Source organism: Rhodanobacter sp. UC4437_H4 (genome assembly GCF_052978425.1).
The window spans coordinates 3225837-3280009 of the sequence record NZ_CM129673.1 but is presented as its reverse complement, the minus strand read 5'-3'; the positions used below and the strand labels follow the sequence as shown (position 1 = coordinate 3280009).

Annotated in this window: 59 protein-coding genes (2 of these 59 cut by a window edge); 31 read left to right on the top strand and 28 right to left on the bottom strand. The window is 67.8% G+C overall.

From position 1 onward, the window contains the following. Positions 1–528, bottom strand: partial view of a hypothetical protein gene (locus ACVCL3_RS14775; RefSeq protein ID WP_447098232.1) — the 5' portion only. Its footprint begins 297 nt before the window's first position; the window shows 528 of its 825 coding nt (coding positions 1–528); the start codon lies at positions 526–528; its stop codon lies beyond the left edge, outside the window. 56 nt (positions 529–584) lie between these two features. Then, positions 585–1526 carry a hypothetical protein gene (locus tag ACVCL3_RS14770; RefSeq protein WP_447099796.1) on the bottom strand — a complete coding sequence of 314 codons (942 nt, stop codon included), beginning with the start codon at positions 1524–1526 and terminating at the stop codon, positions 585–587. Between the two features lie 490 nt (positions 1527–2016). On the opposite strand from ACVCL3_RS14770, the gene ACVCL3_RS14765 reads away from it, so the two are divergent. Continuing rightward, positions 2017–2574 carry a dihydrofolate reductase family protein gene (locus ACVCL3_RS14765; protein ID WP_447099795.1) on the top strand — a complete coding sequence of 186 codons (558 nt, stop codon included), beginning with the start codon at positions 2017–2019 and terminating at the stop codon, positions 2572–2574. A 131-nt stretch (positions 2575–2705) separates the two neighbouring features. Beyond that, positions 2706–3092: a VOC family protein gene (locus tag ACVCL3_RS14760; protein WP_447101538.1), complete on the top strand. Its 387-nt coding sequence runs from the start codon at positions 2706–2708 to the stop codon at positions 3090–3092. 24 nt (positions 3093–3116) lie between these two features. Here the strand turns inward: ACVCL3_RS14760 and ACVCL3_RS14755 are convergent, their stop codons facing one another. The 3 genes from ACVCL3_RS14755 to xerD all read right to left on the bottom strand — a co-directional run bounded on the left by ACVCL3_RS14755 (position 3117) and on the right by xerD (position 5238). Then, a complete protein-coding gene (locus ACVCL3_RS14755) occupies positions 3117–3533 on the bottom strand; it encodes a VOC family protein (RefSeq protein ID WP_447099794.1) in 417 nt (138 codons plus the stop codon). Between the two features lie 70 nt (positions 3534–3603). Then, a complete protein-coding gene (locus ACVCL3_RS14750; protein WP_447099793.1) occupies positions 3604–4227 on the bottom strand; it encodes a glutathione S-transferase family protein in 624 nt (207 codons plus the stop codon). Positions 4228–4302: 75 nt separating this feature from the next. Then, a complete protein-coding gene (gene xerD, locus ACVCL3_RS14745; protein ID WP_447098227.1) occupies positions 4303–5238 on the bottom strand; it encodes a site-specific tyrosine recombinase XerD in 936 nt (311 codons plus the stop codon). Positions 5239–5270: 32 nt separating this feature from the next. Between xerD and ACVCL3_RS14740 the strand changes: the two genes are divergently transcribed. The 3 genes from ACVCL3_RS14740 to ACVCL3_RS14730 all read left to right on the top strand — a co-directional run bounded on the left by ACVCL3_RS14740 (position 5271) and on the right by ACVCL3_RS14730 (position 7936). Further along, entirely contained in the window at positions 5271–5777 is a 507-nt protein-coding gene (locus tag ACVCL3_RS14740) for an RDD family protein (protein ID WP_447098226.1), read from the top strand. A gap of 41 nt (positions 5778–5818) precedes the next feature. Continuing rightward, positions 5819–6568: a class I SAM-dependent methyltransferase gene (locus ACVCL3_RS14735; protein WP_447099792.1), complete on the top strand. Its 750-nt coding sequence runs from the start codon at positions 5819–5821 to the stop codon at positions 6566–6568. Between the two features lie 84 nt (positions 6569–6652). Next, positions 6653–7936 (top strand): polyhydroxyalkanoate depolymerase, encoded by a 1284-nt coding sequence (locus ACVCL3_RS14730; protein WP_395120007.1) that lies wholly within the window; start codon positions 6653–6655, stop codon positions 7934–7936. Positions 7937–7945: 9 nt separating this feature from the next. Here ACVCL3_RS14730 and ACVCL3_RS14725 read toward each other — a convergent pair whose 3' ends face one another. Next, positions 7946–8287, bottom strand: a complete 342-nt coding sequence (locus ACVCL3_RS14725) for an MGMT family protein (protein WP_395120008.1) — start codon at positions 8285–8287, stop codon at positions 7946–7948. Between the two features lie 81 nt (positions 8288–8368). Here ACVCL3_RS14725 and ACVCL3_RS14720 point away from each other — a divergent pair, with 81 nt between their 5' ends. Continuing rightward, positions 8369–8773, top strand: coding sequence for a hypothetical protein (locus ACVCL3_RS14720; protein ID WP_395120009.1), 405 nt, complete (start codon positions 8369–8371; stop codon positions 8771–8773). Positions 8774–8780: 7 nt separating this feature from the next. Here the strand turns inward: ACVCL3_RS14720 and ACVCL3_RS14715 are convergent, their stop codons facing one another. Then, a complete protein-coding gene (locus ACVCL3_RS14715; RefSeq protein ID WP_447099791.1) occupies positions 8781–9893 on the bottom strand; it encodes an anion permease in 1113 nt (370 codons plus the stop codon). A gap of 72 nt (positions 9894–9965) precedes the next feature. Then, on the bottom strand, positions 9966–10595 hold the full coding sequence (locus tag ACVCL3_RS14710; protein WP_136259163.1) for a DUF47 domain-containing protein: 630 nt from the start codon (positions 10593–10595) through the stop codon (positions 9966–9968). 134 nt (positions 10596–10729) lie between these two features. Between ACVCL3_RS14710 and ACVCL3_RS14705 the strand changes: the two genes are divergently transcribed. Beyond that, positions 10730–12049 carry a hemolysin family protein gene (locus tag ACVCL3_RS14705; RefSeq protein ID WP_447099790.1) on the top strand — a complete coding sequence of 440 codons (1320 nt, stop codon included), beginning with the start codon at positions 10730–10732 and terminating at the stop codon, positions 12047–12049. Between the two features lie 96 nt (positions 12050–12145). On the opposite strand, the gene ACVCL3_RS14700 is transcribed toward ACVCL3_RS14705, so the two are convergent. Then, positions 12146–12910, bottom strand: a complete 765-nt coding sequence (locus ACVCL3_RS14700; RefSeq protein WP_447099789.1) for an RNA methyltransferase — start codon at positions 12908–12910, stop codon at positions 12146–12148. A 136-nt stretch (positions 12911–13046) separates the two neighbouring features. On the opposite strand from ACVCL3_RS14700, the gene ACVCL3_RS14695 reads away from it, so the two are divergent. Next, entirely contained in the window at positions 13047–13850 is an 804-nt protein-coding gene (locus tag ACVCL3_RS14695; protein WP_447099788.1) for an inositol monophosphatase family protein, read from the top strand. 30 nt (positions 13851–13880) lie between these two features. On the opposite strand, the gene ACVCL3_RS14690 is transcribed toward ACVCL3_RS14695, so the two are convergent. The 3 genes from ACVCL3_RS14690 to ACVCL3_RS14680 form a co-directional block, all read right to left on the bottom strand. After that, positions 13881–14429: a hypothetical protein gene (locus ACVCL3_RS14690; protein ID WP_447099787.1), complete on the bottom strand. Its 549-nt coding sequence runs from the start codon at positions 14427–14429 to the stop codon at positions 13881–13883. A 148-nt stretch (positions 14430–14577) separates the two neighbouring features. Next, on the bottom strand, positions 14578–14910 hold the full coding sequence (locus tag ACVCL3_RS14685) for a cupredoxin domain-containing protein (RefSeq protein WP_447099786.1): 333 nt from the start codon (positions 14908–14910) through the stop codon (positions 14578–14580). A 10-nt stretch (positions 14911–14920) separates the two neighbouring features. Next, positions 14921–15451, bottom strand: coding sequence for a DUF4142 domain-containing protein (locus ACVCL3_RS14680; protein WP_447098216.1), 531 nt, complete (start codon positions 15449–15451; stop codon positions 14921–14923). Positions 15452–15605: 154 nt separating this feature from the next. On the opposite strand from ACVCL3_RS14680, the gene ACVCL3_RS14675 reads away from it, so the two are divergent. Next, positions 15606–16313, top strand: a complete 708-nt coding sequence (locus ACVCL3_RS14675; RefSeq protein WP_395120017.1) for an RNA polymerase sigma factor — start codon at positions 15606–15608, stop codon at positions 16311–16313. Positions 16314–16319: 6 nt separating this feature from the next. On the opposite strand, the gene hda is transcribed toward ACVCL3_RS14675, so the two are convergent. From hda to ACVCL3_RS14660, 3 genes are read right to left on the bottom strand one after another with little or no spacing between them, the layout of a single operon-like run. Next, positions 16320–17027 (bottom strand): DnaA regulatory inactivator Hda, encoded by a 708-nt coding sequence (gene hda, locus ACVCL3_RS14670; RefSeq protein WP_395120018.1) that lies wholly within the window; start codon positions 17025–17027, stop codon positions 16320–16322. After that, positions 17024–18199: an AI-2E family transporter gene (locus tag ACVCL3_RS14665; RefSeq protein ID WP_447099785.1), complete on the bottom strand. Its 1176-nt coding sequence runs from the start codon at positions 18197–18199 to the stop codon at positions 17024–17026. Before ACVCL3_RS14665 ends, hda begins: the two co-directional genes overlap by 4 nt. Positions 18200–18213: 14 nt before the next feature. Next, positions 18214–19197 carry a DUF2066 domain-containing protein gene (locus tag ACVCL3_RS14660; RefSeq protein WP_447101537.1) on the bottom strand — a complete coding sequence of 328 codons (984 nt, stop codon included), beginning with the start codon at positions 19195–19197 and terminating at the stop codon, positions 18214–18216. 152 nt (positions 19198–19349) lie between these two features. Between ACVCL3_RS14660 and purM the strand changes: the two genes are divergently transcribed. The 3 genes from purM to ACVCL3_RS14645 all read left to right on the top strand — a co-directional run bounded on the left by purM (position 19350) and on the right by ACVCL3_RS14645 (position 21938). Continuing rightward, positions 19350–20378, top strand: coding sequence for a phosphoribosylformylglycinamidine cyclo-ligase (gene purM, locus ACVCL3_RS14655; protein WP_447099784.1), 1029 nt, complete (start codon positions 19350–19352; stop codon positions 20376–20378). Between the two features lie 160 nt (positions 20379–20538). Then, positions 20539–21198, top strand: coding sequence for a phosphoribosylglycinamide formyltransferase (gene purN, locus ACVCL3_RS14650; RefSeq protein ID WP_395120021.1), 660 nt, complete (start codon positions 20539–20541; stop codon positions 21196–21198). Positions 21199–21233: 35 nt separating this feature from the next. Further along, the gene (locus ACVCL3_RS14645; RefSeq protein WP_447099783.1) at positions 21234–21938 is read left to right on the top strand and encodes a DUF3108 domain-containing protein; all 705 of its coding nucleotides are present in this window, start codon (positions 21234–21236) and stop codon (positions 21936–21938) included. Between the two features lie 119 nt (positions 21939–22057). Here the strand turns inward: ACVCL3_RS14645 and murA are convergent, their stop codons facing one another. Both murA and ACVCL3_RS14635 read right to left on the bottom strand, forming a co-directional pair. Further along, the gene (gene murA / locus ACVCL3_RS14640) at positions 22058–23317 is read right to left on the bottom strand and encodes a UDP-N-acetylglucosamine 1-carboxyvinyltransferase (protein ID WP_447098210.1); all 1260 of its coding nucleotides are present in this window, start codon (positions 23315–23317) and stop codon (positions 22058–22060) included. A gap of 92 nt (positions 23318–23409) precedes the next feature. Further along, positions 23410–23649 carry a BolA family protein gene (locus tag ACVCL3_RS14635; RefSeq protein WP_395120024.1) on the bottom strand — a complete coding sequence of 80 codons (240 nt, stop codon included), beginning with the start codon at positions 23647–23649 and terminating at the stop codon, positions 23410–23412. Positions 23650–23804: 155 nt separating this feature from the next. Between ACVCL3_RS14635 and ACVCL3_RS14630 the strand changes: the two genes are divergently transcribed. The 13 genes from ACVCL3_RS14630 (at position 23805) to ACVCL3_RS14570 (ending at position 35229) form a co-directional block, all read left to right on the top strand. Then, positions 23805–24815, top strand: a complete 1011-nt coding sequence (locus ACVCL3_RS14630) for a KpsF/GutQ family sugar-phosphate isomerase (RefSeq protein WP_395120025.1) — start codon at positions 23805–23807, stop codon at positions 24813–24815. Between the two features lie 66 nt (positions 24816–24881). Next, the gene (locus tag ACVCL3_RS14625; RefSeq protein ID WP_395120026.1) at positions 24882–25433 is read left to right on the top strand and encodes a KdsC family phosphatase; all 552 of its coding nucleotides are present in this window, start codon (positions 24882–24884) and stop codon (positions 25431–25433) included. Further along, a complete protein-coding gene (gene lptC / locus ACVCL3_RS14620) occupies positions 25430–26107 on the top strand; it encodes an LPS export ABC transporter periplasmic protein LptC (RefSeq protein ID WP_447099782.1) in 678 nt (225 codons plus the stop codon). The genes ACVCL3_RS14625 and lptC overlap by 4 nt, the downstream gene beginning before the upstream one ends. Next, on the top strand, positions 26040–26627 hold the full coding sequence (gene lptA, locus ACVCL3_RS14615; protein WP_447099781.1) for a lipopolysaccharide transport periplasmic protein LptA: 588 nt from the start codon (positions 26040–26042) through the stop codon (positions 26625–26627). Before lptC ends, lptA begins: the two co-directional genes overlap by 68 nt. Positions 26628–26631: 4 nt before the next feature. Then, positions 26632–27351, top strand: a complete 720-nt coding sequence (gene lptB, locus ACVCL3_RS14610) for an LPS export ABC transporter ATP-binding protein (RefSeq protein ID WP_395120029.1) — start codon at positions 26632–26634, stop codon at positions 27349–27351. Between the two features lie 79 nt (positions 27352–27430). Beyond that, positions 27431–28888 (top strand): RNA polymerase factor sigma-54, encoded by a 1458-nt coding sequence (locus ACVCL3_RS14605; RefSeq protein WP_447099780.1) that lies wholly within the window; start codon positions 27431–27433, stop codon positions 28886–28888. A 167-nt stretch (positions 28889–29055) separates the two neighbouring features. Further along, positions 29056–29379, top strand: a complete 324-nt coding sequence (gene hpf, locus ACVCL3_RS14600; RefSeq protein ID WP_395120030.1) for a ribosome hibernation-promoting factor, HPF/YfiA family — start codon at positions 29056–29058, stop codon at positions 29377–29379. 205 nt (positions 29380–29584) lie between these two features. Beyond that, on the top strand, positions 29585–30487 hold the full coding sequence (gene hprK / locus ACVCL3_RS14595) for an HPr(Ser) kinase/phosphatase (RefSeq protein ID WP_447099588.1): 903 nt from the start codon (positions 29585–29587) through the stop codon (positions 30485–30487). A gap of 4 nt (positions 30488–30491) precedes the next feature. Beyond that, positions 30492–31394 (top strand): RNase adapter RapZ, encoded by a 903-nt coding sequence (gene rapZ / locus ACVCL3_RS14590; protein ID WP_447098207.1) that lies wholly within the window; start codon positions 30492–30494, stop codon positions 31392–31394. A gap of 34 nt (positions 31395–31428) precedes the next feature. Further along, the gene (locus tag ACVCL3_RS14585; protein WP_395120033.1) at positions 31429–31821 is read left to right on the top strand and encodes a PTS sugar transporter subunit IIA; all 393 of its coding nucleotides are present in this window, start codon (positions 31429–31431) and stop codon (positions 31819–31821) included. A gap of 8 nt (positions 31822–31829) precedes the next feature. Further along, on the top strand, positions 31830–32099 hold the full coding sequence (locus ACVCL3_RS14580; RefSeq protein ID WP_447098206.1) for an HPr family phosphocarrier protein: 270 nt from the start codon (positions 31830–31832) through the stop codon (positions 32097–32099). A 150-nt stretch (positions 32100–32249) separates the two neighbouring features. Then, entirely contained in the window at positions 32250–33992 is a 1743-nt protein-coding gene (ptsP, locus tag ACVCL3_RS14575) for a phosphoenolpyruvate--protein phosphotransferase (RefSeq protein WP_447099779.1), read from the top strand. A gap of 85 nt (positions 33993–34077) precedes the next feature. Beyond that, the gene (locus ACVCL3_RS14570) at positions 34078–35229 is read left to right on the top strand and encodes a hypothetical protein (RefSeq protein ID WP_447099778.1); all 1152 of its coding nucleotides are present in this window, start codon (positions 34078–34080) and stop codon (positions 35227–35229) included. 73 nt (positions 35230–35302) lie between these two features. Here the strand turns inward: ACVCL3_RS14570 and ACVCL3_RS14565 are convergent, their stop codons facing one another. Further along, positions 35303–36178 (bottom strand): LysR substrate-binding domain-containing protein, encoded by an 876-nt coding sequence (locus ACVCL3_RS14565; protein ID WP_447099777.1) that lies wholly within the window; start codon positions 36176–36178, stop codon positions 35303–35305. Positions 36179–36264: 86 nt separating this feature from the next. Here ACVCL3_RS14565 and ACVCL3_RS14560 point away from each other — a divergent pair, with 86 nt between their 5' ends. Then, positions 36265–37305 carry a YeiH family protein gene (locus tag ACVCL3_RS14560; protein ID WP_447099776.1) on the top strand — a complete coding sequence of 347 codons (1041 nt, stop codon included), beginning with the start codon at positions 36265–36267 and terminating at the stop codon, positions 37303–37305. 145 nt (positions 37306–37450) lie between these two features. On the opposite strand, the gene ACVCL3_RS14555 is transcribed toward ACVCL3_RS14560, so the two are convergent. From ACVCL3_RS14555 to ACVCL3_RS14525, 7 genes are all read right to left on the bottom strand, one after another. Continuing rightward, positions 37451–37864 carry a DoxX family protein gene (locus tag ACVCL3_RS14555; RefSeq protein WP_447099775.1) on the bottom strand — a complete coding sequence of 138 codons (414 nt, stop codon included), beginning with the start codon at positions 37862–37864 and terminating at the stop codon, positions 37451–37453. A 252-nt stretch (positions 37865–38116) separates the two neighbouring features. Beyond that, positions 38117–38884, bottom strand: coding sequence for a hypothetical protein (locus tag ACVCL3_RS14550; protein WP_447099774.1), 768 nt, complete (start codon positions 38882–38884; stop codon positions 38117–38119). Between the two features lie 225 nt (positions 38885–39109). Next, a complete protein-coding gene (tsaB, locus tag ACVCL3_RS14545; protein ID WP_395120046.1) occupies positions 39110–39802 on the bottom strand; it encodes a tRNA (adenosine(37)-N6)-threonylcarbamoyltransferase complex dimerization subunit type 1 TsaB in 693 nt (230 codons plus the stop codon). Then, positions 39799–41145 carry a cell envelope integrity protein CreD gene (gene creD, locus ACVCL3_RS14540; RefSeq protein WP_395120047.1) on the bottom strand — a complete coding sequence of 449 codons (1347 nt, stop codon included), beginning with the start codon at positions 41143–41145 and terminating at the stop codon, positions 39799–39801. Before creD ends, tsaB begins: the two co-directional genes overlap by 4 nt. Positions 41146–41231: 86 nt before the next feature. Beyond that, positions 41232–42011, bottom strand: coding sequence for an ABC transporter substrate-binding protein (locus tag ACVCL3_RS14535; protein ID WP_447099773.1), 780 nt, complete (start codon positions 42009–42011; stop codon positions 41232–41234). Between the two features lie 77 nt (positions 42012–42088). Then, positions 42089–42883, bottom strand: coding sequence for a dioxygenase family protein (locus ACVCL3_RS14530; protein ID WP_447101536.1), 795 nt, complete (start codon positions 42881–42883; stop codon positions 42089–42091). 151 nt (positions 42884–43034) lie between these two features. After that, entirely contained in the window at positions 43035–43424 is a 390-nt protein-coding gene (locus tag ACVCL3_RS14525) for a DoxX family protein (RefSeq protein WP_447099772.1), read from the bottom strand. 125 nt (positions 43425–43549) lie between these two features. Here ACVCL3_RS14525 and ACVCL3_RS14520 point away from each other — a divergent pair, with 125 nt between their 5' ends. Next, on the top strand, positions 43550–44458 hold the full coding sequence (locus ACVCL3_RS14520) for a LysR family transcriptional regulator (RefSeq protein ID WP_447099771.1): 909 nt from the start codon (positions 43550–43552) through the stop codon (positions 44456–44458). A gap of 389 nt (positions 44459–44847) precedes the next feature. Here ACVCL3_RS14520 and ACVCL3_RS14515 read toward each other — a convergent pair whose 3' ends face one another. Further along, the gene (locus ACVCL3_RS14515) at positions 44848–45684 is read right to left on the bottom strand and encodes a class I SAM-dependent methyltransferase (RefSeq protein WP_447099770.1); all 837 of its coding nucleotides are present in this window, start codon (positions 45682–45684) and stop codon (positions 44848–44850) included. A gap of 305 nt (positions 45685–45989) precedes the next feature. On the opposite strand from ACVCL3_RS14515, the gene ACVCL3_RS14510 reads away from it, so the two are divergent. The 3 genes from ACVCL3_RS14510 to ACVCL3_RS14500 all read left to right on the top strand — a co-directional run bounded on the left by ACVCL3_RS14510 (position 45990) and on the right by ACVCL3_RS14500 (position 51164). Then, a complete protein-coding gene (locus ACVCL3_RS14510) occupies positions 45990–48203 on the top strand; it encodes a hypothetical protein (protein ID WP_447099769.1) in 2214 nt (737 codons plus the stop codon). Between the two features lie 342 nt (positions 48204–48545). After that, positions 48546–49790 carry an MFS transporter gene (locus ACVCL3_RS14505; protein ID WP_447099768.1) on the top strand — a complete coding sequence of 415 codons (1245 nt, stop codon included), beginning with the start codon at positions 48546–48548 and terminating at the stop codon, positions 49788–49790. Between the two features lie 207 nt (positions 49791–49997). Next, entirely contained in the window at positions 49998–51164 is a 1167-nt protein-coding gene (locus ACVCL3_RS14500; protein ID WP_395120055.1) for a hypothetical protein, read from the top strand. 105 nt (positions 51165–51269) lie between these two features. Here ACVCL3_RS14500 and ACVCL3_RS14495 read toward each other — a convergent pair whose 3' ends face one another. Then, positions 51270–52895 carry a S53 family peptidase gene (locus ACVCL3_RS14495; protein WP_447099767.1) on the bottom strand — a complete coding sequence of 542 codons (1626 nt, stop codon included), beginning with the start codon at positions 52893–52895 and terminating at the stop codon, positions 51270–51272. Between the two features lie 323 nt (positions 52896–53218). Continuing rightward, positions 53219–53488 carry a metal/formaldehyde-sensitive transcriptional repressor gene (locus tag ACVCL3_RS14490; protein WP_395120057.1) on the bottom strand — a complete coding sequence of 90 codons (270 nt, stop codon included), beginning with the start codon at positions 53486–53488 and terminating at the stop codon, positions 53219–53221. Positions 53489–53542: 54 nt separating this feature from the next. Here ACVCL3_RS14490 and dmeF point away from each other — a divergent pair, with 54 nt between their 5' ends. After that, on the top strand, positions 53543–54173 hold the 5' portion of the coding sequence (gene dmeF, locus ACVCL3_RS14485) for a CDF family Co(II)/Ni(II) efflux transporter DmeF (protein WP_447099529.1). 308 nt of this gene lie beyond the right edge of the window; only the first 631 of its 939 coding nucleotides appear in the window; the start codon lies at positions 53543–53545; the stop codon falls past the right edge of the window.

The window sequence follows — 54173 nt, the reverse complement described above, 5'->3', positions numbered from 1 at the left end:
ATCGCCTCGTTCGATAGCTTCCTTTAAATATCTATGTGCGTTAACCCTATACTCGTCGATATCAACATCTTTCGGTGTAAAAAAAGCGCCATCGACATAGCAAATGCGCGCATCTTCGTCCCCGTCCTTTGCAGCAATTATAACAGCTTTGCGAAACTCTCTTTCAAGAACACTGGGGTCCCCGCTGCACCCCCTCGATGAAGCGTTGGCTTTCGAAGATTCTTCCAGAGCCTTGCTCCATCTCGCGCACTGTTCGGAATTAACACCTTTATGCCGAGAGCAGCTATTCATCCCACTGGACAAGACCGATGCATCTAGGTAATGCGTAAAGCATTCCCTCGCGTCAAGGAATTCCCGACGATGCCCTTCTGCGATGACACTGATTCTTCCGCTAGCAATCTTGCCACTGGACGTCGGATCCACGCTCGCGGGGGGAGTGCCTTGCGCGGCCACCAAGGCTGCCCCCGATGTGATGAAACAGAGGCAGGTGGCGAGCAAGGTCATGCGTTTGGGGGCGAGTATTGTCATGATCTCTCCAATATACCTTGAAAGTTGTACGTAACTACCTGAGTGCCACAGCCCGCCTAGTTACACTTAGCCCCACCGTCTGCGACATAACCATTCTCGGCGTCTTGGCCAGCTTGGTCCGCAGCATCTTCCTCGGCTTTTTGTTGCGCCGGAGTTGCGTTTGGATTGTAATGATTTTGATGATACCATTCGTGTGCTATAATCTTTACCAGATGCGCGTCAGATTGATATGCATGTTTATATATCTCCGTTCGCGCAATATGATTCTGTTGATTCTGGTCCGCAGTTAGAAATGTGGTCGCGTCATCCATTTGCCAATATTTAGCTCCGAGAGGAAGTGGCGGATCTTCGATGGTTGACGTCGTCGTATGACTCACCCAAACTCCGTCAGCGTCCTTAGCGGTCCATCCATACACGTCTGTGAATTTGGTTGGCAAGGACGGGCTAAGCGCCCCATAGGCCAATGCGCATTGCTCCAAATGTTGCTGACTTACTGTATTGGGGACATTGTAATCATAACCGCCACCCCCACCCCCTCCCATATCGGGAGGGGGCGGCGCACTCGTTATAGGCAGACCAGAAACATAGGTCGGCGGCGGCACGGTTGCTGTGACGTTGCAGCCGTTGGCGGTGCAGGACCCATGGGTTTGTGTCTGCTCCATCGAGTCGTCGGACCCGATAATGATCTGAATTTCCTCCGGGGACAAACTCCGCATGGGTTTGTTCGGGGCGCATGTGTTCATCTCACCAATACTGCACTCATAGATGCGCTCGGAATCGCTTTGCCATTTCACCAGATTCCACGAATTTGACGCGTTGCCGCCTAATGAAGAGCTGCCGCGTGCTTCGGGATTTGGCGTTGCGCCAGATGCCCCAATTTGAGGGCTAATTAAATATGCCGCTAATCCCAACGCTGGGTACACCAGTCCAAGCATTGAATAGGTCAGTCTCACCTTGCGCAATGCTGTGATATCGATTAATTCTTCCTGCGTATACATCACGGCCCTCCCAGCACAGTGGTGTAGCCTACTTAGGCATGGATTACTGTTGATTCCGAGCGAACTCACAGCGAACAATTATCGCGCGCGCACAGTTATTACAATTTCCGATGATATTGCCGTTCTTTCTATGACGTGACGTGCCGCTCAAATCATCCTCAGCCGCGCGTTAAGCAAATGTGACGTCGCTTTACGGAATCAGAGGTAGGGGTTAAAGGTCTCCGCGTATCGCAAAAATATACGAATTTCGCAATATATTTCTTGTCCGAAGGGGTCAGAAGAACGGGGGTCAGTGTCTGAGGTTTCCCCACAAATCTCCTCGTTCAATCAACATGTTGCATGCCGATTGAAGGAACAGTGCGCGCATGATGACTTGCGAGTGGCAACTCCTGGACCAAGATAAAGGGGACGAAGATAAAGGGGACGTGGCCAATTAAATCCGGCAAACCGCAGAACCTGACCCGTTCCGGCATCCCAAACGGAGCATCCCATGGGCCTCTTGACCTTCAGCATCAACGTCACCCTGGACGGCTGCGTCGACCATCAGGAAGGCATCGCCGACGACGAGACGCACGCGTTCTTCACCCGCCTCATGGACGAGAGCGGGGCGATGCTGTGGGGCCGCGTCACCTACGAGATGATGGAGAGGTACTGGCCGGCGGTCGCCCGCGGCGAGGTGGAAGCGCCGCCGGCGATGCGCGAATGGGCGGTCAAGCTGGAGGCCAAGCCGAAGTACGTGGTGTCTTCGACGCGACAGGATTTCCCTTGGGCCAACAGCCACCATGTCGCCGGCGACTTGCGCACGGGCGTGCAGGAGCTCAAGGACGCGACTCCGGCCGGCGTGCTGCTCGGCAGCGGCAAGCGTGCGGCGGAACTGGACCGGCTGGAGCTGATCGACGAGTACAGGTTCCTCATCCATCCCCGGATCGCCGGTCATGGACCGACTTTGTACCAGGACGGGCTGCCCGGCACGCGCCGACTGGAGCTGGTCTCGGCCACGCCGCTGCGCAACGGCGCAGTTGCCATGCATTACCGGCGCGCACGCTGACCGGTAGTGCTCCGATGGCGAACTGATAGAGTCCTTGCGGTTGGAGTGAAGTCCGAAGCAGTGCGCGAACGGTTCGTCGCACGACTGCCACGGTCCTGCAGCCCGAGCGCGAAGCCTCTCCCATGAACCCCATCCACATCGAACGCCTCGACCATCTCGTCCTCACCGTCAAGGACATTCCCACGACCTGCGATTTCTACTCGCGCGTGCTCGGCATGGAGGTCGTGACGTTCGGCGCGGGCCGCAAGGCCCTGGCGTTCGGGCAAAGCAAGATCAACCTGCATCAGCAGGGTCGCGAGTTCGAGCCCAAGGCCGCCGCGCCGACGCCCGGCTCGGCGGACCTTTGCCTGGTCACCCTGGCCCGACCGCAGGCCGTGCTGGCCCACCTGGAGGCGTGCGGCGTAGCCGTACTGGAGGGGCCGGTGCAGCGCACGGGGGCCACCGGGCCCATCACCTCTGTCTACTTCAGGGACCCCGATGCCAACCTCATCGAGGTCTCGAGCTACGGCGAAGCCTGAAGGGCGCCCGACCCTGCCCCGCGCTTACCCGGGCCGGTTGCAGTTGACCATCCACATCGCGCCGTAACGATCGGTGAGCATGCCGAAGCGCAGCGCCCAGTCGGTCTCGGCCATCGGCATGGTCACCTGCGCACCTTCGGACAGGGCGGCGAACAGGCGCTCGGCTTCCTGCGGCTGGTCGACGCTGAGCGACACGGCGTTGCCGTGGATGCCCGGATACGGGCCGCTCTCGGGATTGCACCAGTCCGAGCCCATCAGCACGGCGTCGCCCACCTGCAGGCGCACGTGGGCAATGAGGTGGCGGGTGGCGGGCGGCGCCGCATCGCCGGACATGTCGCCCATGGTCACCTTCATCGCGATCTGGCCGCCCAGGCAGCGGGCGTAGAAGTCGAAGGCTTCGGCGGCGTTGTCCTTGAAAAACAGGTAGCTCACGAGTTGCATCGGTGGTCTCCGGCGGGGTGCTCTGCAGGGATGACGAACGGCGCGGGCGCAAATCGACAGTCAGCGCGAATCAGGCGGCCACGGCGATTTCGGGGAAGGGTTCGCGCCAGGTTTCGAGCTCGTTCATGCGCTCGTGCCAGCGCTGGACGGCAGGGAACTCGGCCAGCGGGATGTGCGCGCGGGTCGCGTGCGGAAGCGCCACGGCGAGCGCGAAATCGGCCAGCGTGAGCGAGTCGCCGACGACGTAGTTGCGATGTTGCAGATGGCCGTCCAGCACCGCCGCAGCGCGGCGCCATTCGTGAGAAGCCCGCTCCACTTCGGCGGCGTCTGCCTCGCCCAGGTTGAAACGCGGCCTGATGATGTGCTCGAAGTAAAGCGCGCCGCCGGGCCGGGTGAAGTGCTGATGGTTCCAGCTGAACCAGCGGACCACCTCGATCTGGCGTGCGTCCTGCGGCCACAACTCCGAGTCGCAGCGCGCGGCGAGGTGGCACATGATCGCGTCCGCCTCCCACAGCGCCAGCGCGCCGTCGACCAGGGTAGGCACCTTGCCGTTGGGATTGAGCGCCAGGTAGCCGGGGCGGCGTTGCTCGCCGCGGCCGAGGTCGAGATAGACGTATTCAACGGGGGATTCCAGGTATTTCGCGACCGCGCACGCGGAGCGCGGTTTCAACACGTCGGACCAGTAGAGCTTCATGATTGGAGTTTCCTCGCGAAGGTGGGGACTTCCCTGCCACGACGAACGACGCTCCCGTGAATCGACAGGCGCGGATCAACCGCGCGGATGATGCTGCGCGTGCAGCCGTTTCAGCCCCTCCTTCGCCACCAGCGTGTAGATCTGGGTGGTGCTGAGCGAGCTGTGGCCGAGCAGCATCTGCAGCGCGCGCAGGTCGGCGCCGTGGTTGAGCAGGTGGGTGGCGAAGGAATGGCGCAGCACATGCGGAGAAATGCGTTTGGCGTGGATGCCGACCTGCTGCGCGTAGCGCTTGACCAGGGTCCAGAACATCTGCCGGCTCATGCCCTCGCCGCGGTTGCTCAGGAACAGCGCCGCGGGCTGCCGGCCGCGGGCCAGCGCCGGCCGGGCGTCGGCGAGGTAATCGCCGATGCGCGCCAGCGCTTCCTCGCCCACCGGCACCAGCCGGTCCTTGCCGCCCTTGCCGGTGATCCGCAACACGCCTTGGCGGGTGTTCAGCGCCGCCAGCGGCAGTTCCACCAGCTCGGACACGCGCAGGCCGGAGGCGTACATCAGCTCCAGCATGGCGCGGTCGCGCAGGCCCAGCATGGTGCCGGTGTCGGGCGCGCCGAGCAGGCCCTCGATCTCGCGTTCGGCCAGCGCCTTGGGCAGGCTGCGTGGCATTTTCGGCCGCTCGATCAGCAAGGTGGGGTCGACGAAATCCGGCTCGTCGCGGGCCACGCAGGCGTAGTAGCGGCGAAACGCCGACTGCCGTCGCGCGATCGAGCGGACGGCCGCCGCCTGGGTGCCGTGGTAGGCGGAGATGTCCTCGCGCGTGGCCGTGCGCAGGCTGCGTCCGCGCGACGCCAGCCAGCGCGCCAGCGCTTCCAGATCGCGCCGGTACGCTTCGAGCGTGCGCTCGGCCAGGCCGTCCTCCGACCACACCCGCTCGATGAACAGCGCGATGCCGCGGCGATCGGCTTCGGCGATACTGGCGGGGTTTTCTTCCTTGTCCATGCGCACGATGCTGACCATCGCGCGCGCTCCACGCAAGCGATCCGATGCCGATGCCCGCCCGTTCCGACACGCCCTCCGCCATGCCCTGTCCGCTGTGGCGGCGCCTGCTCGCACTGGTCTACGACCTGCTGATCGTGGTGGCGATCGTGATGGTGGTTGGCCTGCTCAGCCAGCTGGCCACCGGCGGGCAACTGGTGCAGGGCGCCGATCACGCGCAGGTGCCGGCGTGGTACCGGCCGCTGCAGGGGCTGGTGGTGTCGGCGTACTTCATCGGCTCGTGGCTGCGCGGCGGCCAGACCGTGGGCATGCGGCCGTGGCACATCCGCGTGACCGCTCGCGACGGCGCCGCGCCGACCTTGCAGCAGGCGGTGCTGCGTCTGCTGGTCGCTGCCGCGCCGATGCTGCTGCTGATGCTGGCGCCCGTGCTGGGCCTGCGCGCCACCTTGTGGCTGCTGCTGGCGGCCTGGGGTGCGTGGTTTGCGGTGGCCTTGTTCGACCCGCGCCGCCGCGCGCTGCACGATATCGTCGCGGGCACCGAGTTGCGGCAAACGGGCTGAGCTTCACGTATTGCACAGCGCCGACGCGGTTCAATCCGCCGATGCCCTCCCCGCCCGCCGCCGAGCTTCGCAGCAACGACGAGTCGATCCGCCGCAACCGTGGCTTCTACGAGCCGTTGTGGACGCGGGCGAACCTGGTCGAACCCTCGCGCTTCAATACCTGGCCCTTGCTGCAGGCGTTGGCGGACGAAGCACCGCGCCGGCTCGAAGTGGCGCCCGGACTGCGCCCGCGGCTGCCGCTGCGCGGCACCTGCTTCGTCGACTTGAGCCATGCCGCAGTACGGCGGCTGCAGGCCAGCGGGGCCACCGCGGTGCATGGCCTGATCGGCGCGCTGCCCTGGCGCGACGCCAGTTTCGACCTGGTCTGCGCGCTGGACATCCTCGAACACGTCGCCGACGACCACGGCGCGCTGGCGGAACTGGCCCGCGTGGCGGCTCCCGGCGCGCGCGTGCTGATGTCGGTGCCGCTGCACCCGCAGGCATGGACCGCGTTCGACGACTGCGTGGGCCACTGTCGCCGCTACGAGCCGGCGCAGATCCTCGCCCTGCTGGCCGAACACGGCTTCGTGCTGGAACACAGCGCGGTTTACGGCATGCAGCCGAATTCGCCGCGGTTGCTGGCCATGGCCGAGTGGTTCCTCGACCACCAGCGCGAACGCGCGATGTGGTGGTACAACCGCGTGTTCATGCCGCTGGGCCTGCATTTCCAGCAGCCGCTGCGCTGGCGCGAGGGACTGGGCAATACCGACGGCGTGGACGAAATCCTGCTGCGCTGCCGCCGCGCAGGTTGAGACCCAGCTCTCTGCCGCATTGCAACACCAGCCGGTCATTCCCGCTAAGATGCAACGGTTTACGACCAACGGCCACCCCATCCGATGCTCTATCAAATCCATGAATGGCAGCGCTCGCTGCTCGGTCCGCTGAGCTACTTCGCCGAGGCCAACGCCCGCATGCTCAGTGCCCGCGGCAACCCGTTCGCCGCCTGGCCCGGCGTGCAGCGGCTGTCCGCCGCCAACGAGCTGGTCTACCGGCTGGGCAAGGATTACGAGAAGCCCGCGTTCGGCATCCATGCCGCCGAGGCGCACGGGCAGGAAATCGCGGTGATCGAACGGGTGGCGCTGGCCAAATCTTTCTGCCAGCTCAAGCGCTTCAAGCGCTTCAGCGATGATCCGGCCACCATCGAGAAGATGAAGAAGGATCCGGTGGTGCTGGTGGTGGCGCCACTGTCCGGCCACCACGCCAGCCTGCTGCGCGATACCGTGCGCACCCTGCTGCGCGACCACAAGGTGTACATCACCGACTGGGTCGACGCGCGCATGGTGCCGGCCGCCGAGGGCACCTTCAGCCTGGACGACTACGTCGCCTACGTGGAGGATTTCATCCGCCACATCGGCGCCGAATCGCTGCATGTCATTTCCGTGTGCCAGCCCACCGTGCCGGTGCTGGCGGCGGTATCGCTGATGGCCGCGCGCGGCGAAGCCACCCCACGCAGCCTGACCATGATGGGCGGTCCGATCGACCCGCGGCGCAGCCCCACCAGCGTCGACAACCTGGCCACCCGGCAGCCGCTGGCGTGGTTCAGGGGCAACGTGATCCACACCGTACCGCCGAACTATCCGGGGCGCGGGCGGGAGGTCTACCCGGGCTTCCTGCAGCACGCCGGCTTCATCGCGATGAATCCCGGCCGGCACATGAGTTCGCACTGGGACTTCTACCAGGACCTGCTGCGCGGCGACCAGGAAGATGCCGAGGCGCACCGCAAGTTCTACGACGAGTACAACGCGGTGCTGGACATGCCGGCGCGGTTCTACCTGGACACGATCGAGAAGGTGTTCCAGCAGGCGCTGCTGCCGCGCGGGCTGTGGGACGTGGCCGGCGAGCGCGTGGAGCCCGCCGCGATCCGGCACAGCGCGCTGCTGACCATCGAGGGCGAGCTGGACGACATCTCCGGCCTGGGCCAGACCGAGGCCGCGCACGACCTGTGCAGCAGCATCCCGGCGAAGCGCCGCGCACACAAGGTGATCGAAGGCGCCGGCCACTACGGCATCTTCAGCGGACGGCGCTGGCGCGAGACCGTGTACCCGCAGGTACGCGACTTCATCCGCCAGTTCGACCAGCCGTTCCGGCCGGCCGGGCGCCGTCGCGGCGACGCGAAATAATCGGGCCACTCAGGCCCCGGGCCAGCCCCACAGCGCGTGGTCGAGGTCGCCATCCAGGCCGAAGCGCGACAGCGGCACGCGGCCATTGACCACCTCCACGCCCTCGGCGCGCAGCCGGCGGCACTGCTCGCGGAAGCCACGGCTGCCCGGCGGCATCGCGACGTGGCCGCTGGCCCGCAGCACGCGGAACCACGGCAACTCCATGCCCTCGGGCACCTCGCCCAGCAGCCGCCCGACCAGCCGTGCCCGCCCCGGCAGCCCCGCACGCGCGGCGATCGCGCCATAACTGGCCACGCGGCCGGGCGGAATCGCGGCGATGGCGGCATAGATGCGGGCGTTGCGGTCTTGCATGGGCACTCCGGTACAACCCGCCGACTCGGCAGGCGAGGCCCGACAGAGTAACCTCGGGCTCTGTCCCACGGGAATGGCACCATGCGCCACTTCGAAGCCGTGCGCTCCCACCTGGCCGGCGCGCACCAGTTGCACCACAACGATCCCTACCTGATCAGCTTCGACCTGGCGCTCGGCCAGGGTCGCCACCAGGGCATCTACCTGGCCGAGCTGGAGGGCGAATCCGGCCGTCGCTACCTGCGCGTGTCCACCCCGATCGGTCCGCTTGCCGGCACCGATCCGCAGCGCTGCCTGCGCTTCAACTGGGAACAGCGCACCGGTTTCCTGGCGGTGGCCGACCTGGACGGTTCGCCCTACCTGCACCTGTGCGAGAACCGCCTGTACGAATTCCTCGACGCCGCGGAACTGGACCGGGTGATCCGCGTGCTGGGCAAGCTGGGCGACCGCCTGGAGCAGGTCATCGCCAGCGACGAGGATGCCTTGTAGCGGTGCCTCAGAACGCCGCGCGATACGCCAGCACGAAGCCGTAGGCCAGCAGCGCGGTGATCGGCAGGGTCAGAATCCACGCCCATACCATCCGCTCTACCACCGACCAGCGAATCGCGCTGAAACGCTTGGCGGCGCCCACGCCCATGATCGAGGACGACACGATATGGGTGGTCGACACCGGGATGCCGAACACCGAGGCGCTGAGGATCACCAGCGCACCGCTGGTTTCGGCGGCGAAACCGTTGATCGGATGCAGCTTGACCATCTTGTGGCCCAGCGTCTTGATGATGCGCCAGCCGCCGCCGGCGGTGCCCGCGGCCATGGTCAGCGCCGAGACCACCTTCACCCACACCGGGATCACGAAGCCGCCGGCCGGGTTCTCCTCGATGCGCAGGAAGCCGAGTATCCACGGCAGGTGGTCGAACTCGTGCGCCGCGGTGGCGCCGGCCAGCGCCAGCGCGATGATGCCCATGCTCTTCTGCGCATCGTTCATGCCGTGCGCCACGCCCATCGCGCCGGCCGAGAGGATCTGCGCCTTGCCGAACAGCGCGTTGACGAACGGCGTGCGGCCGAACCGACGCGACCAGCCCTGACGGCTGGCGAACCACGACAGCAGCGCGTACAGCAAACCCATCACGATGAAACCGATGATGAAGCCGCCCACCGGCGACACCACCATCGGGATGATGACCTTGGGAATGACGCCGCTGCCTTCGAACCAGCCGCCATGGATCCAGATCACCGAGTCGAAGTTGTTGCCCGACGCGGCCAGCGCGGCGCCGACCAGGGAGCCGATCAGGGCGTGGCTGGAGCTCGACGGCAGGCCCAGCCACCAGGTGATCAGGTTCCACACGATCGCCGCCAGCAGCGCGCAGATCAGCAGCTGCGAGCTCACCTCCAGCACGCCGGCATTGATCAGGCCCGAGGCGATCGTGGCGGCCACGGCGGTGCCGAGGAAGGCGCCGACCAGGTTGGTGCCGGCGGCCATCAACACGGCCTGGCCCGGACTGAGCACCTTGGTGGCCACCACCGTGGCGATGGAATTGGCGGTGTCGTGGAAGCCGTTGATGTAGGTGAACGCCAGCGCGATCACCACCACCGCGATGACGACGCTCATGCGCGAACTCCCGCGGCAAGGCGGCGGCCGGCGGCCGAACGAGGCGAAAGGCGCAGGGTCACGAGCGGGCCCTCAGGAGTTCTTCAGCACGATCGAGTAGACGATATTGCCCACGTCGCGACACTTGTCGATGGCCTTCTCGATCAGCTCGAACAGATCCTTGGCCAGCATCGCGCGCATCGCGTCGCTGCCTTCGACATACAGGGTGCGGTACGGCGCCAGCAGCATGCGATCGCCCTCCGACTCCAGCGCCTGCAGGCGATCCTGCAGCTTCTTCACGCGATCGATGCGCAGGCCGTTGCGCAGCTCGCCGACCATTTCGGCCACCACCTCGCTGGAATGCAGCAGCACCTGCGCGCGCTGCGCGAAATCCACGCCGCCCAGGCGGGCGGAGACGATCTCGTAGCGCTCGGCGAACTTCTCGATGGTCTTGGGGATCTTGTACAGCGAGGAGTTCAGCGCCTCGATGTCCTCGCGATCCAGCGCGGTGACGAAGGTGTTGACCAGCCCCTCGCTGATCTGCGCGGCCAGCTCCTTCTCCCGCGCGCGGGTCGCCGCGAAGCGCGCCATCACCGAGCCCTGGTCCGGCTTGGTCAGCAGGTCGTGCAGGGCCTGGGCGCTTTCGCTGGCGGCGCTGGCGCTCTGTTCAAGCAGGCCGTAGAACTTGTCGCCTTTGCCGAAAATCGTCTGCAATGAAAACATGCTGGCCATGCCTGAAGGAGCGGGATGACGGAAATGTTACAGGATGCCCGTGCTGCCATGCATCAATATCCGCGTGAAGCCGAGCCCCGCTGCCCTTACACTGTGCCCATGCACCCTCCGACACCTTCGCCGCGATGCTGACCGAAATCGCGCTCGTCTTCGTGCTTGCGCTGTGCAACGGCTTCTTCGCGCTGTCGGAGATGGCCCTGGTCGCGTCGCGGCCCAGCCGCCTCAAGCAGATGGCCCGCACCAGCCGCAAGGCCGCGGCCGCGCTGCGCCACGCCGAGGCGCCGGAGCGCTTCCTCTCCACCGTGCAGGTCGGCATCACCCTGGTGATGCTGGTGACCGGCGCGGTTGCCGGCGATGCACTGGGCGCCCACATCGCCGCCGTGCTGACCGGCGAGCACATGGCCTGGCTGCTGCCGTACGCGCGCGGCGCGGGCATCGTGCTCGGTTTCGCGCTGATCTCGTACATCCAGATCGTGATCGGCGAACTGGTGCCCAAGCGGCTGGCGCTCGCCGCACCGGAGAAGGTGGCGTCGTACGCCGCCATCCCGATGCTGGTGCTGGCGCGGATCACCTCGCCGTTCGTGTGGCTGCTCAACGCATCCAGCGGCCTGCTGCTGCGCCTGCTGCGCATCAATACGCACGGCCGCGGCGTGGTCACCGAGGAGGAGATCCGCCTGCTGGTTGCCGAGAGCGTCGAGGCGGGCGTGATCGACGAGGACGAACACAACATGGTCAACCGCGTGCTGCGCCTGGGCGACCGCACGGTGGACAGCGTGATGACGCCGCGCATGCGCATCGCCTGGCTGGACCTCACCGCATCGCGCGAGGAGAACATCGAGGTGATGCGGCAGACGCCGTACTCGCGCTACCCGGTGTACCGCGGCGACGAGAGCGACGTGGTCGGCGTGGTCGAGGTCAAGCGCATGCTGCACAGCTTCGCCGAAGGCAGCCCGGAGTTGTTCGGCCATCTGTCCCGGCCGCTGTTCGTGCCGGCCACGGCGCGCGCCCTCGACCTGCTGGAGGAGTTCCGCGACGCCGAGACGCCGCTGGCCCTGGTGGTGGACGAGTACGGCGACATCGAGGGCGTGGTCACCGTCAACGACCTGCTGGCCGCGGTGGTCGGCGCCAGCCAGATCGGCCACGGCGGCAGCGACGAAAGCCCGATCAAGCAGCGCGCCGACGGCAGCTGGCTGATCGACGGCAGCCTGTCCACCGACGACCTGCGCGAACTGCTGCGCACCGGCGAACTGCCGGGCGAGGCGGACCACGATTTCCGCACCGTGGCCGGCATGGTGATGACCGCGTTGGGCCACGTGCCGCAGGTCGGCGAGGTATTCGCCTGGCGCGGCATCCGCTTCGAGGTGGTCGACCTGGACGGCGCCCGCATCGACAAGCTGCTGGTCACCCCGGCGCCGTCGCTGGAACCGGCCGACGACGAGATGTAGGAGCGCCGTTCGTCGGCCCGACGAGCTGTAGGGCGGGCACTGCCCGCCGCCCTTGCACCGCTACGGCATCGCCAGAAATGGCGGGCACTGCCCGCCCTACGGATCGTGCCGTTTCGCCAGTCCCGCCATGCGCTGTGCATCGGCCAGGATGCCGTGCAACACACGCAACTCGCGCTGGTCCGGCTGGGCGCGCTGGAACAGCTTGCGCAGGCGCAGCATGATCGTGGTCGGCTCGCGGCCCTTGTGGAACTCGATGTCGTCCAGTGTCTGCGCCAGATGGCGGTAGAACTGTTCCATCAGGGCGGCATCGGCGAGCGGCTCGTCGTGCTCCGGCGGTGGTGCGGGCACTTCGTCGCCCAGGGCCGCCATGCGCAATTCGTACGCCATCACCTGCACCGCCTGCGACAGGTTGAGCGAGCTGAAATCGTCCACGCTGGGAATCCGCACCATCGCGTGGCAGTGCGCCAGCTCCTCGTTCGCCAGCCCGCTGCGCTCGTTGCCGAACAGCAGCGCCACCTGTTCGCCGCGCCGCGCGGCAGCCAGCGCCTGTCGCGCGGCTTCGCGCGGCCCGAGTTCCGGCAGGGTGATGCCGCGCCGGCGCGCGGAAAGGCCCAGCGCGAAACTGCAGCCGGCCAGCGCGTCGACCAGCTCGCCGTGCACGCCGGCATGCTCGAGCACGTCATCGGCACCGGCCGCCAGCGCGTTCGCCTCGCGGTCGGGGAAATGTGCCGGGCTGACCAGCTCCATCCGCGCGAAACCCATCGTGCGGATCGCCCGTGCCGCGCTGCCGATGTTGCCCGGGTGCGAGGTACGCACCAGCACGAAGCGGAGGCGGGAAGCGAGGTCGGCGGTGTCGGGCATGCGCGGATCGGCGTGGCGGGCGGAACACGCAAGGATAACGGACAAGCGCCGGCGCCGGCCGCTTTCCGCCCGCAGCGGCGGGCGGCCTGCTAGAATCGGCGGCCGCAAACCCCGCTCTCTTCCAAAGTCGATACCCATGGCCAGACCACACGTCACGATCGCGGCGCGCGCCGCGCGTTCCGCAGGCAATGTGATCCTGCGCTACATGAACCGCATCGACGGCCTGCACGTGGTCGAGAAGCAGCAGATGGATTTCGTCTCCGAGGTCGACAAGCTGGCCGAGGCGGAAATCGTCAAGGAACTGCGCCGCGCCTACCCCGACCACGCCATCCTCGCCGAGGAAAGCGGCGCGACCGGCAAGGGGCCGCTGACCTGGGTGATCGACCCGCTGGACGGCACCCACAACTACCTGCGTGGCATCCCCCACTTCTGCGTGTCGATCGCGCTGCTGGAAAAGGGCGTGCCGATCCACGCGGTGGTATTCGACCCGCTGCGCGACGAGCTGTACACTGCCAGCAAGGGCGACGGCGCCTACCTCAACGACCGCCGCATGCGCGTGGGCAAACGCGAGAACCTGGGCGGCGCGATGATCGCCACCGGCTTCCCGTTCCGCCAGCGCGAGCACCTCGGCCCGCAGCTGGACATGACCCGCGCCATCCTCGGCCAGGCCGAGGACATCCGCCGCTCCGGCTCCGCCGCGCTGGATCTGGCCTATGTCGCTGCCGGTCGCTACGACGGCTATTTCGAGATCGGCCTGAAGCCCTGGGACATGGCCGCGGGCGTCTTGCTGGTGCACGAAGCCGGCGGCCGCTACTGCGACTTCGCCGGCCGCGACGGCATCCCGGAAAGCGGCAACCTCATCGCCGGCAACCTCAACGTGGCCAAGGCGATGGTCGACGCCATCGGGCAACAGGCGACGCCGGTGCTGCTCAAGGCTTGAGGTAGCCGCGCGCTACTGTGCCCACGCAGTTCACCGGTTCCCATCTGAAAGCGGCGGACACTTCGCGATATCAGGTTCACCGATGCGAGTCGCCGAAATGATGTCCGGCGGCACGGCCGGTGAATCGGGTGCCACGGCCCCGACAGCACCTCCCCAAATAGCGCTCGTGCCGCCGAGCCCCGTCGGCGTAGGGTGCAGACTTACTCCGTAACCACCATCGGGGGAGCGCACGAGTTCCAGTTCGACGGTGTGTTCGCGCAGGCTCCAGGAAAAGAAGCCTTGCGCGGGAACGTAGTCGCCCTCCGCTGGTGCGCCAACGCGTTCAAGCACGAAGCAGGCATTGTCAGGATCACGCCGAAGCGAATCGCGAAACGTGTAGCCCTGCCGATCCAGCAGGGGTTGCTCGAAGAGAACCATCGTCCCGCTACGGAACACACGAGCTGACGACCCTGCACAGGAACCATGGCAGATTCGCACCACATAGGTGCCCGCGTAAACCGCAGGATGAGTTGCCGAATAGGGCTCGACCGTGCTTCCAAGAAGCGCCGCGATCACGACGCCGGAGAACAGCCACGCCATGGCATCGACTCCCGATGTTGCTCCGAGGAATCATGCGCGTGCGAAACAGCTCGCACAAGAACGACTCGACAACTGCGCGCGCCAACAAGGCCATCGGCGCCTGGCGCGGTTCGCCCGGTCGCACGCTGGCGACCGGGCAATGGACAGACTACTTCACGACCAGGTTCGCCTGCATCGTCGGGTGGAACTTGCAAAACACCACGAAGGTGCCGGCCTTCGCCGTCATGCGCGCCGTGGCGCCCGGCTTGAGGTCAACGTCGAAGCTGCCGTCGCGGGCGGTGGCGCTGTGTTCGAGGATGCCGTGGTTGGCCCATTCGATGATGTCGCCGGCGCGCACGTCGGCAGGCATCGGGCCGAAGGCCATCTTGTCGATCACGACCACGTGCACGCGCGGGGCGGTCGCCGCGCCGGCGGCGGTGGCCGGCACGAAGCCGCCCACCAGCGCCAGCGCGATGCCGAGCCAAAGCATCATGCGAAGCATGGCGCGCTCCCTACTTCAGGCTCTGCGCCAGATGCTCGGCATGCATCTGGTGCGACTGGAACAGCTTCAGCCCGGTTTCCAGCAGCGACTTCAGCTCCGCGTTCTGTGCCGCCGGAATCAGCGTGCCGCTCAACGCACCGTTGACGGTCTGGTGGAAGGCGACTTCGTTGGCAGCGTAGGCCTTGTCGTAGGCATCGCCGCTCAACGCGGCAAGTTTGGCCTGCTCGGCCGCGGCGGCGCTGGCCAGCGACTGGCTGGTCGCGTTGTCCTCGGGCGTCACGCCCAGCTTCTTCACCAGCGCCAGCGCCTGCTCGTTCACCGCCGCGTGGTCGCGTGCCATTTCCTCGGCGAAGGCGCGCACCGCCGGGTTGTGCGACTTCTGCAGCGCCTGCTTCGCCGCGGTGACGTCGATCGCGCCGGCGGTGTAGGCGATGTGCGCGATCTGCGCGTCATTGGGAGCCGGCGCGGCGGCATCGGCCTGCATGGCGGGACCGGCGGCCAGCGCCAGGCCGAGGATGAGGGCAAACAGCGGCTTGTTCATGATGGGTGATTCCTTGGGCTTGATGGGCGGCACGCAGCGGCCGCCCGTGCCCATCTGATGCAACCGCGGCGCGCCGGTTCCCGCCAATCGGTCACGGGCCGCGGGAACCTCGCGGCATGCAAATGCATCGGATCGGGTGTAGAAGGAGGAAACCATGCCCAACCAAGCCCGTATTGCACCCGTCGACTACGCCACCCTGGATGACCACGCGCTGGTGGCGTGCGTCCGCAACGGCGAGCGCGCGGCGTTCCGACACATCATGCAGCGCTGCAACCAGCGCCTGTTCCGCGTCGCGCGCGCGGTGATCGGCGACGACTCGGAAGCGGAAGACGTGCTGCAGGAATCGTATATGCGTGCCTATCACAAGCTGGATTCGTTCCGTGGCGAGGCGACCCTGTCGACCTGGCTGACCACGATCGTGCTCAACGAGGCCCGTGGCCGCTTGCGCAAGCGCCACACCATGGTCGGGCTGGAACAGGTGGACGCCGCACCCGACGACACGCACCAAATCATCCGCTTCCCCTCGGCCTTCGGCAGCGAGGACCCCGCCGCCTCCGCCGCGCGCGCGCAGATCCGCCACCTGCTCGAGCACGCCATCGACGAACTGCCGCCGGCTTTCCGCGTGGTGTACATGCTGCGCGAGGTCGAGGAATGCAGCGTGGAGGAAACCGCCAGCCAGCTCGGCATCAAGCCGGAGACGGTGAAAACCCGCCTGCATCGCGCCCGCCGCCAGCTGCGCGCCGCGTTGCACGACAAGCTCGCCACCACCGTCGGCGAGGCTTTCGCCTTCATGGGCCGCCGCTGCGCCCGCGTCACCGACGCGGTGATGGCGCGACTGGACGCCGAGACGGGCGAGGCCTGACGCCGGTCAGGACGCGCCAGCCCCACCCTCGCGCAGGAAATCGCGCAGGAACGGGATGGTGACGCGCCGCTGCGCGGCCAGCGAGGCGGCGTCCAGCTTGTCGAGCAGGTCGAGCAAGGCGCCGAGGTCGCGCGCATAGCGGGCAAACAGCCAGTCAAGCACGCTGTCGTCCAGCTCGATGCCGCGCGAGGACGCCTGCGCCTTCAACACCGCGCGCCGTTCGTCGTCGTCCAACGGCTTCAACGCGAACTGGGTGCAGGCGCCGAGGCGCGAGCGCAGGTCGGGCAGCTCGATGCCCATCTGCGCGGGCGTGGCGTCGGCGGCGAACAACAGCGCGTGACCCTCGGCTCTCGCGCGGTTGTAGAGGTCGAACAGCGCATGTTCCGCATCGCGCTTGCCGGCGATGGAACCGAGATCATCCAGCGCCAGCAGCTCGCTGCCGGCGACGCCGCGCATGACGGCCGCGGCATCACCCATCGTGGCCAGCGGCAGGTATTGCGCGCGCCGGCCGGCCGCGGTGGCGGCCTGGCAGGTGGCCAGCAGGAGGTGGCTGCGGCCGCTGCCGGCCACGCCATGCAGGTAGATCCAGGGCACACCGGGCTCCACCGCGAAGCGGCGCAGCGCAGCCAGCGCGGCCGCGTTGGCGCCGGCGTGGAAATGCTCGAAGCGCTGGCGTCGAGGCCAGCGCAGCGCGAGCGGCAGTTGCGGGTTCATTCGACCGGCCGGTCCCCCGGCGCGGGCGTCACCTGCTCCCCGGCAGCGACGTCGCCATCGGCGCGCACGGCCACCTCGACCTCGGCGATCACCGGGTCGGCCGGTCCCTCGTCGTTGTACAGCTCGCTCATCCGGTAGCGTTCGACCAGGTAGCGCAGCAGCACCACGATCACCGACGCGGCCGGCAAGGCCAGCAGCACGCCGAGGAAGCCGAACAGGTAACCGCCGGCCAGCACCGCGAAGATCACCGCCACCGGATGCAGGCCGATCTTGTCGCCAACCAGCTTGGGCACCAGCACGTAGCCTTCCAGCAGCTGGCCCAGCATGAACACGCCGCACACCATCAGCACGTGGGCCCAGTCGCCGAACTGCACCAGCGCAGCGATGATCGCGGCGACGAAGCCGATGATGAAACCGAGATACGGCACGAAACTGAGCAGGCCGGCGACCATGCCGATCAGCAGGCCGACCGACAGGCCCACCAGGCCCAGCCCGGTGCCGTAGAACACGCCCAGCGCGAGCATCACCAGCAGCTGGCCGCGCACGAAGGCGCCGAGGATGGCATCGGACTCACGCGCCAGGTGCGCGATGGTCGGCTGCACCGAGCGCGGCAGCATGCCGTCGATGGTGGCCACCAGCCGATCCCAGTCGCGCAGCAGATAGAACGCCACCACCGGGATCAGCACCAGGTTGGTCAGCCACATGGCGATGCCGACGCCCGAACGCGAGACCTTGCCGATCACCGCGGTGGCGACGCCGCCGATCGAGCCGATGTGCGCCTTGAGGGTGCCGAGCAGGCGCTCGCTGTCGAAGGTGTGCGGGTCCAGGTGCAGTCGCGCCTGCAGCCATGGCCAGGCCACGTTCTGCGCCCAGTCGCCGTAGCGCGGCAAGTTGCTGACCAGGTTCTCGACCTGGTGGACGATCATCGGGATCAGCAGCAGCAGCACGCCGACGACCACCACCAGGAGCACCACGAAGACGATCGTGGCCGCCCACATCCGCTTCAGCCCCAGCCGCTCCAGCCGGTCGGCCAGCGGATCGCCCAGGTAGGCCAGCATCGCGGCGATCGCGAACGGCATCAGCACCGGCGCCAGCAGCCACAGCAGATAGACGATGACGGCGGCGAGCGCGAACAGCTGCCAGCGCCGCGAGATGTCCTTGTCCCGGGTCACCCGATCCACCGCCTTCACCGCAGCCAGCGCAAGTTGGCGTCCGCACCCTCGTGCGGTTCGCCCTGCAGCAGCAAGCGCCCGCCCGCGGCGAGGCTGGTGGCCAGCGCCTTGATCGGCATCGACGCGGTGACACCCAGCAGGACGCCGTCGTTCAGCGCACCGATCGTGGTCACCTGGTGCACCGAGGGATCGCTGTCGAGCGTGGCGAGCAGGCTGGCGTACTCATCGGCCGAATCCACGCCGCTGATCCACAGCTTGCCTTCGCTGGTCGCCGCGCCGATCACGTTGAGCTGCTTGCCCAGCCGGTCGACCAGGCCGTTGCCGGCATCGGCCAGCACGGCATCCTCGTCCGTACCCTGGTTGCTCCAGCGCTGCGCCTGGCCGCCGGCAATCAGCGTCCAGTCCGCGGTGCCGGCGTGCAGGCTGCCGAGCAGGACCAGGCCGGTGTGGTACTGCCGGTTGATGCGCGCCAGCGTGGCCGGGTCGGCCGCCGCGACCAGCGCCGGATCGGGCTCGCTGCCGGGCTCGGGGAAGACCACCGTGGTGCCGCGCGCCGCGGCAGTGGTGGCCAGGCTGGCCAGTTGCGCCGGATCGACGGCGCTGCCGTCGGCCTGCCGCACCAGCAGCAGCACCGGCGGCTTGATCCCCGCGCTGGCCACGCCGAGCTTGCCGATCAGCCGACGCACCGAGGCCGGCGCGAAATCCACGTCCAGCACCAGGCCGGTGGCGGCGCGCTGGTACTGGAACTTCTGCACCAGCGAACTGGCGCTGCCCAGCGCCTCGGCGTAGCCCGGGTTGGCGCGCAGGTCCTGCCCGCCGGCCACCCGCGCCATCACCTGCGCCAGCGCGGTGGAGAACGCCTGGTCGCGCTGCTCGTCGCTGGTGTCGGTCACCGGCACGGTGACCGAATACGGCGAGCCGGCCGCCTGCGCATGCAGGCGCGGCAGCGCCGCCAGCCCGAGCAGCAGGAACACGATCCACAGACGGTGCAGGCGCATGGGCACGGCGATCTTCCTGAAGAAAACACGGGTGAAGTCTGCCCAATCCCGCCCGAAGCGTCCATCCATGCGGTGCGGCGGCGACCGGATGCCGCGGGTTTCGGTGGCGCATGCTGCTAAACTTGCGCGTTTCTGCCACGCCGGTTTCCGCCATGTCCGACGCCCTCACCTACCGCGCCGCCGGCGTCGATATCGACGCCGGCAATGCCGTGGTCGAACGCATCAAGCCGCTGGTCAAGCGCACCTTCCGCCCCGAGGTGATGGGCGGGCTGGGCGGCTTCGGCGGCCTGTTCGATCTCTCCGGCCGCTACCGGGAGCCGGTGCTGGTGTCCGGCACCGACGGCGTCGGCACCAAGCTCAAGCTCGCCCAGCAACTGGGCCGGCACGACACCATCGGCATCGACCTGGTCGGCATGTGCGTCAACGACGTGCTGGTGCAGGGCGCCGAGCCGCTGTTCTTCCTCGACTACTTTGCCACCGGCAAGCTGGACGTGGAGACCACCGTGGCCGTGGTCGGCGGCATCGCCAGGGGTTGCGAGCTGGCCGGTTGCGCGCTGATCGGCGGCGAAACCGCCGAGATGCCCGACATGTACCCGCCCGGCGAATACGACCTGGCCGGCTTCACCGTCGGCGCGGTGGAAAAGTCACGCATGCTGAGCGGCGCGTCGATCGTGGCCGGCGACGTGGTGCTGGGCGTCGCCTCGAGCGGGCCGCACTCGAACGGCTATTCGCTGGTGCGCAGGATTCTCGAGCGCGCCGGCAACCCGTGGGAGCTTGATCTCGGCGGCGTGACCCTGGCCGATGCGCTGATGGCGCCAACCACGATCTACGTGAAGCCGATGCTGGAGTTGTTGAAGGAAAGCGTGGTCCACGGACTCGCCCACATCACCGGCGGCGGCCTCAAGGAAAACATCATCCGCGTGGTGCCCGACGGCCTCGGCCTCGCGCTGGACGCATCGGCCATCGTGCTGCCGCCGGTGTTCGACTGGCTGATGCGCGAAGGCAAGGTCGCGCGCGAGGAAATGTGGCGCACGTTCAACTGCGGCATCGGCTTCACCGTGATCCTGCCGCCCGACGCCGTGGCCGACGCGTCCGCGCTGCTGGCGCAGCACGGCCTGGCCAGCTCGGTGATCGGCGCGGTGGTGAAGGCACAGGACGACGAGCGCGTGCATATCGGCTGACATATCGTGACCGCCCGCGCTGCGCCGACATACCGTTCGCCCTGAGCGCAGCGCACGCGGAAAGCAACCGGAAATGGCTGCTTTTTCAGGAAGCGAGGAAGCCGAAGGACCCTTCGACTCCGCCCCCGCGGGCCCACGCTCAGGGCGAACGGCGAAAACCATGACCTCACCAACACGCATCGCCGTCCTCGCCTCCGGCCGCGGCAGCAATCTCGCCGCGCTGATTGCCGCGCGCGACGCCGGCACCCTGCCGGTGGAATTCGCCCTCGTGGCCAGCGACAAGGCCGACGCCGGCGCGCTGCGCCTGGCCGAGGCGGCCGGCATCCCCACCCTGGCGCTGTCGCCGAAAGCCTATCCCGATCGCCGCGCCTACGACCTGGACCTGTTCGGCCGCGTTGCCGCCAGCGGTGCCGAGCTGCTGGTGCTGGCCGGTTTCATGCGCGTGATCGACGCCGAGGCATTGCGTCCGTGGGTCGGCCGCGTGATCAACATCCATCCTTCGCTGCTGCCGAAGTACCGCGGCCTGCACACCCATCGGCGCGCGCTGGAAGCCGGCGACGCCGAACATGGCGCCAGCGTGCATTTCGTCACCGCCGAGCTCGATGGCGGCCCGGTGATCGCCCAGGCACGGCTGGCGATCGAGGCCGGCGACGACGAACAGCGCCTGGCCGAGCGCCTGCTGCCGCTGGAACACCGCCTGCTGCCGGCCGTGCTCGGCCTGCTCGCCAGCGGTCGCCTGCAATGGCGCGACGGCACGGCGCACCATGCCGGGCAGCCGCTGTCGGCCCCGCTGCTGCTGGGCGACCACGGCCTGGAGTGATGCACCATTCAGGCCGGCGCGGGCAGACTCCGGGCATGACCATGCGACCCCTGCTCGCCACCCTGCTGGCCCTTTCCTTCTGGCTTGGCACCGCCACCGCGGCCACCACGCCGGGCGCCTTCACTGCCACCTACGAGGTGTCGCGCGACGGCAGCCCGATGGGCACCGCCACGGTGAGCCTGCAGAACGACGGCAACGGTCAGTGGACCTACCGCAAGGCGGTCAAGGGCACCGGCGGCCTCGCCGCGCTGCTCGGCGCCAGCACGGACGAGACCTCACGCTTCCGCTGGAAGGGCCAGCTGCCCGAGGCGATCAGCTACGACTATCAGCTGCGGACCGGGATCAAGGACAAGACGCGCCACCTGCGCGTGGACTGGAACGCCCGCCAGGTGCACGTCGAGAGCAGCAAGGGCAGCGAGAGCTATCCGGCGCAGCCGGGCATCGTCGAGCGCAACACCTTGCCGCTGGCGCTGGGCGTGGCCCTGCGGGATGGCCAGCAGCAGGTGGCGCTGGCGGTCGCCGTGCGCCAGCGGGTGGAGACCCAGCAATTCAGGGTCGTCGGCAAGGAAAACATCCAGGTTCCCGCCGGCAGCTTCCAGGCCCAGCGGGTCGACCGCACCGATGCCGACCGCGGCTTCAGTGCCTGGTATGCGCCCGAGCGCTACCCGCTGCCGGTCAAGCTGTCGCAGCACGATGGCGGCGACCTCACGATGGAGCTGGTGAGCTACAAGGCCGACTGATCCGTAGGAGCCCGCTCGCGGGCGATGCTTTTGGCGAATCCCCAATGCCGAGTCCCGGCACAAAAGCATCGCCCGCGAGCGAGCTCCTACGGGTGGGGACGCGGTCCTAGGACGCCGGATCAGCTCGGCAGGCGGCGGATACGCGCGCCGAGCACGCCGAGCTTCTCCTCGATGTTCTCGTAGCCGCGATCGATGTGATACACGCGGTCGACCACGGTTTCGCCGCTGGCGACCAGGCCGGCCAGCACCAGGCAGGCCGAGGCACGCAGGTCGGTGGCCATGATCGGCGCGCCGCTCATGTGCTCCACGCCCTTCACGATCGCGGTGTTGCCTTCCAGTCGGATGTCGGCGCCCAGGCGCTGCAGTTCGTGCGCGTGCATGAAGCGGTTCTCGAACACCGTCTCGGTGACCACGCCGGTGCCTTCGGCCACGCAGTTGAGCGCGGTGAACTGCGCCTGCATGTCGGTCGGGAACGCCGGGTACGGCGCGGTGCTGATGTTGACCGCCTTCGGCCGGCGCCCGCCCATGTCCAGCTCGATCCAGTCGTCACCGGTGGAAATCTGCGCGCCGGCTTCCTCCAGCTTGGCCAGCACCGCGTCCAGCGTGTTGGCGCGGGCGTGGCGCGCGCGCACCTTGCCGCCGGTCATCGCCGCGCCGACCAGGAAGGTGCCGGTCTCGATGCGGTCGGGCAGCACGCTGTACTCGGCGCCGTGCAGGCGCTCCACGCCGTGAATCACCATGGTGGAACTGCCGGCGCCCTCGATCTGCGCGCCCATCGCCATCAGGCAATGCGCCAGATCCACCACCTCGGGCTCCTGCGCGGCGTTGTCGATGATGGTGGTGCCCTGCGCCAGGGTCGCGGCCATCATGATGTTCTCGGTGCCGGTGACGGTGACCATGTCCATGGTGACGCGCGCGCCCTTCAGCCGCGACGCCTTCGCCTTGATGTAGCCGTTCTCCACCGTGATGTCGGCGCCCAGCGCCTGCAGCCCGCGGATGTGCTGATCGACCGGGCGCGAACCGATCGCGCAGCCACCGGGCAGCGAGACCTCGGCCTGGCCGAAGCGCGCCACCAGCGGGCCGAGCACCAGGATCGAGGCGCGCATGGTGCGCACCAGGTCGTACGGCGCCACGCAGGTGCTGGTGGTGCGCGGGTCGACGTGCATCTTCATGCGGTCATCCAGCACCAGTTGCACGCCCATCTGGCCGAGCAGCTCGATGAAGGTGGTGACGTCGTGCAGATGCGGCACGTTGCCGATGCTGACCGGCTCGTCGGCCAGCAGGCAGGCGGCGAGGATCGGCAGCACGGCGTTCTTGGCGCCGGAAATGCCGACCTCGCCATGAAGTGGCACGCCGCCGTTGATGAGGATTTTGGCCATTGAGCTGGGAATCGGGAATAGGGAATAGGGAATGGAAAAGCCGGGATTGTCGCGAGTCAGGATGGGGAGCGGCTCTTGCCATTCCCTATTCCCTACTCCCTGTTCCCGGCCTCTTCCGGCGTCAAGGTCTTCAGTGCCAGCGCGTGGATCGCGCCGCCCATCAGCTCGCCCAGGGTGGCGTAAACCAGTCGGTGGCGCGCCAGCGGCAGCTTGCCGGCGAACTGGCTGGCGACGACGGTGGCTTCGAAATGCACGCCGTCGGCGCCGTCGACCTCGGCCCGGGCGCCGGGCAGGCCTGCTTCGATCATCGCCTGTATGCGGTTGGGGTCCATGGGCGTTCCATACGGAGTCGTGCCGGCGAAGCCATGGGTGGCGCGCGTGGCGGCACCATGGGGCAGGCAAAGACGTTAAAATGCGAATATGCCATGGTAATGGAATTCTTCTGGCACAGAAACGACGTCGGCGCCCTTCCCCCACTTGAGCTCACATGAACGCACGCATCGCCCCACCCGCGTCGAACGCACCGAGCCCCGACGCCATCATCCGCAGCGCCCGTACCGTGATCGCCACCGAGGCGACCGCGATCGCCGCGCTGGAGCAGCGCATCGGCGACGACTTCGCCGCCGCCTGCAGCCTGATCCTGGCCTGCAAGGGCCGCGTGGTGGTCAGTGGCATGGGCAAATCCGGCCACGTGGCGCGCAAGATCGCCGCCACCCTGGCTTCCACCGGCACCCCGGCGTTCTTCGTGCACCCGGGCGAAGCCAGCCACGGCGACCTGGGCATGATCCTGCCGCAGGACGTGGTGCTGGCGATCTCCTACTCGGGCGAGACTGACGAACTGCTGTTCATCCTGCCGGTCATCAAACGCCAGGGCATCCCGCTGATCGCGATCACCGGGCGCGCCACCTCCTCGCTGGCGCGCGAGGCCGAGGTACACCTGGATGGCAGCATCTCCAGCGAAGCCTGCCCGCTCGGGCTGGCGCCGACCACCAGCACCACGGTGGCGCTGGTGCTGGGCGACGCGCTGGCGATCGCGCTGCTGGAAGCGCGCGGCTTCACCGCCGACGATTTCGCCCGCTCGCACCCGGCCGGCGCGCTGGGCCGGCGCCTGCTGCTGCACATCAGCGACGTGATGCACAGCGGCGACGACGTGCCGCGGGTGTCGCCCGATGCCTCGCTCACCACCGCGCTGATGGAAATGACCCGCAAGCAACTGGGCATGACCGCCGTGGTGGATGCCGAGCAGCGCCTGCTGGGGGTGTTCACCGACGGTGACCTGCGCCGCGCGCTGGACGACGAGGAGGTCGACCTGCGCGGCGCCCGCGTCGCCGACCTGATGACCCGCGGCCCCAAGACGATCGGCGCCGAGCGCCTGGCCGCCGAGGCCGCGCAGCTGATGGAGAAGCACCAGATCCACGCGCTGCTGGTGGTCGACGACGAACAGCACGTCGTCGGCGCGCTGAACATTCACGATCTGCTTCGTGCGCGCGTGGTCTGATTTGCCTTGGCAAATCAGAAAATCAGGCAAGCTCGCGCTTTCGCTCTGAAACCCGAAATCACAATCGTGCCCAATCCCGTCTATCTCACCAATCTTCCGGCAGCGATCCTTGAGCGCGCGGCCCGCGTACGCCTGGCCGTGTTCGACGTCGACGGCACGCTCACCGACGGCCGCCTGTGGTACGGCGAGGACGGCCGCGAGACCAAGGTGTTCCACGTGCACGACGGGCTGGGCCTGAAACGGCTGCAGGCCTACGGCGTGCAGGTCGCACTGATCACCGCGCGGATCAGTCATCCGGTGGCGCTGCGCGCCGAGGAGCTGGACATCGCCCACGTCTACCAGGGCCAGGGCAACAAGCGTGCCTGCCTGAACGAATTGCTCGACGCGCTGCAATTGCAGCCCGCGCAGGTGGCCTACGTCGGCGACGACCTGCCCGATCTCGCACCGATGCGCGTGGCGGGCCTGGCCGTGGCGGTGGCCAATGCACACCCGTGGATCGCCGAGGCGGCGCACTGGCAGACGCGTGCGCCCGGCGGCGAAGGCGCGGCGCGCGAGGTGTGCGACCTGATCCTGCACGCGCAAGGCCACGGCGACGCCGAGCGGGAGCACTGGCAGTGAGCTTGCGCCAGTGGCTGCGCGACCGGCGCCTGCCGGCCGCCATCGTGCTGGTCGGCCTCGCCGCGGGCACCAGCCAGTTGCTGCTGTGGTGGCTGGGCCCGGCGCCGCGCGCGCGCGACTTCGTCGGCCCGCCGCGTTCGAGCTACACCTTGAGCGATGCCCGCGTCACCGAGTTCGGCGTCGACGGCAAGCCCAGCGTGTACCTGCAGGCGCCGCGGGTGGACCGGCGCGAAGGCGACGAGTCGCTGTATCTCGACTCGCCCACGTTCCAGATTCCTGCCGAACAGGCCGGCGTGCCGCCGTGGCGCGGCAAGTCGCGCTACGGCTGGGTCAACAAGCCGGGCACCGTGCTCAAGCTGCAGGGGCCGGTCGAGCTGCACCGGGATGCCTTCACCGACGCGCACGGCGTGGCCCGCCCCGATGCCGGCGTGAAGACCTCGGAAGTCACCGCGTGGCCGCGCGAAAACCGCCTGGAAACGGCCCAACCCGCCCAGCTCACGCAGGGCGACAGTAGAATGAACGGGGTCGGCATGCGCGCCAACCTCTCTGACAACCACCTGGAACTTCTCCATGACGTCCACGGCATCCTCTTTCCGCACCCACGGAATGCTCCGGCTCGCCCTGCTCGTGCTGGGGGCGCTGCTGCTGCAGCCCGCCCTGGCCAGGAAGGATGACCGCAGCCAGCCGATGCGGGTGGTGCATGCCGATTCGTTCAGCGGCTTCAATGCACCCAACAGCGTCACCACGCTCAACGGCCACGTCGAGCTGAGCCAGGGCACGCTGCGGATCACCGGCGACCTGGCCAAGATCTACGTCGACGGCAACCAGCAGCTGAGCCGCATCGTGGTCACCGGCAACGCCCACATCCAGCAACTGGACGATGCCGGCAACCTGATGTCCGGCGACGCGCGCACGCTGGACTACGACAACATCAAGGGCATCGCCACGCTCAAGGGCCAGGCCGCGGTGCACCAGCAGGGTCGCGGCGAAGCCCATGGCGACACCCTCACCTACAACACGCAGACCAGCGAGATGACCGGCAGCAGCGGCAACGACGGCATGGTGCACATGATTTTCCTGCCCAAGCCGCAGCCTGCTACCGCGCACTCCGCCACCATCCCTCCCGCCCCCGCGTCTTCCGCCGCGGCGCCGGTCGCCGCGGCCAGCAGCCCGGCGCCGCAGGGGCAACACTGACCCCATGCTCTCCGCCGAAGGTCTGCAGAAAAGCTTCAAGTCGCGCCAGGTCGTGCGCCATTTCGCGTTCTCCATCCGCGAGGGCGAAGTAGTCGGCCTGCTCGGCCCCAACGGCGCCGGCAAGACCACCTGCTTTTACATGGTGGTCGGCCTGATCGAGGCCGATGCCGGCACGATCACCCTGGACAAGCGCGACATCACCGGCCTGCCGATGCATGCACGCGCCAAGCTTGGCATCGGCTACCTGCCGCAGGAGGCGTCGGTGTTCCGCCGGCTCAGCGTGGCGGACAACATCATGGCGGTGCTGGAACTGCGCGAGGGGTTGACCTCGAAGCAGCGCGACAGCGAGCTGGAAAGCCTGCTCGACGAGCTGAAGATCGCCCACATCGCCGGCCAGAAGGGCATCAGCCTGTCCGGCGGCGAGCGGCGCCGCGTGGAAATCGCCCGCGCGCTGGCGGCCAATCCGCGCTACATGCTGCTGGACGAACCGTTCGCCGGCGTCGACCCGATCTCCGTGGGCGAGATCCAGCGCATCGTGCGCCACCTCAAGGAACGCGGCATCGGCGTGCTCATCACCGACCACAACGTGCGCGAAACCCTGGGCATCTGCGACCGCGCCTACATCCTGAACGAGGGCGAGGTGCTATCGCGCGGCACGCCGGCGCACATCCTGGCCGACGAAAAGGTCCGCGAGGTCTATCTGGGCCGCGAATTCCGGCTCTGAGCGAGGGCGTGACGGGCCGCGCTGGCCGCGTCTCCGGCCACGCGCTAGGATGGCCGCACGTTCCTTCGACCTGGCTGGCATGAAACCCGCATTACAGTTTCGCCTCCACCAGCAACTGACCCTGACGCCGCAACTGCAGCAGGCGATCCGCCTGTTGCAGCTGTCGCAGCTGGAGCTGGAAGCCGAACTGCGGCAGATCGCCGAGAGCAACCCGTTGCTGGAGTTTGCCGAGGAGGTCGAGGACGAGGAAACCGAAGGTCTCGACGACGCCGAGAGCAATTTCCAGCTCGCCGACAAGGCGCCCGAGAGCCACAGCGAGAACGATGAAGGCGCCATCGACTGGGCCGACGGCGGCGGCGTGGCGGAGTCGCCGATCGACTTCTCCAGCAACAGTCCCGGCAACGGCAGCGGTTCGCGCGGCGACGAGGATTTCGAGCCGCAGAACGCCGCCCCGGAAACCCTGCAGCAACACCTGACCTGGCAGCTCAACCTGGCCTCGTTCAACCCGCGCGAACACCTGATCGCCACCGTGCTGATCGACGCGCTCAATCCCGCCGGCTACCTGGCCGAGGGGATGGAAGCGGTGCTCGCCGCGCTGCCAGCCGGCTTCGACGCCAGCGTGGAGGAAGTGGAGGCGGTGCGTCGCCGGCTGCAGGGCTTCGACCCGGCCGGCGTCGGCAGCCTGGACCTGCGCGACTGCCTGCGCGTGCAACTGGAGCAATTCGACCTCGACACCCCGCATCGCAGCCTGGCGCTGCGCATCGTCGACAGCGAGCTGGAATTGCTGGCGCGCAACGACATCGCGCGACTGGCGCGGCGCCTGCATGCCACGCCCGACGACGTGGCCGAGGCCGCCGTATTGATCCGCAGCCTGGACCCGCGCCCCGGCGCGGCGCTGGACGCCACCCCGGTCGAGTACGTGGCGCCGGACGCCTATGCGATCCGCGACGGCATGCGCTGGCGGGTCAGCCTCAACCCCGATTCGCAGCCCCGGCTGGGCCTGAACCAGCACTACTGCGGCCTGATCGCCAAGGCCCGCGGCGAGGATGCCAGCTGGATGCGCGGCCAGCTGCAGGAGGCGCGCTGGCTGATCAAGAGCCTGGAATCGCGCGCCGAAACCCTGCTCAAGGTGGCCGAGGCGATCGTGCGCAGGCAAAGCGCCTTCCTCGACTACGGCCCGGAGGCGATGCATCCGCTGGTGCTGCGCGAGGTGGCCGAGGAGGTGGGCATGCACGAATCCACCATCTCGCGGGTCACCACGCGCAAATACCTGCACACGCCGCGCGGCACCTTCGAGCTGAAGTATTTTTTTTCCAGCGGCGTCTCCACGGAGGATGGCGGCAGCGCCTCGGCCACCGCGATCCAGGCCATGCTGCGCAAGCTCATCGAGGCGGAGAATCCGCGCAAGCCGCTGTCCGACCAGGCCATCGCCGAAGAATTGCAGGCCAAGGGCATACAGGTCGCCCGTCGCACCGTGGCCAAATACCGGGAGGGGCTGCGCATACCCACATCCAGCGAACGCCAGCGCGCCGGCTGACCCGCCGCGACGCGCGGAGGAAACGGGGAACTTGCTTGTCGCCAAAGTGTTCCCATGTCTTGTAGACGTTGTAGACGAGATGACTGAAAGACGTGCCAGGTCGAGCCGACCGCGGCACGTCCACCCGCCGCGAAACGCGGCACTGCACCACCAGAGGAGGCGCCTCCATGCAATTCCAACTCAGCGGCCAGCAGATTGAAGTCACCCCGGCGCTGCGCGACCACGCCACCGCCAAGCTCGACCGCCTCACCCGCCTCGACGACAAGCTGAAAAGCCTCGTGATCGTGCTCTCGCTGGACAAGCTCCAGCAGCGCGCCGACGGCACCCTGAGCGTGGTCGGCGGCACCCTGCACGCCGAAGCCACCGAGGCGGACATGTACGCCTCCATCGACGTGCTGTTCGACAAGCTGGTCGCGCAGTTGCGCAAGTACCGCGAGAAAGTCGCCGACAAGCATCAGCGCGAGGCGCGCGAGGAACGCCAGTACGGCTGATCCCTCCGCGTCGGTTCGACCATTCGCATGCAGCACGGCTCGCCGGTTCTCCGGCGGGCCGTTCTTGCCTCTGCACGCCGTGCAAGCCGCAAGCTGGCACAATGGTGGCGGTTCGGGCGGCCCACGTCGCCCATCACGCGACACAAGGGCCGCAGGCTTGGATCGGATCAGCGCGCGACAACTCTACGACGGCGTGCACGAGCGCATGGCGCTGCGCTGGGTGTCGGGCATGCGCGGCGAATCGCGGCTGCTGGAGCCGGGCGTGGCGCAGGCGCGGCGGCCGTCGCTGATCGGCTACCTCAACATCATCTACCCGAACAAGATCCAGATCATCGGCTCGGAGGAGCTCAACTACCTCGACGGGCTCGACTCGCGCCAGCGCTGGGAAGTGATGCACAAGATCGCCGCCTACCAGCCGGTGGCCCTGATCGTGACCAAGGATCAATCCGTTCCCGCCGACCTGCGCGAGGTCGCCGAGGAAACCGACATGCCGCTGTGGATCAGCCCCAAGCGCGGCCACGAGTTGCTGACCTACCTGCAATATCACCTGGCGCGCATGCTGGCGGCCAAGACCACGCTGCACGGCGTCTTTCTGGAAGTGTTCTCGATCGGCGTGCTGATCACCGGCGAGGCCGGCTCGGGCAAGAGCGAGCTAGCGCTGGAACTGATCAGCCGCGGCCATCGGCTGGTGGCCGACGACGCCACCGAGTTCACCCTGATCGCGCCGGACGTGATCGACGGCACCTGCCCCGAGCTGCTGCAGGACCTGCTCGAAGTGCGCGGCCTGGGCGTCCTCAACGTGCGCGAGATGTTCGGTCACATGTCGGTGAAGACTTCCAAGTACCTGCGCCTGGTGGTGCACCTGAAGCCGTTGCGCGACGGCGAGGAGGCCGATGCGCTCACCCGCCTCACCGGCGACATCGGCCATCGCCCGATCCTCGACGTGCAGGTGCCGATGATCACCATCCCGGTGGCGTCCGGCCGCAACATCGCGGTGCTGGTCGAAGCCGCGGTGCGCAGCCACGCGCTGAAGAGCAAGGGCATCGATCCGGCGCAGACCTTCATCGACCGCCAGGCGCACCAGCTGCGCCGACTGCCCCCGTGGTGAACGCATGAACGAGAACGAGCCGCCGCTGACCCCCTTCAACGCCCGCGAGGGAATCCACCTGATCGTGCTCACCGGCCTGTCCGGCGGCGGCAAGACGGTGGCGCTGCGCGCGCTGGAGGATCTGGAGTTCTACTGCGTCGACAACCTGCCCGGCAGCCTGCTGCCGCACTTGGTGCAGGCCGTGCTGCAGGATCGCAGCAGCCGGCGCCGGCGCATCGCGGTGGGCATGGACGTGCGCAATCGCGGCGAGGACTTCGCCCACCTGCCCCATGTGTTGTCCGAGCTGGCCGCCTCCGGGGTGGAGCCGCACCTGATCTTCCTCGACTGCCGCGACGAGGTGCTGATCAAGCGCTACTCGGAAACCCGCCGGCGCCACCCGCTGGCCTTGCGCGGCGTGTCGCTCGCCGATGCGATCGTCGAGGAGCGCCGCCTGCTGCGCCCGCTGATGGCGATCGCCGAGAAGGTGATCGATTCCAGCGACCTCAACGTGCACCAGCTGCGCCGGCTGGTCGCCACCGGCTACGCGCAGGCCACCGAGGGACTGACCCTGATGTTCCAGTCGTTCGCGTTCAAGCGCGGACTGCCACTGGATGCGGATTTCGTGTTCGATGCGCGCTGCCTGCCCAACCCGCACTGGCAACCGCATCTGCGGCCGTTGTCGGGCAAGGACGCGCCGGTGCGCGAATACCTCGACGCCGAGCCCATGGTGGGCGAGTACTTCGCCGACACCGCGAGCTGGCTCGACCGCTGGATTCCGCGCTTCGAACAGGACGACCGCAGCTACCTGACCGTCTCCATCGGCTGCACCGGCGGACGCCACCGCTCGGTCTATCTGGTGGAGAAGCTCGCCGCGCACTACCGCAGCCAGCGCGAAGGCGTGCTCACCTTCCACCGCGAGCTCGAATGATGATGCGCGCGAGCCACCCGGCGAGGCCAACCCCATGAGCGTCGGCGTGCTGCTGATGACCCACGAGGCGGTCGGCCACGCGCTGATCTCCGCCGCGCGCCACGTGATGCCGCAGCTGCCGCTGCGGGTGGCCGCGGTGGAAGTGCCGCCGGAGGCCGACCCGGAGGTCATGCGCTCGCTCACCGCCCACCACGCGCGCGAGCTGGACCAGGGCGGCGGCGTGCTGATCCTGGCCGACCTGTACGGCGCCACCCCGTGCAACATCGGCCTGTCGCTGGGCGCGCTCGGCGTGCACCTGCGCTGCGTGTCGGGGCTCAACCTGCCGATGCTGCTGCGCGTCCTCAACTACGCGGAGAAGCCGCTCGACGAACTGGCCGAAATCGCCGCCAGCGGCGGTCGCGGCGGCATCTTCATCGACCACGCCTGACACTGCCCATGCTCGAACAAGAAATCGTCGTCTCCAACAAGCTCGGCCTGCACGCCCGCGCCTCGGCCAAGCTGGTGCAACTGGTGCAGGGCTTCAAATCCACCGTCTGGCTGGTCAGCAAGGGCCGCGAGGTCAACGCACAAAGCATCATGGGCGTAATGATGCTCGCCGCCGGCATCGGCACGCCGCTGTCCGTGCGTGCCGACGGCCCCGACGAAGAAGCCGCTCTGGCGGCGGTGATCGCGCTGTTCGAGCGCAAGTTCGACGAGGGAGCCTGAGATGCAGGGAATCGGGAATAGGGAATCGGAAATGGTAAGAAGCGGAGTGCCCGCGAGCGCCCCGCTTCCCGCAAGCACCTTGCTTTCTGCTTTGCCTATTCCCTATTCCCTATTCCCTATTCCCGCGATTGGCCCCCAAGGCGGCCAATCGTGAGACACGTCCTCCCCGGCACGCTGGCGGCGCGCGGCATGGCGCTCGGACGGGCGCGGCTGGTGCAGCCGAGCCGCTACGCCGTCGACACCCGGCCACTGGACGAGGGCGAGGTCGAGGAGCAATTGCAGCTGCTGCACCGGGCGCTGGAGACCGCGCGGCAGGAACTGCGCGAGTTGCGCGGCAAGCTGCACGGCGCGCTGGCACGCGAGGTCAACGAGTTCATCGACGCGCACAGCCTGCTGCTGGACGATGCCGAACTGCTGCGCGGGCTGGACGACCTGGTGCGGGTCGGCCGCTACCGACCCGGCGCGGCGCTGAAAAAACAACGTGACCGCCTCGCCGCCGTGTTCGAGGCGATGGACGACCCCTACCTGCGCAGCCGCAAGGAGGACGTCGAGCAGGTGATCAACCGGGTGATCTCCGCGCTGCAGCGCCAGACCAGCCCGGAGGAACGCAAGCTGGCCGCCCGCGTCGGCGAGATCCTGATCGCCGACTCGATCGCCCCCGCCGACATGGCGCAACTGGCCGGCGCCGGGCTGCTCGGCGTCGTCGCCAGCTCCGGCAGCGCCTACTCGCACAGCGCGATCCTGGCGCGCAGCCTCGGCCTGCCGATGCTGGTGGGTACGCGCGACGCGCTGGCCGACATCCACGACGACGACCTGATCCTGCTCGACGCCGAGCGCGGCGAAACGGTGGTGCATCCCACCGCGCAGGACCTGTCGCGCTACCGCGCCTGGCAGCGCCAAGCCGCCGACGAAGGGCGCCGCCTGGCCAAGCTGGCCAACGCGCCCACGCGCACCCGCGACGGCGTCGAGATCGCCCTGCTGGCCAATGCCGAAACCCCCGCCGACGTGGCGATGGCACGCGCCCGCGGCGCGGACGGCGTGGGCCTCTATCGCACCGAGTTCCTGTTCCTGCGCAAGCGCGCGCTGCCCTCCGAGGACGAACAGTTCATCGCCTATCGCGACCTGGTGATGGGCATGGGCGGCCTGCCGGTGACGATCCGCACGCTGGATCTCGGCGCCGACAAGGCCGACGCCGCCGGACTGACGCTGCGCGGCGAGGACAACCCCGCGCTCGGCGTGCGCGGCGTGCGCCTGTCGTTGCGCTACCCGGCCGTGTTCACCACCCAGATCCGCGCGATCCTGCGCGCCGCGTGCTACGGCCCGGTGCGCGTGCTGGTGCCGATGGTGACCCAGCCGGACGAGCTGATCGCCGTGCGCACCCTGTTCAAGCTGGCGCGGCAGGAGCTCAAGCGCGAGAACATCGACCTGCCGGAGAAACTGCCGCTGGGCGCCATGATCGAAGTGCCCGCCGCGGCGATCAACGTGCGCGCGCTGCTGGAACACAGCGACTTCCTCGCCATCGGCACCAACGACCTGGCCCAGTACGTGCTCGCCGCCGACCGCGGCAACGATGCGCTGGACAACATCTACACCCCGCTGCAACCGGCCCTGCTGCGCCTGCTCTCGCACGTGATCGGCGCCGGCCGCCGCGCGAAGAAGCCGGTGAGCCTGTGCGGCGAGATCGCCGGCGACATCAGCTTCACCGCACTGCTGCTGATGCTCGGCCTCAACGAGTTCAGCATGCACCCAAGCCAGATCCTGCAGGTCCGCGACCGCCTCGCCGCGCTCGACCGCGCCCACCTGCGCCGCCACGCCGCGGCACTGCTGCGCGCACATACCCACGAGCAGGTGGCGGCCACGTTGAACACGATCCTCGGGAACGCCGCGCCCTGATGTCGGCGAATAATGGGAATGGACGTGGCTAATTGAATTCGTGCGTCGTATGGCACGGCGAGCTGCCTGCAGGGCTTAATTAGCCATGTCCCCTTTATTGGTAGCGGGCGACAAGATCGCCGTGATGATCACCGAGCACAAGGTCAATTATCAGACCGGTGCCGACGGCGTCAGCTATGTGTACGAGGGCGGCGCCTGGAAGCACACGCACTATCAACTGGACCCCGCTACCTCGGTACCGAACCCCTACGGCGCGGCATCGATGCAGGCGAGGGTGACGACGGCACCGGCCAAGCAGGTGGCGCAACTGGACTACCAGCGCATGACCGCGATCACCGCATTGGCGCTGGCCAATCCGGCCACGCAGGACACGCGGCTGATCGAGCTGGATGGCATCCGCTGGCACGCCACACGCACTGGCTGGGCGCAGACGGTGGAACTCCCCGGCCTGCCCAACAACAGCTTCGGCATTCCTGCTTTCACGACGGTGGACCGGCCTGCCGATGCGCAGACCGCCAAGGCGCTGGACCAGCTCGCCGCCAACCGCAAGTTCAACAACACGCACTACGCCGAGGCCGTGGCCAACGCCTACGTGATGGATTACTACGGCAAGGGCTGGAGCGAGACCGGTCCTCTGCCCGAGGTTGTTACCCAGGCTCTCGGGCTGGCCAGCGAGAAGCACATCACCGACCCGCAGACCGGGCACGCCTGGAACGCCGACGGCCACGGGCATTTCAGCAGGGAGGAAACGCGGCTGATCGGCAGGGTGGTGATCCACGAGACGCACGGGGCGAGCGGCGAGGAGCTGTCGCGACTCAGCCAGCTGCAACAGTCGGCCGTTCGCGCGAATGCGGACTACGGCAGACAGTTGATCGCGCAGAAGTACGAAGAGTGGCGGGCGACGCAGCTGCATGCGCCGATCGAGCGCGGCGCCATCGGACCCGATCATCATCCAGCTCCGGCCGAATCCGTGCCAACGTCTCCCGACCCGACATCCGCATCCGCACACACGGCGCCGCCGATCATGCCGGCAAGTTCCGATCGCGCCATGTTCGATGCGCTGGTCGCGGCCGCGCGCACGATGGACATCGACGCCATGCGTTCGATCGGCCAGCAATACCTGCAGTCGGAACAGGGGCAGGCGTGGCTGGCGGCGGGGCAACAACTCAACCAGCAGCTGGCGCTGCAGGCGGGACGGGAGGTGCAGGCGCAGCAGGCAGTGGCCATGCAGCGATGAGGAAGGAACCCATGCACCCGCACTTCCTCACGCTCCCTTTTTCCGTCCCCTTTTTTCGCGGGCCGTGCCCGCCCTACAGCTTCGCCAGGAACGCATCCAGCAGCGCGCCGCGGTATTTCTGCCGATGCAGCAGCAGGGAGAGTTTGCGGCGCAGGTCGAGGAAAGGCGTGCGCAGGGCATTGAGGTGACCGGCGGCGACGGCGTCGGTGATGGCCACGGCGGGGAGGCAGGCGATGCCGAGGCCGGCGACCACGACCTGCTTGATCGCCTCGATCTGGTCGAGTTCCAGCACGGTTTCGCCGGGCGGCAGTTGCGAGAGCACGCGTTCGCTGGTGGCGCGGGTGGCCGAGCCGGGTTCGCGCAGCACCCAGCGCGCGCCGGCGAAATCGGCCGGTTTCAGGCCGCGCTTGCGCGCCAGCGGATGGTCCGGCGGCGCGCAGACCACCAACAGGTCGTCGCGCCACGGGCGCACTTCGAGTTGAGGATGCGTCACCGGGCCTTCGACGCAGCCGATGTCCAGGCCGTGGTCGAGCATGGCGGCGGCGATCGTTTCGGTGTTGGCCACGCGCAGGCGGATCGCCACCTGCGGGTTGGCGCGCACGAAGGCGCCCAGTAGTTCACCGACGCGATAATTGCCCACCGTATTGCTGGCGCCGATGCGCAGCTCGCCGGCCAGCGCGGCACCCTCGGCGCGCGCGCGGCGGCCGAATTCGGCGTGGCGCTCCAGCAGTTCCTGCGCCAGCGGCAGCAGCTCGCGCCCGCGCGCGTTGAGGTGCAATCGGCCGCGCTGGCGATCGAACACCGGCGCGTCGAGTTGGCGCTCCATCTCGGCCAGCGCCATGCTGGCGGCGGGCTGGGTAAGGTGCAGGCGTTCGGCCGCCGCGCGCACGCTGCCGAGCACTGCGACCTGCACGAACACATCCAGTTGGCGCGGGCTGATGTTTACCATCAAGGCATCTTATACACGTAATCAGAAGTTCAAAGTTCTATTGATGGCTGGCCCACCCGACAATGGCGGCTTCCTGCGGAGTCCCCATGAACGCCTCCCCGATCGCTGCCGCCCCCAAACCCTCCCTGCGCAACCGCGCACCCGGCCTGGCGCTGGCCGTGGCGATCGGCGTGCTGGCGCTGCTGCTGGGACGCTGGGTGCCGCTGATCGGCGGGCCGGTGTTCGGCATCGTGCTGGGGATCATCGTGCGCAACGTGTTTGCGCCGGATGCGCGCTTCACGCCGGGCATCCAGTTCGGCGGCAAGCAGGTGCTGCAGTGGTCGATCATCGCGCTGGGCTTCGGACTCAGCCTGACCCAGGTGGCGAAGACCGGGCTGGAGTCGCTGTGGGTGACCCTGATCACGATGAGCGTGGCGTTTCTCAGCGCGTGGCTGCTGGGGCGCTGGCTGGGCGTGCACGACAAGCTGAAGATCCTGATCGGCGTGGGCACGGCGATCTGCGGCGGCTCGGCGATCGCCGCAGTGACGCCGATCATCAAGCCGGACGACCATGACACCGCGTTCGCGATCTCCACCATCTTCCTGTTCAACGTCATCGCGGTGCTGCTGTTTCCGCTGCTCGGCCACCTGCTGAACCTGTCGGATCTCGGTTTCGGCCTGTGGGCCGGCACCGCGATCAACGACACCTCGTCGGTGGTGGCCGCCGGCTACAGCTACAGCCATGCCGCCGGCGACTACGCCACCATCGTCAAGCTGACCCGCGCCACGCTGATCATCCCGATCTGCCTGGTGCTCGCCTTCGTGGTGGCGGCGCGCGAGAAGCGCCAGCACGCGCAGGCCGGCGACGGCGTCGGCTTCAGCCTGGCGCGCATCTTCCCGTGGTTCATCCTGTGGTTCGTGGTGGCCTCGGGCATCCGCACGCTGGGCCTGGTGCCGGTCGCGATCCAGCCGGCGCTGCACATGCTGGCCGAGTTCATGATCATCGTGGCGCTCACCGCGATCGGGCTCTCCGCCAACCTGCGCAAGATGGTTTCCAGCGGTGCGCGACCGATCCTGCTGGGGCTGGGCGTGTGGATCGCGGTGGCGGTGAGCAGCCTGCTGGTGCAGTTGCTGATCGGGCGGCTCTGACCGCAGCTGACCCGCGGAAGGTCTGCTTTTGCTCGTCATCCCGGCGAAGGCCGGGATCCAGCGCCTTCAAGTGATTGGACACAGAGGCACTGGATTCCTGCTTGCGCAGGAATGACGAACAAAAATCAGGTCGCTCAGACGCCGGCTAGCGCTTGTCCAGCGAATATTTCCCGGGCCCGGTGAGGCCGAGCAGGATCAGGCCGCCGACGATGCTGATGTTCTTGTAGAAGCTGATCATGCTCAGGTAGTGGGCCATGCCTTCCATGTTCCAGTAGCGGTGGCCGATCAGTGCCGCGGCCAGGGTGTACAGGCCCAGCGCGAACGCCAGCGGCCGGGTGTAGAAGCCGAGCACGATCAGGATGCCCACGACGAACTCCATCAGCACCGCGATCAGGGTCAGCAGCCCCGGTAGCGGCATGCCGGTGGAGGTCATGTAGGTGACGGTGGCGGTGAAGCCGGTGAGCTTGTCCAGCCCGAACTTCACGAACAGCACCATGAGCAGGATGCGGGCCAGCAGGATCAGCTCGTCTTTGCGATTCGCGAACAGGTCGTAGCGCATGGTTTCCTCCCTCGCCGTCGGCCTCATCAGCGCAGCGCACCTTCGCGCTGCGGACCAGGCTCGCCGCCGCACCGTGGCGAATGCGTGGACGCCATCCACGCGATGCCCGGCGAGGCCCTCGCGGTCATCCTACGCCATTCGATCGAGGTGTACACCGGTGCCGGGACGACCATGCGTGGCGCCGTGGCGCCCGGTCTTCCGGGCCGCTTTCCCCGCACGCGGGGAAAGCGGTCGCCGGCTTCATGCGGGCAATCAATGGGCGGGGGTGTAGGTCAACTCCGCGTCGCGCCGGTCGATGTGCGACGCGTTCATCTCGGTCACCTCACTGAGCGTCTTGCGGAGGTCCGTTGTCGCATCCTTGCCGTAGACCCCTTCGACCATCTTCCACAGGCTGGGGTCGGCGTCGGCGCCAAGTTCGGCCCAGCTGGGCGCATAGCTCACCACCATGAAGTCGGGCGCATCTGCACCGCCGTCGATGACCCGCACGAAACGGTAGGGGTAGGCCCATTTCGATTTCGCCGCCGCCGCGGCGATCTTCTTCGCCATGTCGACGAATGTCTTGTCGTGCATGTAGCCGTGCTTGAGCTTGAAGTAGGTGATCTCCATGAGGTCGCCCGACATCCCTTTCGGTGTCGTGTGGCTCATCTCGGCCTCCTCCTGGATGAACGCACTGGACTCGCTCTTGAGGTGCGGGTTCACCTGCTGCTGGAACGTCGCGTCGCAGGCTTTGCCCTGCGTGCGCATCGCGTCGAAATCCGCCCAGCTGACGGGGTCGGAGACGTACGAATAGGCGTAGACATCGCCGGTTTCATGGGTCAGTGCCGTCCAGGCGTATTTGAAGCCGTGCTCGCTCAGGCACTTGTTGTAGCTCTTGATGCCGGCGAGATAAGCCTGCTGGCTAGCCGGTGCCACGGTGTCGGTGTAGATGCGCGAGACCTTCGCGGGCGCGTCGGCCGCGGCTGCGCCGCCCATTGCCAACAGCAAACCCGCAGACAACACACTCAGTGCAATGCCTTTCATGAGTCCTCCCCGCAGGGTCGAAGACCCTGCCCGCATGGTGTCGGGTCACCGCCGCCACGCATGTGGCAGCGGCCCAACCGCGCGAGTATGCGCGCGCCATCCGGCCGCCGGCGGGCCCTCGGCAGAAAATAAATTCCGGGAAACGGGGGTCTCGCCGGGCGCTGCTGGCGCGGAACATGCTATGCGACGATGACCGCGCGATCGCGGGTGCTCGCCGCGGGAGCCTCAGGCCCGCCCCTGCTCCGCCAGGGTCAACGCCACCTTGTCGCGCAGGTACACCGGCAAGGCCTGCTCCGGCGCCAGCAGGTGACCGGCGCGGAACTCGCGCAGCGCCAGTTCGGCAACATGCGCGGCCTGCGGATAGCGCAGGCCGTCGGCCGAATGCAGCGCACCGCTGAGGCGCTGGCTGATCGTCGGCGCATACGTGGCCCAACCGCTGCCGACCACCTGCCAGGCGGCGGCCACGGGCAGCTCCAGGGTCTCGGCGGTGCAGATGCGCTCCTCGTCCAGCGCCAGCAGGCCGCCGTTGTCGTCGCGGCGATAGCTGGCGGCGTAGATCTCGCCCATGCGCGCGTCGATCACGGCGAGGATCGCGGTGCCCGCTTCTTCCGGCGCCTCCAGCGCCAGCGCGGCCAGCGAGGAAATGGTGACTACCGGCAAGTCCAGCGCCAACGCCATGCCCTGCGCCAGCGACACGCCCAGGCGCACGCCGGTGAACGCGCCGGGGCCGCGGCCCACCGCGATCGCGTCGAGCGCGTGGCGGCCGATGCCGGCTTCGGCCAGCAGCGCGTCGGCCATCGGCAGCACCAGCTCGGTGTGCCGGCGCGGCGCGATTTCGCTGCGGGCGATCAGTTCTTCGCCGTGGATCAGGGCGACGGAGCAGGCTTCGGTGGCGGTTTCGATCGCAAGCAGGTTCATGATCGCTCCATGATAGCGGCTGGCGACTCGCCCGACGCAGGGCCGCAGGCATACCAGTCGATGCGCCGGGTCAGGAACATCATCAGGCCGACCACCGCCAGCAACACCAGCGCGCCGACCAGCAGCGCGTATTGCTCGGCGGCGATCAACCCGTACAGCATCGCGTAGATCAGGCCGAGCACGCCGCCGAGCAACGCGCCGGCGCGCCGCGCGCGCAGCACCGCCATCGCATAGCCGCCCACCAGCAGCACCACCGCGGCGGCGGCCAGCGCATAGGCCGGGCCGAACCCGACCTGTTCGGACAACGCCAGCAGCACCACGTAGAACGTGGCCAGCGCCGCGCCGACCAACAGGTATTGCACCGGATGCACGCGCAGCCGCTTGAGCACCTCGAACAGGAAGAACGCCACGAAGGTCATCGCGATGAACAGCAGCCCGTATTTCCCCGCGCGCACGTTGCGCTGGTACACGTCGACCGGCTGGTAAAGCTGCACGCCGAAACTCGACGACGCCAGCGCGGCGTCGATGTGCTCGCGATCGGTCCAGTGCTGGCCGTAGCTGCGGTTGAGGTCGAGCAGATGCCAGCGTGCGCTGAATCCGGTGGCGTCGATCCTGTGTTCCAGCGGCAGCGCCGCGCCGATGAAGCTGGGATCGTTCCACGGCGCGTGCATCTTGACGTCGGTGCTGCGCGCCAGCGGCAGCCATTGCAACGCCTCGGTGCCGGCGAGCTTCAAGGTGATCTGCACGTCGACCGGCTGGGCGCCCAGCGCATCCAGGTCGATCGGCACCACCACGTTCGGCCACGGGCCGAGCCGCTCGGCGGAGGATTCGAAGCGTGCCGGCTGGCCGTTGATGCGCAGCTCGCTCACTTCCTGCAGGCCGCGCAGGTCGGCCAGCGCCAACCGCAGCTCGGCCTTGCCGGCCCGCCACGGCGCATCGCTGGCGCGGCGGAACTGGGCCAGATCCTGCGCGCGGAACTGCGCAGCCAGCTTCACCGTGGCCACGTACACCGGCGCGCTGTAGATGCCGTAGCTGCGTGTGTCCACGCTCATCGCCACGTCCATCGCCAGCGTGTCGGCCAGGATGCTTTCGCTGCCGGCCTGCCACTGCGGCGTGGTGGCACCCGCCGGCGTCACCTCGCGCAGCGTCGGCACCACCAGCAGCGGCCCGCCCAGCACCTGCTTGCCGCCCCAACCCTGCGCGATCTGCGTGATCGCCGTCGTGCGCAGCTGCTGGCGCTCACTGACCAGGCCACGCACTTGCAGCAGCGGTATCGTCATCAGCAACGCCAGCAACCCGACCCCCAGCACCTTGGCGGTCACTGTCTGTGTCCACTTGCCCATCGCATTCACTCCCCGTTGGCGGAGCGTCGATCACACCAGTGCGGGCGGCCTTGCAGCGGGCGACGGCGGGCGGGATGCGGGCCGAGTCATGGCATCGCGGGGGAGCCGGCAGCCACGATGGCGGCGCGCAACTGCCGATAGCCCTCGACCAGCCGTGGACCGGGCCGGCCAAGGTAGGCCTCGCTGATCGCATGGATGCGGTCGTGCTGCACTGCCGGCACCTCGGCCCAGTCCGGGCGCCCGCGCACCTTGTCGGCGCGGTAGTTCTCCACCTTCACGCCGCACCAGCTCATCACCACGATGTCGGGGCGCTCGGCCGCCGCGTCGGCATAGTGCAACGGCACGCTGCGGGCATCCACCTCGCCCCACGGGTTGATGCCGCCGGCAAGGTGGATGATGTCGTTCACCCACGACTGCCGGGCCACCGCGATCACCGGCTTGGGCCACCATTCCACCAGCACGCGCGGACGCGCGCCGGGCACCTCCGCCGCCGGCATCGCCGCACGCATCGACGCCACCAGCGAGGCGCCGCGTTCGACCACGCCCAACGCGGCGGCGATGCGCCGGATGTCGTCGTACACGTCATCCAGTGATTGCGGATCGCACACCAGGGTGGCCAGCCCCGCCGCATGCAGCTCGGCGACCACCTGCTCGTGCCCCGGCACGGTCAGCGAACTCAGCACCAGGTCCGGTTCCAGCGCCTGCACCGCCTCCACGTCCAGATCCAGATCGCGCCCGGTACTGGGCAACCGCGCCACCACGTCGGGCGGGTAATCGGAATCCGCATCCACGCCCACCAGCTGGTCGGCGCAGCCCAGCGCGCAGACGATCTCGGTGTTGGAGCAGGTGTGGGAGAAGATGCGCATCGGCATGCCGGCGTCGGGAACTGCCGCAGTGTGGCGCAATGCCTGCGTGCGAGCCAAGGCGTGCCTGCCGGCCGTGCTCAGCCCGGGCTTGCTTCCGGCAAGCCGAACGCAAACGAATCCATCGACAACACGCCGTAAGTCATGCCGCCTTCAACCAATCGCGACGCGTCCGCGCTGGTGCTTGCACCCACCGCCACCAACAGCGGCAAGTAATGCTCCTCGGTCGGATGCGCGCGCTCGCCGTGGGGCGCGCGGCGACGGTAATCGACCAGCGCATCAATATCACGCGCGGCCACTGCATCGCGAACCCAGTCGGCGAATTCCTGTGCGTATTCCGGATCGCGGATGTGCTGGCGGAATTCGTACAGGTTGTGGGTAAGGCTGCCGGAACCGACCACCAGCACGCCGCGCTCGCGCAGCGGCGCCAGCGCCTGGCCCAGTCGCAGGGCGCCGGCCGCATCGATACCCTGCGGCAGCGAAACCTGGAACACCGGCACGTCGGCGTCGGGGAACAGATAGCGCATCGGCACCCACGCGCCGTGGTCGAGGCCGCGACGTTCGTCGAGGGCCACTTCAAAACCCGCCGACGCGAGCAGGCGCGCAGCATCCTGCGCCAGCGCCGGTGTGCCCGGCGCGGGGTATTGCAGCTGATACAGCGGCTCGGGGAAGCCGCCGAAATCGTGGATGGTTTCCGGCGCGTCGCTGTTACCGATACGCACGCCTCGCGTCTGCCAATGTGGCGACACCACCAGCACGGCGGTAATGGCGGACAGCGACGCGCCGATGGCGCGCAGGTTCGGGCCCAACAGGCCCGGCTCCAGCGCGAACATCGGCGAACCGTGGGAGATGAAGAGCGAAGGGGCGGTGGTCATGGCAGCTCCTGCCTGGAAAGTCTGGAAGGCTTGAATCCCTTGCTCGTCATTCCCGCTTGCGCGGGAATGACGACGGATGTCCGGAAGCTCCATCGGGCAACAGGCGCAGCGCGCCTGCTGCTGGAGGATGCACGGGTCGATGCCGCAACTGTCACGCGTTGCGGCGCTTGTTCCACAAATGATCGAGGCTGAGCGTGCCGGCGCCGTGCGCGGCGACCATCAGGAAGCCGCCGGCCATCGCCACGTTCTTCCAGAAGTTGATTGACTGGGCGGCATCGTCGAAGTGGGCGTGGAACACGGCGGCACTGGCCAGCGCGAACGCGGCCATCGCCAGTGCGATCCAGCGGGTGAATGCACCGGTGAGGATGGACAGGCCACCGCCGAGTTCCAGCGCGATCACCAGCGGCAGCAGCGCCCCCGGCAAACCCGCGGATTCCATGTACTGCTGGGTGCCGGCGTAGGCGGCAATCTTGCCCCAGCCGGAAATGATGAAGATCAATGACAGGCCGATGCGGCCGAGCAGTGCGAGCGAAGCGTTCATGACGATTCCTTGGGTATGGGTGATGGAGCGGCTTGATGGGAGGTACTCTATTCGCCAAAGAAACGCCGATAAACTGGACATAGGTTGACTGACTGTTCCGAAAAACGAGACAAAAGGACCGGGCCGTGGACAAATTCCAGGAAATGGCCAGCTTCGTGGCCGTGGTGGAGGCCGGCAGCTTCGTCGGCGCTGCGGATGCGACCGGCCTGTCCAAGGCCGCGGTATCGCGCCATGTCGGCGAACTCGAACAACGTCTTGGTGCACGCCTGCTGCACCGGACCACGCGGCGGCTGTCGCTGACCGACGACGGCCAGCTGTTCTTCGCCCGGGCCAAGGAGATGCTGGCCGCGGTCGACGAGGCGGAATCGGAAATCAGTTCGCGCAGCGGCGAGCCCAGTGGACGGCTGCGCATCAATGCGCCGCTCAGTTTCGGCGTATTGCGTCTGGCCCCGCTGTGGCCGCACTTCGCGCAGCTCTACCCGAAGGTGTCGCTGGACATCGAACTCAGCGATCGCGTGGTGGATCTCGTCGAGGAGGGCTACGACCTGGCCGTGCGCATCACCAACCTGCCGAACTCGCAACTGGTCAGCCGGCAACTGGCGACGACCCGCATGGTCTGCTGCGCATCCCCGGCTTACCTGGCGCAACACGGCACGCCCACGCACCCCGCCGAGCTGGCGCAGCACGAAGTGATCTCCTACAGCTACTTCGCCGCCCGCGACGAGTGGACCTTCACCGCCCCCGACGACACCTCCGTCGTCGTGCGCACCCACGCGCGCATCCACGCCAACAACGGCGACACCTGCCGCGCCGCCGCGCTCGAGCACCAGGGCATCATCCTGCAACCAGACTTCATCATCGCCGACGACCTGCGCCGCGGCGACCTGGTCGAACTGCTGCCGACCTGGCGCGCGATGACGCTCGGCATCCACGCGGTGTATCCCTCGCGCAAGCATCTGCCGATCAAGACGCGAAGGCTGGTGGATTTTCTGGTGGAGGCGTTTGCGGTGCCGGGGTGGGATGTGTCGCGCTGATCGCCGCACAGAGCGATCAATCGCCTTCGGCAGTCGAAAGCTCTTGTTCCGCAAACCGGAGCAGCCGTGCAAGCAAAAGCATCGCGCGCAAGCGCGCTCCACAGCGATGTGCGTCGTGTGCCTCATTGCTTAGTCGCCTGACGACTGAAGTGCAATGCCTGCCTTCGCAGGCTAGACAGAGTGTGCTGAGGCGCGGGGAGCCGGCTCTCCTGAAAAGTGCGGGCCGCGATTGTGCTCTACCCGGGCTTCCCGTGCAGCGGCGACGGGACGACAGGCCATGCTCTTTTCCGGCAGCTACGCCTCAATTCCGTCGAAATCGACGGAATTCGATCCGCGGCGCTGCTCTGGCGTAGCAGGAGCAGCCTGATCTTCCAGCCGCTTTGGCGGACTCACACGATCCCCATGCGCATGTTGATGGGCCAGGTCACCGGCCGTCGTGTTTCCGGATCGCCCCAGAGCGCGGCCAGCTCCATGGAGAAGCGCTCGAGCACCTGGCCATGGCCTTCCTGCACGGCATGTTTCACCGCCGACCAGGTCGCGATGTAGCCCATGAGTTCGTCGAGCGACCAGGCTTTGCGTATCGCCATCGGCGGCGGCGGGAACTCCGCGAACGGAAAGTCGAGGTCGGCGTAGCCGCGGTCGACCAGCTGCCGTTGCGGCGGCCAGAAGCGACCGATGCCTTCGCGGTAGAAGCGCAGGAAGCAAGCATCCAGCGCCTCGTCCAGTTTCGGCACGCCGTAACTGACCAACGCCAGCAGGGCGCCGGGCCGGGCGATGCGCCGGACCTCGGCATGGAACGCGGGGACGTCGAACCAATGGGCGGCTTGCGCGGCAGTCACCAGGCTCGCGCTGCGATCGGGCACGGGCAGGTGTTCGGCGGGGGCCTGGGCATATCGCACGCGTTCGCTGGCTGGCGCATGCGCGATCTGGTCGGCGCTGGGGTCGAGGCCGAGCACGGCGTCGAAGTGCGCGCCGAGCTGCACCGTCAACTGACCGGTGCCACAGCCGACATCGACGGCGAAGCAGGTGTCGGGCGCGGCCTGCGCCAGGAAGGCAGCCAGTGCCGGAGGATACTCCGGGCGGAATCTGGCGTAGTTCTGTCCGCCGGCCTGGAACCAGTGGGCGGCGCGATCACCTCGTTCAACGGACATGCGTTTTCTTCCGGGTTCGTGCATGGGCCTCGGCGGGCGCTTCGCAAATCCACGCTGCTCCAGCGCCTGCACCACGTCGTCGAGCACGCGCCACCAAGGGTAAAGGGTTTGCGCTCCCCGCGCGGGTGACGCGCCACCCAGCGCATATCGAAACCGGGTCACCCCTGCCCCATGCGCCCGCGCCGTGCGGCGTCGCGGCGCAGGCGCGGCGCGCCCGCGCGGCATGCAAGGCCGTGGCACACGGCTTGCTCATCCATCGTCATGGCGGCATCGCGAATCCGATGCCGGCCATCGCCGTTCCGCGCGTCGCGATCGCACCGATGCCGCGGGACGGGCGCCACCACACACCTGTCTTCAGCCAAGGCTTCACGGAGATCACGATGGCCAGTCGCAACGAAAAGGAAAAACCGCTGGATCTGACAGTCACCTTTGTCGGACTCGATGATGGACAGCAGCCGCCGCGCTTTGCGGCGTACAAGGTGGACGTCAGCGGCCGCCCGATCAGGAAGCTGGGCAGTTACGACGGCAAGCTGTTGCGGCTGGACCCGGGGGAGGCCAGCGCGATCGCGTTCGGACCGGACGTCGAGGATTTCAGGACATTGCCGACGGACAGCCTGGCACGCTACCGCGTGGCGCAGCAGGTCGACCTGTGGCGCAAGCAGGGACTGGTGCTGGGGCCGGATATCTGGAACCGCTTCCACTTCCGTTTCCAGTGCGTCAGCGGCACCGTGAGCAAATGCCGGCCGTGGTTCTGGGACCTGCTCGACGATATCCGGCTGCAGCCGATGTATGCGCTGGCCCAGGTCGCGCGCATCAAGCCGATCACTGCGGAGCTGCGCCCGCATCTGCGCTTCCCGCTGCGTTGCGAGACACTGTGCGACGGCGTCGTGGAGGTCTACGAACGCGAATGCTGTTGCCGCTGGTTCCGCATCCCGGACCTGCTGGACCGGTTGCGCGAGATTCTCGCGGTGCTGCCGATACCGCTGCCGGACCCGATCCCCGACCCGATCCCCGGGCCGGACCCGGCGCCCTTCGACCCGCGCTCGCTGCGTGCCGCGGCGCGCGACATCCAGCAGCGCAAGGCGGCGTTCGATCTTGCCGCCACGCCACCGGAAAACCTGCACCAGGATTTCCTGGCGCTGCGTGCGATGCCGGAAGATGCGGCGCGCGAGTACGTGCTGGCGCGCCCGTACCTGTACCCGATCTTCTGCCACTGTTCGGTGCGCAAGGTCGGCGAGACGATGATCCAGCCCGGTGGCCGTTTCGACCTCTGCTACCTGCGCCCGCCGTTCCACCTGGCGCACGAGCATTGCGTCACGACCTACGCCTACCGCGTGCGGCAGATGATCAACGGCGCCTGGCACGTCGTCTACGACGGGCTGGCCGCACACCAGTATTTCGCCGCCGGCAGCACGGCGGACATCCACAGCTACGATCCGCAGGCGCGCGTCTGCGCCGACGGCCCGGGCGAGCCGCCGCCGAACGGCAACCTGCCGTTCGTGATGCTGGAGCACGTCGGCAGCTATGGCAGCTTCCACTTCAACTTCCCGGTGCAGACCGGGGTGTCGCAAGTCGGCGCGCTGGATGCCGACGACGGCACCTTCACCACCTCGTACGCGCCGGACTGCCCGTGGGGCGGCGGGCTGGGCCTGCGCCTGTGGTTCTCGCCGGAGCTGGAGCCGCTCGTGAAGTACTACCGCCTGAAGGTGTTTGCGCTGAGCGATGCCGGCACGCCGGTCGGTGCGCCGATCGTGCTGAACGACTCGGTCACCTGGGACAAGCTGGTGGACATTCCCGGCGACGTGGTGCGCGCACCGGAACTGCTGGGCCCGGCCACCGTCGGCGCGGAAAGCGACCTGTTCAAGGTGCCGTACTGGAGCTCTCCCGACCACCGCTACCTGAGCGGGCAGTTCCACCAGGGCTGGAACACGGCGCAAAGCCAGTTCCCCGACGGCAAGTACATGCTGGTCATCGAAGTGTTCGATGCCGCCGGCAACCGGGTGAAGCCGAACGGCGCAAGCGGGCCGGGCACGGCGCAACCGTTCGAATTCCGCCGCTGGATGTCCGCGGTGGATACCGACCCGGTGCCGTTCGCCGACGCGGCGCACGTGTTCTGGGTGGACAACACGCCGGTGGGCGGCGATATCGTCGACCTGCGCAAGAACGGCGTCGCCAACACCAGCCAGTGCCAGTTCATGACGGGCCCGGCGGCGAGCACCTTCGCCATCGGCTTCCGCGCCTACCACCTGCACGGCGTCGAGCACGCCGGCAACGGCGACGGCAATTCGTTCATGTGGCACTACGGCATCGGCTGGCAGCGAGGCCTGAACGGCAACAGCGGTGCGCTCGGCCCGGCACCGTCGGGCGGCAACAACCATACCGACGTCGGCGAGACCGGCGGCGCGGTGTCCTCCGGCAGCGAGACGTTCCAGACCATGCTGACCGACACCACGCAGGTGCCCAGCGTCGTGCTGAGCAAGTGCACCTTCAGCGTGACCCTGCACGTGTACGCCAAGCACTTCACCGGCAGCGGCCGCATCCAGGGTTACGACTATGCGGAGACGGCCTCGTTCGCACTGGAGATCACCAGCTGACGGCAGGCCAAATGGAGGCAACGGCATGGATGCCGCCGTTGTGGCTGCGCACCAGGTACTTGCGCGATATCGGCAAGCGCCTGGCGCGCAGCCTTCTTTTCGCTCCAGACGTCCGGCCCGCCACCCTTCGGGCCGGCTTTGCCATTTCGCGCCGCTGCCGCGGCGCGACGGCAACCTCTCCCGGCCATACCGGATAGAAGGCGACCCGGCCGCCCCTGCAGACGAAAACCCTTGCCTGCGGACCGCGAGCCTCGGCCTGGCAAGCACGGCCACGCTTTCGGCTATACCCTGCCCGGGCGTCGGGCGGCTTGAGCCGCCCGCGAGTTCCCAGGAGGCGCCGCGATGAGCCTGCAGCCGGAAGCACCCCGCCACGCCGCGGCGAAGACGCCATCCGCGCTGCGCCGGATTCCGGCCGGCATCTGGGCACTGGGCATGGTCTCCATGCTGATGGACACCTCCTCGGAGATGATCCACGCGCTGCTGCCGGTGTACCTGGTCGGCGCGCTTGGTGCCTCGGCGCTCGCGGTCGGCGTGATCGAGGGCATCGCCGAATCCACCGCGGCGATCACCAAGGTGTTCTCCGGCGCGCTGTCGGACTGGCTCGGCCGGCGCAAGCTGCTGGTGGCGATCGGCTACGGGCTGGCCGCGTGCACCAAGCCGGTCTTTCCGCTGGCGAGCACGCTCGGCTGGGTGGTCGCGGCGCGCTTCGTGGATCGTGTCGGCAAGGGTATTCGTGGCGCGCCGCGCGATGCGCTGATCGCCGACCTGGCACCGGCCGAGTTGCGTGGCGCCTCGTTCGGTCTGCGCCAGTCGCTCGACACCACCGGCGCGTTCCTCGGCCCGGGGCTGGCGATCGCGTTGATGTGGCTGACCGCCGACGACATCCCGCTGGTGTTCTGGTTCGCGGTGCTGCCAGGTTTTGCCGCGTTCGCGCTGGTGCTGTTCGGCGTGCACGACGCGCCGGGCGAGCGGGAAAGCAGACGGGCGCGCTCGCCGTTGTCGCGCGCAGAGCTGGCACGCCTGCCCGCGCTGTACTGGGGAGTGGTGACGATCGCCGCGGTGTTCACCCTGGCCCGTTTCAGCGAGGCCTTCCTGGTGCTGCGCGCGCAGGAGCTGGGGCTGGGACTGGTGCTGATCCCGCTGGTGCTGGTGGTGTTGAACGTGGTGTATGCGCTCTCGTCCTATCCGGTCGGCGTGCTGGCCGATCGTTTCGACCACGGCACGCTGCTCGCGCTGGGCGTGCTGGTGCTGGTTTTGGCGGATCTCGCGCTGGCCTTCGTCGGCGGGTTGGCGGGGCTGGCGCTGGGCGTGGCGTTGTGGGGACTGCACATGGGCATGACCCAGGGCCTGCTGGCGGCGATGGTTGCCGACGCCGCGCCGGCCGATCTGCGCGGCACGGCGTACGGCATGTTCAACCTGGTCGGCGGGCTGGCCCTGCTGGCAGCCAGCGTGGTGGCCGGCGCGCTGTGGGACGCGTTCGGCTCGCGCGCCACCTTCCTCGCCGGTGCCGGTTTTGCCGTGATGGCGTTGCTGGCGCTGGTGCCGGTGGCGCGGCAGGTGCACAGGCATCGCCCGGCATCGCACTGAGCGACGCGCCAGCAGCGGGGTCCCGCCTCATGGAAGCTGCACCCGGACGCTCAACGAGCGCCGCCGGACGGATGCTCCGCGGGACGGCCGCGCAGCGCATGTCGCGTGCGCACCGAACTCGCATCGGCGTACCATCGCCGGGCTGATTGGGGGGCCGGCCGCGCCACGCGGGGATGGCCGTTTCGTCACTTGACCCGGGGAAATTCCATGAGCGGAGAATGGCGCAGTGCTGCGGCACAAACCTTTGTGGGCGGTCGAATCACGCAGGTGGACAGCTACTGGCCGGCGAATACGTTGGCCGCCGACATCTTCCAGCTCATCGACGACTGGGATCTGTGGGGCGAAGCTTTCGGCGGCAAGGCAAAGAAGATCAAGGATCGCTGGCGCACGATGCTGGTGCTGCGCAACGGCGTGAAGTCCGCCGGTGGCCTGGTGCGCAAGGTCGGCGGCGTGCTTGGCGGCAAGAGCGAGGCCGGGTTGGGAACGGACCTGCTCCAGGAGCTCAAGGCCAACGTGGTGACCCCGTTGCAGAACCTGGCCAACCAGGCGCCGCTGACGATCAATTTCAGCGCAACCGGCTGGTTCGGCACGGGGCCCGGCTTCGACGAATACATCACCATGTGGGATCGGCATACCACCGATGCGGCGCTGACCGCCAACCAGGACCCGAAAAACCCGGCCCATGTGCGGGCCAAGGCCGACCGTCACGCGCTGTACGGCCAGTTCGCCGACGGCAAGACCCAGGTGGGCGCTGCCGGCCTGGTGCTGCCGCACGTGAAGAAGCAGGGCGGCACCACGGCGCCGGCCACCATGCATTACTCCCCCAACCATGTGCGTGCGCCCGGGGCGGCGGCGGACTCCCAGGTATTTGCGGCGCTGAACTACGGCCGCCGAGTGCATGGCTCCAATACCGAGTACGGCAAAAGCGTGTTCGAGCTGGACGACGGCTTCAAGAAGGACGCGATCTACTTTGCGATGGACACCTTCACACCGGTCTCCAACGGCAGCGGCTTCAAGGCGAAGGGCGATCGCGGCAAGCTTTACCAGGTGAGCTTCAACACGTTCGGCGGCGCCATCCTGCTGGCGACCCGATCGCAGTACCAGGCCAATCCCAGCGCGACCCACCTGGCCAACGCGAAAGCCCTGGTGGCCGACTTGCTGGCCTCCGCACACAACGGCAATCCGCGGCCCGACAGCGCGGAGAACCACCTGCTGATCGAGGCACACATCTTCCGGCGGGTACGCATGGTCCCGGCGCAAGTGCGAGCCGTGCACATATCGCGCGGGGAATGCGGCGCCAACCTCAACGCCGTCCAGACCAACGCCGCGCAGTTCAGCCGGCGCACCGGGGTTCAGGTGGATTACATCGACTGAGTTGCCGCAGGCGAGCGAGCGCTCCTGCCCTCGAATGCAAAAACATCCCGACGCGACGAGGGCGCCCGCCTCCCGGCGGACGCCCTCGCAGGTGCCTCGCGGAACTTACAGGGCCGCGTTCAGCGCACTCACGATGCCGCTGCCGAAGCCGCTGGCGTAGTCCCAGCCGACCGTCGCCGTCTCACCGCCATTGCTGCCGGAGGTGACGTCGTGATAGCTGGCGGTGGATACGCTGTACAGGTGCGGCCCGGCGAAGCCCAGCGTCGGATGCGCCGCGAGCATGCGGGCCCAGGTGGCCGCGAACAGCGGTGCCGCCAGGCTGGTGCCGCCGTACTGCGCATTGCTGCCATTGACGATGATGATCGCACCGGAGTTGGGATCGGCGTCGAAGGCCACATCCGCCACGTCGCGGGTAGTGCCGCCGCCCTGGGTCTGCCAGCTCGGTTTCGGTTCGACCGTACTCGGGCTGCCGCCCGCGCCGCTCCACAGTGTCTCGCTCACCCAGCTGTTCGACGCGCCGGTGCTCAGCGACGTACCGCTCACCGCCACCACGTACGGCGAACTGGCCGGGTAGCTCGGCGTGGTGCCGGTCGGCTTCTTGGTGCATTCGTTCGAGCCGGAGTCGCCGGTCGAGATGGAGAACGTCTGGCCCTGCGCCACGCCCAGCGCGAGGATCTGGTCATCCGCCGCCATCGAGCCGTCCTGGTAGGCGCTGGTTTCGCATTCGCCGAGCGAGACGTTGACGACCTGTGCCTGGTTGTCGCTCACCGCCTTGTTGAACGCGGCGGTGAGATCGCTGTTGGAGAGCGAGTTGGCCGCGTAGAAGATCAGCTTGCCGACCCCGCCGGACATCGCGACGATGTCCTGGCTGTCCAGATCCCACTCGGGCGTGCCGCTGGTGTCGGTACCCGGCGTGCTCACCGTCACCACCTGCGTGTTCACTGCCGGCAGGCCGTTGGTGCTGGTGAACTGGTTGAGATCCTTCAGCGGCTGGGTCATGTCGCCATCGCTGATGATGCCCACCGTGACCGTGGAAGCGGTCGGGGTGCCGCCCACGTTGTAGATGGTCGGAAACGCGGTCGGGTTGTGGCCGACCAGGGTCGCGCCGCCACCACCGCCCGGCCGGCCCTTCTCCACGCGTCCCTGCGTCGAAGCCTTGGCCAGCATGGTGTGCGGATGTGTCACCGTCTGCAGGCCGCTCACCGACAGCACGACGTCGGCCAGTGCCGCCGGCACCTTGGCGTCGTCGATGTTGGCGAAGGCGGCGCGACCGTGCTCGTCAGTGGCCTTGACCAAGCGCGTGCCGAACGCGGCCCCCGCAATGCCGGCGGTACCGTCCGCCGAAACCAGCAGGCGGTTGGCCGATATGCTGACGTGACTGAAGCCGGCCTGGCTCAGGTAATCGGCCACGGCCTGCGCCTGCGCCTGGCTCGGCAGGAAGTTCGCGGCCACGTCGCTCGACTGCAGCTTGGCGCGGAACAGCGGGCTGGCCGGGTTGTGTGCGGCGGCGATGAAATCGTCGAGCGCACCCTTGTTCCGGATCTTCAGCGTCACCTGCACGTGCAGCGGCATGCTGGATGCCACCAGGCTGCTCATGTTCACCGACGCGGCCGGCACGTGCGCATGCGTGGCCGTCGTCTTCCACGTCGAGTCGACGCCGGCCGCCGCTGCGACCGTGGACGCCAGCGCCCAGATTGCCCCCATTGCCAGACACAGCGAAGTCTTCTTCATCTGCATGGTTGATCCCCGAGGTTGATGGTGCGAACAGAAAAATTCCGGTCATTGACGAATCGGAATCCCGTGACGCGGCCCTGGTCCCACCCAACGAATCCCTGGCCTCGCCAGTCCTCGACGCTAACACGCGGGGGCGGCGAATAATCCGTGCAGCCGTCAAAAAAACGCATGCAAGTGGTTGATTCGCAAAAGCTTGCGGAAACGCATGAAATCGCGACAGGCGGCGAGGCGGTCGAATCCGGCTTGCCGCACCTGGCCATCAGACCCGCCGATGACGGTCTGTCCTTCGGTGCCCGCAAATGCCGTTGCAGGCACCGCCGCTACTTGAGGTAGCTGCGCAACACCGCCAGTACCGGGAGGAGTTCGTCCTGCCGTTTGCTGCTGCCGCGGCCGGCCACGTGCGAGCGCAGATGACCCTCCATCACCTGCAGGATCAACCCGTTGACCGCGCCGCGCACGGCTGCCAGCTGCTGCAGCACGGCGCCACATTCCGTGTCGCCTTCGATGGCGCGTTCGAGCGAGGCCAGCTGGCCGTTGATGCGGCGCACGCGGGCGACCAGCTTCCGGCGGTTTTCCTGGATGTGCGACACGGCGACTGCCTCCCGTCATATACTGCGGGGGAGTATATGACCAGAGCACGCAGCATGCCCGCCCCCGACGTCTCCGCATTCACCCACAGCCACCAGTTCAACCACGTCGACGCCAAGGCGGAGCGCAACACTCGGCGCGTGGTGTACATCACGGCGGCGATGATGGTGGTGGAGATCGCGGGCGGCTACTGGCTGAACTCGATGGCCCTGCTGGCCGACGGCTGGCACATGAGTTCGCATGCGCTGGCGATGGGACTTTCGGTGATGGCCTATGCGCTGGCCAGGCGCTACGCGAAGGACGGCCGCTTCGCCTTCGGCACCTGGAAGATCGAGATACTCGGCGGCTACAGCAGCGCCCTGCTGCTCGCCGTGGTTGCCGCGCTGATGATGGTGCAGTCGCTGGAGAGGCTGTTCGTGCCCGCCACGATCCACTACGACGACGCGATCCTGATCGCAGTGCTCGGCCTGGGCGTCAACCTTCTGTGCGCATGGCTGCTGAAGGGCGAGCACCCCCACGCGCACGGGCACGCGCATGGACACGATCACGGCCACGGGCACGACAACCATCATCATGACGTGAACCTGCGCGCGGCCTACCTGCACGTCATCGCGGACGCGGCAACTTCCGTGCTGGCCATCGTCGCGCTGGTCGGCGGCAAGCTATACGGTGCTGCCTGGCTCGATC

Coding starts and splice junctions, on each gene's coding strand:
- ACVCL3_RS14690 (WP_447099787.1), bottom strand. CDS start 14,429: ATGGCGTGGCTGTTCTCCGGCGTCGTGATCGCGGCGCTTCTTGGAAGC.
- ACVCL3_RS14550 (WP_447099774.1), bottom strand. CDS start 38,884: ATGAAAGGCATTGCACTGAGTGTGTTGTCTGCGGGTTTGCTGTTGGCA.
- xerD (WP_447098227.1), bottom strand. CDS start 5,238: ATGGTCAGCATCGTGCGCATGGACAAGGAAGAAAACCCCGCCAGTATC.
- ACVCL3_RS14725 (WP_395120008.1), bottom strand. CDS start 8,287: ATGCAAGACCGCAACGCCCGCATCTATGCCGCCATCGCCGCGATTCCG.
- ACVCL3_RS14755 (WP_447099794.1), bottom strand. CDS start 3,533: ATGCAACTCGTGAGCTACCTGTTTTTCAAGGACAACGCCGCCGAAGCC.
- ACVCL3_RS14530 (WP_447101536.1), bottom strand. CDS start 42,883: ATGACCACCGCCCCTTCGCTCTTCATCTCCCACGGTTCGCCGATGTTC.
- ACVCL3_RS14580 (WP_447098206.1), top strand. CDS start 31,830: ATGCTCGAACAAGAAATCGTCGTCTCCAACAAGCTCGGCCTGCACGCC.
- ACVCL3_RS14555 (WP_447099775.1), bottom strand. CDS start 37,864: ATGCGCTACGACCTGTTCGCGAATCGCAAAGACGAGCTGATCCTGCTG.
- ACVCL3_RS14605 (WP_447099780.1), top strand. CDS start 27,431: ATGAAACCCGCATTACAGTTTCGCCTCCACCAGCAACTGACCCTGACG.
- ACVCL3_RS14705 (WP_447099790.1), top strand. CDS start 10,730: ATGCTGACCGAAATCGCGCTCGTCTTCGTGCTTGCGCTGTGCAACGGC.
- hpf (WP_395120030.1), top strand. CDS start 29,056: ATGCAATTCCAACTCAGCGGCCAGCAGATTGAAGTCACCCCGGCGCTG.
- ACVCL3_RS14740 (WP_447098226.1), top strand. CDS start 5,271: ATGCCCGCCCGTTCCGACACGCCCTCCGCCATGCCCTGTCCGCTGTGG.
- ACVCL3_RS14535 (WP_447099773.1), bottom strand. CDS start 42,011: ATGCGCATCTTCTCCCACACCTGCTCCAACACCGAGATCGTCTGCGCG.
- ACVCL3_RS14680 (WP_447098216.1), bottom strand. CDS start 15,451: ATGAACAAGCCGCTGTTTGCCCTCATCCTCGGCCTGGCGCTGGCCGCC.
- ACVCL3_RS14500 (WP_395120055.1), top strand. CDS start 49,998: ATGAGCGGAGAATGGCGCAGTGCTGCGGCACAAACCTTTGTGGGCGGT.
- tsaB (WP_395120046.1), bottom strand. CDS start 39,802: ATGAACCTGCTTGCGATCGAAACCGCCACCGAAGCCTGCTCCGTCGCC.
- hprK (WP_447099588.1), top strand. CDS start 29,585: ATGGCGCTGCGCTGGGTGTCGGGCATGCGCGGCGAATCGCGGCTGCTG.
- ACVCL3_RS14635 (WP_395120024.1), bottom strand. CDS start 23,649: ATGGACCCCAACCGCATACAGGCGATGATCGAAGCAGGCCTGCCCGGC.
- hda (WP_395120018.1), bottom strand. CDS start 17,027: ATGAACCCGCAACTGCCGCTCGCGCTGCGCTGGCCTCGACGCCAGCGC.
- ACVCL3_RS14730 (WP_395120007.1), top strand. CDS start 6,653: ATGCTCTATCAAATCCATGAATGGCAGCGCTCGCTGCTCGGTCCGCTG.
- ACVCL3_RS14715 (WP_447099791.1), bottom strand. CDS start 9,893: ATGAGCGTCGTCATCGCGGTGGTGGTGATCGCGCTGGCGTTCACCTAC.
- purM (WP_447099784.1), top strand. CDS start 19,350: ATGTCCGACGCCCTCACCTACCGCGCCGCCGGCGTCGATATCGACGCC.
- ACVCL3_RS14700 (WP_447099789.1), bottom strand. CDS start 12,910: ATGCCCGACACCGCCGACCTCGCTTCCCGCCTCCGCTTCGTGCTGGTG.
- ACVCL3_RS14510 (WP_447099769.1), top strand. CDS start 45,990: ATGGCCAGTCGCAACGAAAAGGAAAAACCGCTGGATCTGACAGTCACC.
- ACVCL3_RS14695 (WP_447099788.1), top strand. CDS start 13,047: ATGGCCAGACCACACGTCACGATCGCGGCGCGCGCCGCGCGTTCCGCA.
- ACVCL3_RS14735 (WP_447099792.1), top strand. CDS start 5,819: ATGCCCTCCCCGCCCGCCGCCGAGCTTCGCAGCAACGACGAGTCGATC.
- creD (WP_395120047.1), bottom strand. CDS start 41,145: ATGGGCAAGTGGACACAGACAGTGACCGCCAAGGTGCTGGGGGTCGGG.
- lptA (WP_447099781.1), top strand. CDS start 26,040: ATGCTCCGGCTCGCCCTGCTCGTGCTGGGGGCGCTGCTGCTGCAGCCC.
- ACVCL3_RS14560 (WP_447099776.1), top strand. CDS start 36,265: ATGAACGCCTCCCCGATCGCTGCCGCCCCCAAACCCTCCCTGCGCAAC.
- murA (WP_447098210.1), bottom strand. CDS start 23,317: ATGGCCAAAATCCTCATCAACGGCGGCGTGCCACTTCATGGCGAGGTC.
- ACVCL3_RS14495 (WP_447099767.1), bottom strand. CDS start 52,895: ATGAAGAAGACTTCGCTGTGTCTGGCAATGGGGGCAATCTGGGCGCTG.
- ACVCL3_RS14770 (WP_447099796.1), bottom strand. CDS start 1,526: ATGTATACGCAGGAAGAATTAATCGATATCACAGCATTGCGCAAGGTG.
- ACVCL3_RS14750 (WP_447099793.1), bottom strand. CDS start 4,227: ATGAAGCTCTACTGGTCCGACGTGTTGAAACCGCGCTCCGCGTGCGCG.
- ACVCL3_RS14585 (WP_395120033.1), top strand. CDS start 31,429: ATGAGCGTCGGCGTGCTGCTGATGACCCACGAGGCGGTCGGCCACGCG.
- rapZ (WP_447098207.1), top strand. CDS start 30,492: ATGAACGAGAACGAGCCGCCGCTGACCCCCTTCAACGCCCGCGAGGGA.
- ACVCL3_RS14660 (WP_447101537.1), bottom strand. CDS start 19,197: ATGCGCCTGCACCGTCTGTGGATCGTGTTCCTGCTGCTCGGGCTGGCG.
- ACVCL3_RS14675 (WP_395120017.1), top strand. CDS start 15,606: ATGCCCAACCAAGCCCGTATTGCACCCGTCGACTACGCCACCCTGGAT.
- ACVCL3_RS14645 (WP_447099783.1), top strand. CDS start 21,234: ATGACCATGCGACCCCTGCTCGCCACCCTGCTGGCCCTTTCCTTCTGG.
- purN (WP_395120021.1), top strand. CDS start 20,539: ATGACCTCACCAACACGCATCGCCGTCCTCGCCTCCGGCCGCGGCAGC.
- ACVCL3_RS14570 (WP_447099778.1), top strand. CDS start 34,078: ATGTCCCCTTTATTGGTAGCGGGCGACAAGATCGCCGTGATGATCACC.
- ACVCL3_RS14720 (WP_395120009.1), top strand. CDS start 8,369: ATGCGCCACTTCGAAGCCGTGCGCTCCCACCTGGCCGGCGCGCACCAG.
- lptB (WP_395120029.1), top strand. CDS start 26,632: ATGCTCTCCGCCGAAGGTCTGCAGAAAAGCTTCAAGTCGCGCCAGGTC.
- ACVCL3_RS14710 (WP_136259163.1), bottom strand. CDS start 10,595: ATGTTTTCATTGCAGACGATTTTCGGCAAAGGCGACAAGTTCTACGGC.
- ACVCL3_RS14765 (WP_447099795.1), top strand. CDS start 2,017: ATGGGCCTCTTGACCTTCAGCATCAACGTCACCCTGGACGGCTGCGTC.
- ACVCL3_RS14630 (WP_395120025.1), top strand. CDS start 23,805: ATGAACGCACGCATCGCCCCACCCGCGTCGAACGCACCGAGCCCCGAC.
- ACVCL3_RS14505 (WP_447099768.1), top strand. CDS start 48,546: ATGAGCCTGCAGCCGGAAGCACCCCGCCACGCCGCGGCGAAGACGCCA.
- ACVCL3_RS14685 (WP_447099786.1), bottom strand. CDS start 14,910: ATGCTTCGCATGATGCTTTGGCTCGGCATCGCGCTGGCGCTGGTGGGC.
- ACVCL3_RS14525 (WP_447099772.1), bottom strand. CDS start 43,424: ATGAACGCTTCGCTCGCACTGCTCGGCCGCATCGGCCTGTCATTGATC.
- ACVCL3_RS14565 (WP_447099777.1), bottom strand. CDS start 36,178: ATGGTAAACATCAGCCCGCGCCAACTGGATGTGTTCGTGCAGGTCGCA.